This window comes from Flagellimonas algicola (genome assembly GCF_005937185.1).
Classification (GTDB): domain Bacteria; phylum Bacteroidota; class Bacteroidia; order Flavobacteriales; family Flavobacteriaceae; genus Flagellimonas; species Flagellimonas algicola.
The window spans coordinates 1,211,098-1,268,768 of record NZ_VCNI01000002.1 but is presented as its reverse complement, the minus strand read 5'-3'; the positions used below and the strand labels follow the sequence as shown (position 1 = coordinate 1,268,768).

Below are 57,671 nucleotides of genomic sequence, written 5' to 3'. Positions count from 1 at the left end.
ATCCACCCCATTGTATTTAAATCCGCGTATGGCAAACTCATTGTAGGCCGTTGTAAAAATTACTGGGGGATGATCCTCCATCCCATCCAAAATGTCAAATCCGTAACCATCGTTGAGCTGAATATCCAAAAAAACAAGGTCAGGGAGTGCGTTCGATTTAAACCATCTAGATCCTGCTTCCACAGAGTTGATGTTGGCCAAGATTTCAATCTCCGGGGCCAGCTCTCCCACCAATTTGGTCAATCTTTTGGACGCAAATTCCTCATCCTCTACAATAACTGCCTTCATATTAAGATATAGCTATCAGATTCATGTCCGTAACTTCCTTATCCAATAAGGGAATGATCACTTCAAAAAAATCAGCCTCTTCTCGGACCAAAACCTGTTTATTGGTATAGTAAGAATATCGCTTTTTAATGTTTTTCAACCCCAATTGGGTGGTTTCTTCCTTAAGTTTTCTTTTCCTAAGGTTATTCCTAACTGTCAAAGCATCATTGCCAATGGTTGAAATCTGAATTTCCAAAGGCTTTTCCTTACTGTAGTAGTTGTGCTTGAGGGCATTTTCCACCAGCATTTGGACCGATAAGGTTGGTATAAGAAATTGTTCCGATGTTTTTTGGATTTCCGATTTAATGACCACCGCATCCCGGTGTCTTATGTTCATCATAAAGACAAAGGCATCCAAAAAACCCAATTCTTTTTTTAAACTCACCAAATCCCGCTCCCGATGATCCAAAATATAGCGATAACTGGATGCCAATCGGGTCACAAAGTCGGAGGCCAAATCCCGGTCTTCGTACATCAAAGAGGTAAGCGTATTTAAACTATTGAACAGAAAGTGAGGGCTTATCTGGTTCTTCAAGGAGCTGTACTTGGAGGCCAGCATTTCCCGCTTTAGGTCTTCCATCTGTTTGGCTAGCTCTTCCCTTTGGGTCATGGAAAAATGGAACATATTAAAGAAAATAACGGTCAAGCCCAGTAAAGTCGCCCTGAAGAAATCGGTAACAAATTCCACATGTGGAGGGTCATCACAAATAATTCCCCATCGCTCCCTAAAGGCAAACAAGCCCAAATAATATATCAAAGCAGTTACCGGAGCCAACAATGCCATATTTTTTCCTATAATGATCAGACTGCTTTTAAAATCAAGCCCTCCTTTCAAACGTTGTTTTCTAAGCAGCCAATCGTTGGTCTCCCAGGTAAACATAAACAGGAAAAATGCGGTGACATAATAGAAAATGCTTGTAGGATTGAACAAGCCCTCCACCACATCATCATCCTGTTCCATGGTGGTTTTTATCAAAAAAAAGACCACGTTGATCACCAACAACCGAAACAGTATTTTGTATATCGTCTTTTTCTTCAATGTAAAATCATCTTGGTGTAAAGATACACATGCATGGGGCTTCCCATCGAAATCAACCCATTGAACCGTCAATAATCCCATTGAATTGTCAGGAACCGGACTTATTTGACAAAATGGGAATCAAAACCTCCCCAATAAGCCTTAAGGGATAGAATATCAGTTCAGGAAGCAAATAAGCAATTCACCCATTCGGCCACCAGACAATCCAAAGGATTCCGAGACTTTCGGGGAAACAAAAAATAAACCCATCATGAAAAAAACCATTTTGGCCCTAGCGCTGATGATCTCCTCCTTGGCATTTGCCCAAACCGGAGTTATTAAAGGAGTTGTTTTGGACAAACAGTCTGAAAGCCCATTGGAAGGAGCCACCATAGAGCTTCTCAATGTGGATGTTGCTACAGGAGTTATTACCGATTTTGACGGTCGATTTACCCTAAAAGATGTTCCCATTGGCAGGCAAAGCATCCGAATAAGTTATTTAGGCTACGAGAATTCCTATGTGCCCAATATTGAAGTGACTACGGGCAAGGATGTACAGTTGAACATTACCCTGACTGAGAGTTTCAATACCTTGACCGAAGTGGTGGTGACCTCAAACTCCAACCTGGACAAGCCCAAAAACAAAATGGCCACAGTATCTGCCAGACAATTTGGTATTGAGGAAGTGGGTCGTTTTTCTGGTGGACGGGGAGATATCGGTAGATTGGCCGCTAATTTTGCCGGGGTCTCTGCTCCAGACGACAGTAGAAACGATATCATTATCCGTGGAAATTCCCCCACCGGATTGCTTTGGCGTATTGAAGGAATTCCAGTTCCCAATCCCAATCACTATTCCTCCGCAGGAACAACTGGGGGTCCAGTATCTGCCTTGAATCCCAATATGCTCAAAAATTCGGATTTTATTACTTCGGCATTCCCTGCGGAATATGGCAATGCCATAGGTGGGGTTTTTGATATTGGCTTACGGAACGGGAATACGGACGACTACGAATTCGCAGCCCAAGTAGGTGCGTTTTCCGGGGTGGAAGCCACCGCAGAGGGCCCTCTGGGTGATAAAGGTTCTTTTTTGGTTGCAGGAAGGTATTCGCTTGTCGGTTTGATCGGGTCGGCCGGGGCGGGTACCTCCGCTAACCCAAATTATGGGGATTTCTCCTTCAATCTGAACTTTGGAAAGGGAAAATTGGGAAGTTTATCCCTGTTTGGCATTGGGGGAACTTCGGACATTGAATTTTTGGGTGATAATATTGAGGCCGATGACTTATTCGCTGCAGAAGACGAGGATGCCTATGTGGAATCCGGTTTTGGGGTTATTGGCGTTAAACACACCATTCCCTTCGGGAAAAAATCCTACCTCCGAACCGTTGCTGGGTTTTCCACTTCTTCCAGCAAGTATACTGCAGATCGCTATTTTGAGAAGGACACCCCACAAGAAACCCTTTTGCTGTATACCAAAGATGACGAAAAGGAAAATCGGCTTACATTTTCCACACTTTTCAACTCCAAAATCAATAATAAGATAACCTTCAGAACCGGACTCCAATACGAAAACCTTGCTTTGGATTACAGCAATCAAGATCGTGAGGAGCAGCCAGATCTGGATGGTGATGGTTTTTCCGATTTGGTAACCTTGATAGAAATGGATGAAAGTCTGGCCTTATATCAACCTTTTGCCCAAGGTCAATTTCGACTCTCCAAGAAACTTACCTTGAATGCCGGCCTGCATGGTCTATACAGTGACCTGAACAAGCAATTTGTAATGGAACCAAGGGCAGGACTTAGTTTTGAGGCCAATGACAAACACCGATTCAGTTTGGGTTATGGCTTACATTCCCAAAACAATCCAACACCCATTTTGTTCTTGAATGAAGATACCAATGGTACCCCAGTGCAATCCAATAGGGATTTGGAATTTGTGAGAAGTGCACACTTAGTTTTTGGATATGATGTAAAACTAGGGGATAAATGGCGAGCCAAGCTGGAAGCTTACTACCAAGACATAGACAACGTTCCCGTGGATCGATTTGCTTCCAGCTACTCCACCTTGACCGAGGGAGCCGATTTTGGATTTAGTACAGATGCCATTGACTTGGTCAACAATGGAACCGCTACCAATCAGGGTGTTGAGCTGACCTTGGAAAAGTTCTTTAGCCAGGATTACTATGTGCTGCTGACCTCCTCTTTCTACCAAAGTAAATACACCGGTAGTGATGGTATAGAACGCAACTCTCCTTTCAACAATGGACAGGTTGTCAATTTGCTGGGAGGTAAGGAATGGGCCGTTGGCAAATCCAAAAAGAACAAATTCTTTGCAGATACCCGAATTACATATTCAGGAGGAAGATATTACACCCCAATAGATCTGGAAGCTTCCAGAAATATGGGTTATGAGGTTTTGTTTGATGATTTGGCCTATAGCCAACAATACGACAGCTATTTTAGGTGGGATGTAAAGCTGGGGCTTAAGATAAACAGTAAAAGCAAAAAGCAGTCGCACCAGTTTTATGTGGATATGCAGAACGTGACCAATAAAAGCAACATCTTTTCCAGAAGATACAACAGGCTTAGCAACAATATTGATCGAGAGGACCAAATAGGTTTCTTCCCGGATTTTGGTTATCGTTTTCAGTTTTAGTGTTGAAAAACCCCATGGTAAACCATGGGGTTTTTTATTATTCTTAATTGACTTTAGGTAGCATTCCTTCGAAATAGTAGTAGAGCTTGATGGAATTTCCTAGTTTTATGATGTTATTTAATTTGCCCTATTGGCTAAAGATAAAAAGTCGCACTTGTCCTTTTTAGATCCGGAATTTTCCAAAATAGCATCCTACATTTCACACCGGGATGCCATAAATCCCAAAGTGTCCAAAGTGGATGTTGCCTGGCATTTGGACCATATGCTAAAAACGGTTATTGTGATCTGTAAATCCTTGGAAGCTTCCAAACCAGAGGAATACAAATCCAATTTTAATTTTACCAGGACCGTCATCTACGCTTGGGGTGATTTTCCTAGAGGGGTAGCCAAATCCCCTAGGGTGGTAAGGCCTCCGGATGTTATTCTGACCGAGGACCTCCATCTTCAAATTGCTGCTGCCAAAGAAGGCTTAAAAACAATCCAGGAATTGGATGAAAATGCCCATTTTGATCATCCGTATTTTAGTAAACTAAATAAAAAACAAAGCATACGGTTTTTAAAAATCCACACCAGACATCATTTAAAAATTGTTAGGGACATCATCAAAAAATCGTAGAAAACAAGTTATGCTTATGAATGATCGTTGGTTCGAAATAACAAATGTCAACACGTTGGATTCCCCCTCCATTGCTTTATACAAACAACATTTACAATTCAATATTGGTCATATGATCTCTTTGGTAGATGGCCAAACAGATAGGCTTATGCCGCATATCAAAACAAACAAAATGCCGGAGGTGATGAAAATGCTATTGGCTTCCAACATCTCCAATTTTAAAGCCTCCACCATTTCCGAAGCGGAAATAGCAGCCGAGGTCGGAGCAAAGTCCGTTTTGATCGCGCATCAATTGGTTGGGCCCAAAGTGAACCGTTTTTTGGACTTGAGCCTTCATTTCCCCAATACCGGGTTCTCTACTATCCTAGACTCCATTGAAACCGCGAAAATCTTGAACGAGGAAGCCACCAAAAAAGGGATAAGCGCACATGTATACATTGATGTGAATAACGGCATGAATCGTTCCGGAATAGAGGTCGGTCAAGATTTGTTGGAATTGGCTGCGTTTATTTCAGCTTGCGCTTCTCTTCATTTTATGGGCTTACATGTGTACGATGGGCATTTAAGAGATATTGATTTTAATCAACGAAACCAAAAAATTGAAACAGGACTGGAAGAAGTTTCCCATTATTTTGAGACCTTGAAGCAAGAAAATCCAAAGCTTAAAATGATTTGCGGAGGCACTCCCTCCTTCACCTCCCATCTTCTGGACAAAAGTAGAATTACCAGTCCAGGAACTTGTGTACTTTGGGATCTGGGCTATTCTGAAAAACTTCAGGAACAGGAGTTCAGATATGCTGCTCTTGTGGTTACCCGAATTATTTCCAAACCCACCGAAGGAATCATCACAGTGGATATGGGACATAAATCCGTAGCTCCGGAAAATCCCATTGATAAGCGTATAAAATTCCTTAATCTGAGTGATTATCAACTGCTTTCACAAAGTGAGGAGCATGGCGTGATCAAGGTTTCTGATTGGGATCAATTTCAAATAGGGGATGTACTTTATGGCGTGCCCTACCACATTTGTCCAACCATCAACCTTCATGACGAGGTCTCGGTTATTGATGGTGGACAAAAAGTGGATTCCTGGGAAATTAGCGCTCGAAAGCGAAAGCTCCAGTTTTAATCTTATTCGGGGATTTCCAGAAATCGGGATAAATCGTGATAGTAGAAGTTACGTTCATCGTTCATGGACACAAACAATCCTTTGGGAAAGTTTTTGTTTAAAGGAACTGTAACCACTTCGCAACCATCAGTTTCCAGGGTAGTCAAGTTGACTGCCTTTACAAACGAATTGTCTTTTCTGGAAAAAATATTGAACTCTCCCAACTGCTGGTTGGAGACAATTAAGTAGCCCTCACCATTTGGATACTTTGCTATAGCAATACCTTCAATATCCTCTAAGAAAAGTTGCCCGCCAAAACAGGATAATTCCTCATTTCCCTTGCTGGGTTCCGCATAGTATTTTCTGATACAAACCCCTTCATCCGAATAATAAATGTATCCAAGCTCATCATCCACAGCAATGGCCTCAATCTCTTTTTGTCCACTGAACTTACCAAATTTACGGGCCAACCTTGTTTTAACACTGCCATTGGTAGCCTCCAATGCATATTGATAGAGATATCCATCACTGGGGCCTGTTTTTCTTCCTACCACGGCATACATAGTGGAATCCACGGGAGATTTATACAGGCTTATGCCCATGGGAAGTTTTTCATCAAAAGTGTTGGCATCCTCAAAAACGGGAAAACCTCCTCCATCCAATGGGGTCATATCAGGAACCGAGAACACTCTTATCTGCTGTTTTTCCCTTTCGGTAAAAGCCAAAATGTCAACAAAAGTGGAGTCATTGAGTTTTAAGCCATATTCCACGTCCACATTATTGGGTCTTTGAATATCCAAAATGGATTTATCCTTGATGATCTTCCCATCCAAATCAAAGGCGTAAATGCCTCCGTTGGTTTCTTTGTCTGTTCCAAAAACGATGCTTTTGGAAGCATCTTGGGGATTCACCCAAATGGCAGGATCATCTGTATCATTGACGGTGGTTTCGGTGATCACATCAGGTTTCAGAGGTGGCAACGTGCTTTTGGTGGAACAGGCCACAAAAGTCAAGATGAAAAGAATTGAAAGAATATTGAATTTCATAGAAACAAATTAAGACAAAAGCCGCCCGAAGGGCGGCCTTAAAGACATTTACTTTGGTAGGTTACTTTCTGAACAAGTCGTATTTCAATCCAAACGTTAGACGCTTTTCATAAAACTCCACCTGCTGGGTACGGTTTTCAACACCTTGATAGTACCGCAAAGGTTGATTGGTAAGGTTGTTCAAATCTGCGTATAGTCGCAGGTTTTTGTTAATGGTAAATGAAGCGTTGAGGTCCACAAAGAACTGTTTGTCGTAGTATCTATCTTCAAATGCATTGCCTCCCAGTTCATCTATATAAGCGTCCGAGAAGTTTGTGGACAAACGAATACTGAATTTTTTATCAGCATATCCCAAAGATCCGTTGAACATATTGGGTGCTGTTCCAGGCAGGTCAATATCCTCACGAATTTCATCTCCGTTTCGGATGCCATCCGTAGAAGAAGTCAACAAGGTATAATTAAGATAGACACTAAAGTTTTTGGCGAAACCGGGCAAGAAATCCAATTGTCTCTGGAAAGCGATTTCGGCCCCAAAAATGGAAGCACTATCTCCGTTCAAAGGTTGAAAAAGGTCAAAACCTGTGGCCGTATCCTCAGATAAGGAGACATAGATAAAATCTTTTATGTCTTTGTAAAATATCCCTCCAGATATAATCCCTACGGACTCAAAGTAGTGTTCTGCCACCAAATCAAAGTTCATGGAGGTGGTAGGATCCAACTCGGCATTTCCGGTCTCTACTTCCTCATCCTCATTGATAACATTACGGAAGGGTACCAAATCCACATAGTTGGGTCGGGCAATGGTGTTGGTCCAAGCAAAACGCAATACGGTGTTGTTGCTGGGATTGTATTTGAAGTGCACGCCTGGCAAGAAGTTGGTATAGGAACTTTCATCCCTGATCTGGTTAAAGCTGTCAAAATCGCCCTCGTCATCAAAAATAACCTCATTCCCCAAGCTGTTGATTTTGGTGTTTTCCACTCGAAGACCTGCCAACACGGACAACTTATCTGATAGTTTTTGGTTGGTCATCACATAACCTGCGTAAACTTTCTCGTCCACATCATAATTTCCGGCCAAAAACTCGTCCTGAACGGAAGTGGTGTCGAATAGGGTGTTATCTGAAAAATTTAAGTCCCCTAAAAATTCCGGTGAAATAAAATTGCCGGAAGCATATTGGCTTCCCGCCAAGAAATCAGATTTAGTTTGATCCTGTGTATCCACATCTGCTAAAGTTTCAAATCCGGTGATAGGTTCTGCTTCAGTAAAATCATTGTCGCGCACCTTATTTTTGGATTTGTATCTTCCTCCAAACTTCAGCGTTCCATCCCCGGCTCCAAAAATGTCCAAAGGCAATTCAAAGTTCAAGAAGGCGTTAACATCTTCTTCTTCCGTAAACTGGTTTTCTTCGGTAAACTCTCTCAATTCAAAATTGGCCAAAGTGGCGTCCGTTGCGTTTGAGGGTCTAAAGGATGGGTATCTAGGGTTGTTCAAATCTGCGTTGATTCCAATGGCATTACCAATTTCATATTCGGCATATCTTTCGTTGGGACGTTCTTCGGATGCTTTGGCAAAAGATCCCATCCAATCCATTTTTAGACTTCCAAACAAATGGTTTCCCCCAACACTATAGTTCTGCATGCGTTGGTCTTCCAAACGTGTGTTTTTGATTCGACCACCAGGAATTCCTCCTTTGGTCTGTCTTCGGATTTCACCTTCGTAACCCACTATGTTTTCGGTTCCATCAGCAAAAACCGGCTCAATGCTCCTAAAACGTAAGCGGAATCTGTTTTCGCGGTCATCCCTCCAATTGTACATGGTTTTAATGAAAACAGTGTTGTTGGCATCAAAGGCATAATCCACATTGGCGGAAAAACTTCTGCGAATACGTTGTACCAGATAGGTTCTGATATCAGATTCCTCCACAAAAGGATTCACATCAATATCTTCCTCGGTAATCGGGCTTTCGGCTTCATTGACCCATTCCGCCTCCACATTGTCAGAACCAAAGTCAACATTGTTATAGGAGGCCGCAACCATCCAACCAAACTTTTTGTTTTTGGAGCGGTCACCCAATAAAAAACTACCATTATATATAGGTTCATCATTGATCAAGCTAACCCCAGACCCCAAAGTTGCAGACAATCTGAAACTCTGCGGGGACGAACGGGTAACCAAGTTGACCGATCCTCCAAGGGCATCACCATCCATATCTGGAGTCACTGCCTTGTTCACTTCAATGGTTTGGATCATATCTGAAGGAATTAGGTCCATCTGTACATTTCGGTTGTCACCTTCGGCAGATGGAATTCGGCTACCGTTTAATGTTACGGAGTTTAACTGGGGAGCCAATCCGCGAACAATTACATTTCTAGCCTCTCCTTGATCCACCTGCATAGTGATTCCAGGGATTCGCTTAACGGCATCTCCAATATTGGCATCAGGGAATTTTCCAATTTGATCTGTGGAGACCACATTGGTGATGTTCAAGTTGGTTTTTTGCGTATTCAACGCCTTGGCTTGGCCGCTTAATCCGTATGCCGACACCTGTACTTCCTGTAACTCTACATTACTGGGGTTCATAATAAGGCTTACTACGGTAGTTTCGCCAGCTACAACATTCACATCTTGCTGAATGGGGGCATAGCCCAGATACGAAATTTGCATGTTGTGGGTCCCCTCTGGCACATTGACCAGAGTGAATTTGCCATCAAAATCTGTAATGGCTCCCTTGCCCAAGTCTGAAATGAGCACATTGGCACCAGGTACATAAATCCCATTTTCATCGGAAATAATTCCTTGAATATTTCCTGTTTGGGCATAAAAGGATAGCGGAATAAAAATCAGGGTAAAAAACTGTAAATACTTCTTCATTTTCTAAGTGGTTGATTCAGACCACAAAGAAATTGGATATCGCTGGAAAAGGGGGTTAGCTAATTTTTAAGAATACGTAATATTTAGCGCTTGTAAGGAAGCAATTTAAATTGACTTAACACTGGGCTAACAAAAAACCCCCACTTAGTAGTGAGGGTTTGTTCATTTTTTTACCTAAAGTGTTATGCTTCAAAAGGCTCTATGGAAACAAATGATTTTCCACCCGCTTTTTTCTGAAACTTAACAATACCATCTACTTTGGCATGTAGGGTATGGTCTTTACTGGCATATACATTTTCACCAGGATTGTGTTTGGTACCACGTTGTCTAACAATGATGTTACCGGCAACAGCGGCCTGTCCACCAAAAATCTTTACGCCAAGGCGTTTCGATTCTGATTCTCTACCGTTTTTTGAACTACCTACACCTTTCTTATGTGCCATGATATATAAATTTTAGTTCTTTATCTTATTTGTTAAGCGCTGCGATTAAATCCGCTTTCTTCATGGAAGAAATACCTGCAATTCCTTTTGCCTTGGCCATTTCTTTCAACTCTGCTACCGTTTTGGTGCTCAAATCCTCAGCTGCCTTTTTAGGCGCTGCTTTCTTTGGAGCTGCTTTTTTAGGAGCTTCCGCTTTTACGGCTGCTTTTTTGGGTTCAGCAGCTGGCTTTTCTGCCTTTGCTTTGGCCGGAGCAGCTTTCTTGGCTCCCTTGGCTACAATCCCTTCTACAACAATTTCGGTCAAGGACTGTCTGTGACCGTTTTTAACACGGTATCCTTTACGTCTTTTCTTTTTAAAGACGATTACCTTATCTCCTTTTAGGTGCTTAACTACTTTGGCTTCAACAGCCGCACCTTCTATGACTGGGGCGCCAACAGTTACGTTACCTCCGTCATCCAAAAGAAGAACTTTATCAAAAGTTACTTTTTTACCTTCCTCGGTCTGCAAACGGTGAACGTACACTTTCTGGTCTTTTGCAACTTTAAACTGCTGCCCTGCCATCTCTACAATTGCGTACATAATGCGTTAATTAGAATATTTTACTTTCGCGTTGCTAAAATTAGCGGGTGCAAATATACTGCTAAATCCTTAATCTACAAGTAATCTTGGGGCAATTCCCATTATTTTTTAAGATTGTTGGAAGTTTTGAACAACTGCATAAAAGATAAGGTAAGAACCAAGGTTGTAGCAAAGCCCATAATAGCAACAGTAAAGAATACGATTCCCTCAAAATTGCTGTAATCCTTGGACCAAACCTCGGAAAGATCACTCAGAAAAGTACTGCTCAGTTCCGTAGAATAAAAAGCAAAGAATATGGTGAACAGCAAAGTGGCGATAAAACCCGTGGTAACCCCGGCCATAAATCCTTTGCCATAGGAAAAAGCCTTCCCTTCACGCATTTTGGTGTATTTGATGGTTTCATAAATACCAAATCCCGTTATAACCCCATTAAAAAGGCTAAAGAATACATTGGTGTGCTTTCCCATCAGGGCCAAAATGAGGAAATACGCCATCAAACAGGCGCTGGTTACGATGCCAAACCGGATTGGGAGGGTGAGATTTTTCATTTTGCTAAATTTTCGGGTGGATCCTTAATTTACTGAATGTTGACGACTTATCCCACAAATTCTTTTCAAAAGACTCTTTGCGAGTCCCAATCATCTTATAACTTTATTCTATATTTAACGTAACATCAATCATAAATTCCGCACTAATCTTTTTAATATACATAAACGCACTATTTGATATGAAACAACATTTTGTATTGGCATTGTTCCTATTCACTGCCGGAAACTTAATGGTAGCCCAACAAGTTTCCTTTGAGGAATATGACCTGGATAATGGGCTACACGTAATCTTACATCAAGATAATTCTGCTCCAGTGGTAACCACTGCTGTAATGTACCATGTGGGTTCCAAAGATGAAGACCCAGAGAAAACCGGGTTTGCCCATTTCTTTGAGCACTTGTTGTTTGAAGGAACCAAAAACATAGAAAGGGGAGAATGGGATAAAATAGTGGCTTCCAATGGAGGTAGCGGAAATGCCAACACATTTCTGGACCGAACCTATTATTACGAAACTTTTCCTTCCAATAGTTTGGAAACCGGGCTTTGGTTGGAATCCGAACGATTGATGCATCCCATTATAGGTCAGATTGGGGTAGACACACAAAAGGAAGTGGTTCAGGAAGAGCGCAGATTGCGTGTGGACAACTCTCCCTATGGAGCATTCTTTGAGGTATTGCTAAAAAATCTATACACCAAACATCCGTATCGCTGGGGTGTTATTGGTTCTTTGGACCATTTGGCCAGTGCAACTCTGGAAGATTTTAAGAATTTCAACAAGACGTTCTATGTGCCCAACAATGCCGTTTTAGTGGTTGCTGGGGATTTTGAAACTGCCAAAACAAAACAAATGATCTCGGATTATTTTGGTCCCATCCCAAGAGGGGCCGAAATCCAAAGAAACCAAGTGGTGGAAGATCCCATTGTAAATACCAAAAAAGCAACCTATCACGACCCCAACATTCAAATTCCGGCTATATTGCTTGCTTACAGAACCCCTGGGCAGGCAGAACGTGATGCCTATGTCATTGATATGATTTCTACCTATCTCAGTGATGGGGAAAGTTCCAAGCTTTATAAGAAATTGGTGGATGAGAAGAAAATTGCCCTCCAGATCTTTTCCGTACCCGTTGATGCAGAAGATTATAGTTGTTATGTGGTAGGTGGATTACCGGTTGGTGATAATTCCATTCAGGACATTAAAAATGAGATTGATGCCGAAATTTTGAAGATTCAATCGGAATTGATTTCAGAAAAAGACTATCAGAAGCTGCAGAACAAGTTTGAAAACAATTTTGTCAACGCGAATAGCAGCATCTCAGGAATAGCCAATTCGTTGGCCGAAAACTATATGCTGCGGGACAACACCAATTTAATCAATACCGAAATAGAAATTTACCGCTCCATAACCCGGGAAGAAATTATGGAGGTTGCCAAGAAGTACCTCAAGGTGAACCAAAGAGTGGAGTTAGCGTATTTACCAGAACAAAAAGATGCCAATTAAAATGAAAAAGTATATCGTTTTTTCCGTACTGTCCATGTGCATGGTGTTTTCCTATGCCCAAATAGATCGCAGCAACCCGCCCAAACCTGGGCCAGCTCCAGAGATCAATCTGAAGGAACCTGCAAGGTTTGAGCTGAACAATGGATTAAAAGTGATGGTTGTTGAAAACCATAAACTGCCAAGGGTATCCATGCACCTGACCATTGACAATCCTCCTATTTTGCAAGGAAAAAAGGCTGGTGTTGCCGACCTTACTTCCAGTCTTTTGGGAAAAGGGTCCAAAACCATTTCTAAAGAGGATTTCTATGAGGAAGTCGACTTTTTGGGAGCGAGTATCGGTATCGGTGACCAAAGTGCTTCGGCGAGTTGCTTGTCAAAATACTTTCCAAGAATACTGGAGCTTATGGCAGATGCCGCCCTGAATCCAAATTTTACCCAAGAGGAATTTGACAAGGAAAAAGACCGGATTCTTACCGGGATCAAATCAGAGGAAAAAGATGTATCCGCCATCGCCACAAGGGTACAATTGGCCCTAGCCTATGGTCAAAACCACCCGTATGGGGAAATTACCACGGAAGCTACGGTGAACAGTGTAACCCTAGCAGATGTGGAACAGCATTATCGCTCTTATTTTGTTCCTGCCAATGCCTATTTGGTGATTCTGGGAGATGTGGATTATGAAACGGCCAAGGAACTGGTGACCACCTATTTCACCCCTTGGTCCAAGGCTACCCCACCAACATTTAGTTATGCAAAACCAGCGGATGCCCAATACAACCAAATCAATTTTGTGGACATGCCAAATGCCGTGCAGTCAGAAGTGGCTGTGCAAAATATCACCGAGCTTCAGATGAAGGATGAGGACTATTTGGCCGCACTTCTTGCCAACAGAATTCTAGGAGGGGGTTCCCAGGCTAGGTTGTTCAAAAATCTAAGGGAAGATAAAGCGTATACCTATGGATCATATTCAGGAATCAGGGCCAATAAATATAGTCCCATGCGTTTCAATGCCTATGCCCAGGTTCGGAACGCTGTTACTGACAGTTCCGTGGTGCAAATACTAAAGGAAATAGACAGTATTGGCAAGCATCCTGTTTCCAAGGAGGAGCTGGCCAATGCCAAGGCCAAGTACGCTGGCAATTTCGTTATGGCATTGGAGAAACCTGAAACTGTGGCCAATTATGCCCTAAATATCCAGACAGAGGGTTTGCCTAGCGATTTTTATAAAACGTATTTAGAGCGAATCGATGCCATTACCATAGAAGATGTGCAGAAGGCCGCCCAAAAGTACTTCTCCACCAGCAACGCCCGGATTGTGGTTACCGGTAAAGGCAGTGAAGTCCTTGAAAATCTTGAAAATGTGTCTTTAAACGGCAAAAAAGTGCCTGTGCTATATTACGATGCTTATGCCTCCAAAACAGAAAAGCCTGACTATTCCACTCCGCTACCTGAAGGAGTAACTGTTACATCCATTCTGGAAAAATATATGGAGGCCATTGGAGGTAAATCCAAATTGGAGAATGTGGAATCCTATGCCTTAACCGCTGAAGCCGAAATGCAGGGAATGACTTTGGAACTTGAAATGAAGAAGACCAGCAGCTACCAATTTATGCAGGACATCAAGGTTATGGGCAACTCGGTTCAAAAGCAAGTATTGGACGGTGACAAAGGGTATGCCATGGCTCAAGGTCAACGAAAAGACCTAACTCCAGAGGAAATAGAACGAATAAAGGAGGAATCCGCGGCTTTTCCGGAACTTCATTATCTGGCAGCCGGAAATATTACAGTGGAGGGGATTGAACCTGTGGGAGATAAAAAGGCATACAAGCTAAAAATCACTGAAAACAAGCATTGTTACTATGACGTGGAAACCGGCCTCAAATTGCAAGAAGTGAGTATCGAAGATGTCCAAGGACAAGCCATGACCAATACTTTGGCGTTTGATGATTATCAGGAAGTTTCAGGAATTAAGTTTCCATTCAAGATGACCCAGATATTTGGACCACAGAACTTCGAATTTATGGTCAAGGAAATCAAGGTCAACGAAGGCGTCAGCCCTGCAGATTTTGAGTAAAAACTACGATATCAAAATTTAATAGGACGCTCCATTTTGGGGCGTCTTTTTTTTGAAGTCAATTAATCGCTAATTTTACATTTCTAAATCAGCAATGCTTTGAAACGGTTAGCCGCCCATTGGTTTGTACTTCTTTACTTTTTGGCCATGTTACGGCCGGTAATTCCGTTGGCAGAATATATTATTTACGAAGATTATATTGCCGAATTTCTCTGTATCAACAAGGAAAAAAAAGAACTCCAATGTGAGGGGAAATGCTATTTGATGCAACGGCTTTCAGAACAAAACGAGGAAAAGAAACAAAATCTTCCAAAGATTGCCATGGAGGAATATCCTATTGGATTTGTGGAGCTCTTGAACTATACCAAGGATAAAGTCCAAAATCCTCCAATAGAAAACGAGTTTGACTATCACAACCATTACACCTATTTGTACATTCCTTTCAATTTTCATCCCCCTAGTACGCTATCCTAGTTACTAGTGTATCGCACAAATTTTTTTAGGCGAATCAATCTTCGCCAAAACTTCAATTTCAATAAGGATGAAAACATATTTTTCGGCCCTGTTTCTAGTGGCCACAATTGCATTTTATGCACAAGAAACCAATAATCAATCTTTAAAATGGTCCGCGGGAAGGCCCGACGGACACGCGCCTATTTCCGTCATGGGAGATCATATGCATGGGAAGGGAGAATGGATGTTCTCCTACCGATATATGCACATGAATATGGATGAATTAAGAGATGGAACAGATGATGCAACCACAGCCGACGCCCTTGCAGATTATATGGTAACTCCAACCACAATGCCCATGAACATGCATATGTTGGGAACCATGTATGCTCCAAGTGATAAGGTAACCCTAATGGTCATGTTCAATTATCTAAGTATGGAAATGGACCATCTAACCCGAATGGGGGGTACGTTCACTACTGAAACCAGTGGATTGGGGGATATCAATGTATCGCTGATGTACCGTTTTTTTAATAAAAACAGACATAGTCTACATGGGCAGATAGGTATTTCCATACCTACAGGAAGCGTAACTGAAAGTGACGTAACCCCGGCATCTGCCCCCAACGAAACAGAACTTCCCTATCCTATGCAGATTGGTAGTGGAACCCTTGACCCATCTTTGGCCTTGACCTATCTTGGGCAAGGAGAAACAGTTTCTTGGGGAAGCCAACTTAAAAGCGTTTTCCGTTTTGGGGAAAATGATAGGGAGTACCGGTATGGAAATAGATACAGTTGGAACAACTGGTTGGCTATCAAAGCCGCCAATTGGATCAGCTTTTCTGCTAGATTGGAAGGGTTGATCGTTGGAGAACTTGAAGGTTCCGATCCCAACCTCAACCCAATGATGGTCATCACTGCGGATACCAACAACTCTGGAGGTACTTTTTTGAATGGTGGACTAGGGTTCAATATCTATGTTCCCTCGGGATCTTTGAAAAATTTAAGGCTTGGTTTTGAACTGGCCTCGCCTGTTCTCCAAGATCTGAGCGGCATTCAACTAAAAAACAAGGAAACCTTGACCTTTGGGGTTCAATATTCCTTGTAGTATATTACCGGGGCACGTTGCGCCCCATTTTACTTTGCTTATGACTAAACGAAAAATCATACAGTACATCAGAAAATGGCATCGCTATTTAGGTATTGTTTTGGGAATTCAATTTTTGCTTTGGACTCTTGGAGGCCTTTATTTTAGCTGGACGAATATCGAAGAAATTCGCGGGGAACATCTAAAGGAAAAACTCCCTTTCCCCCAGTCGTCTATAGGTATGGTCTCTCCCAATGTATTTCTTGATTCCCATTTTGAAAGTACAGACTCTATTACATCACTCGAATTGATCAACATTCTTGATGAACCCATATATAGGGTTGTTTACAGCTCTCCGTTTGGAAAAAGAGCCAGATTGTTCCATGCCTCCAACGGAAAACCAAAAGCTTCATTATCTGAAAAAGAAGCAATTTTGGTGGCTATGGACGGTTTAAACAAACAAGCTGGTGTGACGCAGGTAGAATATCTTATAGCTACAGGCAAACATCATGAGTACCGTGGTAGACCATTACCAGCTTATGCCATTAGTTTCGCGAAACCCATAAATACTACCGTATATGTTTCCAAAGAATATGGGGATATCCAAACCTTTCGAAGCAATGCTTGGAGAGCCTTTGATTTCTTTTGGATGTTACATACCATGGATTATGAAGGGCGGGATAACTTTAACAACTTTCTGCTAAGGGCTTTTGCGCTTTTTGGGTTGTTCACCATTCTTTCCGGGTTTAGTTTGTATATTTTTACATCAAGAATTTTCAGCAAAAAATCACTTAAATGAAAAAACATATTTTCTTGGCAACACTAGGCCTGTTATTGACCGTTGCCTGCAAATCAGATAAAAAAAGTGAAGATGGAACTTCACAAATGGACCAAGTTATGGCCATCCATGATGAGGTGATGCCCAAAATGAGCACCTTAGGGAAATTGGTCGGAGAGTTAAAATCCAAAGTGGACACCACAGAAACCGGACAGGCCTATGAAGCCGCAATGCGGGATCTCCAAGCCTCACACAACTCCATGATGGATTGGATGAAGGGATTTGGAGACCGGTTCAATTCTGATGAAATTCTGAACGGTAAAGCACTCACGGAGCAAAAACAAAAGTGGTTGGATGAGGAAGAAGCCAAGGTTAAGGCGCTAAAAGAACAGATCAACACCAGCATTGCCAAGGCTGAAGAGCTTTTGAAGAAGGAATAGCCTTATTTCCAACGGAGTGTTTCCATAATTCTTCGGATATCCTGTTGAAGATATACCGCTGCAGGAAGAATGGAATCGTAATTGGGTTTGGCATAAAAATACAGGGAACCCGTCACAAAGTGGTTGGTGCTGTCCGTCACATAAAACTGTGATTGCGAAGCGGCGTCCCCGCTTACCTCATAGAACATCCCATATACTTTATCTTCAGGGTTTATAAATGGCTGTTCCACTATATTGTCCGCCTTAACCGCATGCTCATAAGACAATTTTTGGGCGTCCGTTAGCAAGGTCTTTAAGTTGTCCTGAACAGGTTTGTAAGTAATATAGACAGAGCCATTCATCATGGGGTAATCCAAAACCAAAGAACAGTCCCTATTCTCCTTTATAACTGATAAGGTATTTTGATCAAAAATATAGTGGCAATTGTTGGTTGATGGGCCATAAGACGCCTCGGGATATTTTAGGCGCAGCATGGCATTGGGTTTGGGTAAAACATCGTCTTTGCAACCCGTCAAAAATGTAAATAGAGCTAAAAATACCAGCCAATTATGCTTCATGGGGGAGTGTAACTTTTATACGTTTCAATCTTTTCTTATCCAGGCTTTCCACCAAAAACTGGTAGTTCTTGAACCATACTTTCTCTCCTCTTTTCGGGAAGCTTCCCGACATCTCTAGCACAAAACCGGCAATGGTCTCCGATTCTCCTTTTTGGTTTTCAAAATCCTCCTCATCCTCAATCTTGACCACTCTATAAAAATCCTTTAGGGTTGTTTTTCCGTCAAAGACATAATTGAAATCGTCCAATTTGGAAAAAACAAGGTCTTCATCATCAAATTCGTCACTGATATCCCCCACAATTTCCTCAATGATATCTTCCAAGGTCACAATTCCAGATGTTCCGCCATATTCATCAACCACAACCGCCAAATGGTTCTTTTTATCCTGAAATTCCAGTAAAAGGTCATCCAGTTTTTTGTTCTCTGGCACAAAATAGGGTTCCCTTATCAAGGACATCCAATTAAAACTCTTTCTATCGATGTAGGGCAACAGATCCTTCACGTACAAAACACCCAATACGTTGTCCATATTTTCCGAAAACACCGGAATCCGGGAATACCCATTTTTCTTGATTTCTTCCAGGACTTCGGGAAATTTCATTTCCTCATTGAGCGCAAAAATGTCAATCCGGGGTCGCATTACCTGCTTGGTATCGGTGTTTCCAAAAGTCACAATGCCCTCCAAAATCTTTTGTTCCTCTTTGGTGGTATCCCCTTCCGAAGCGAGTTCCAAAGCTTGCGATAAATGATCCACACTTAGGTTGGATTTCTCCCTTCCCAATTTTTCCTGCAGGTAGCCTGTGGCCGAACTCATTGGGCCGCTAAAAGGGGTAAACATGGCGTTCAAGATTCGGATTGGAACCGACATGAACTGGGAAAATTGGACACGATTGCGATTGGCATAGATTTTTGGGAGGATTTCTCCAAACATCAAAATCAGAAAAGTGGCCACGAGCACTTCCAAAAGAAAGCGTACCGACACAACCCCAAACAACACCTGGTTAACGTTGGAAAATATGGTATTTCCAATGGAGCTAAAAAGAAGCACAATCCCAATATTAATGGCATTGTTGGTAATGAGAATGGTGGCCAAAAGCTTTTTGGGTCGATTCAATAAACGAACAATCAGTTTGTCCCTAGAACTGTCCGATTCCCCCATTTCATTCAGATCTGTTTGTGAAAGTCCAAACAGGGCGACTTCTGCACCAGAAATAAGTGCGGAACAGATTAAGAGAAGCAACAGTACAATCACTTTTGCGGTGAACATACCATTAAAGATAGTCAAGAAATACGCCAAACAATAGGGCTCGGGATCCAATTTCTACAGGTTTATGCTAAAAGTTAGAACGGCAGGTCGTCATCCTGATCCGTTTCCTCGGCTGGAGCGGGCTCCACCGATTTCATTGGCGCTGCCTGCGGTGCCATCTGTGGATTTTGCTGGGCGTTCTCCATGCCTCCTTGTCCGGTAGCCAGGCTTTCCTTTTTGGTAGACAAAAAGGTAAAGTCCTGTACATGCACCTCAGTAGTGTAGCGGGTATTCCCATCCTCTCCTTGCCATTGCCTGTTTTTCAACCGGCCTTCCACATAGACTTTGTCCCCTTTGCTCAGGTACTTTTCGCAAATTTCGGCCGCCTTGTTTCGCACCACAACATTATGCCAATCCGTATTGGTTACTTTTTCACCTGTGGTACGGTTGGTGTAAGTTTCATTGGTAGCCAACGGGAAGCGTCCTATGCATCCCCCGCCTTCAAAATAATGGACTTTTACTTCGTCTCCCAAATGCCCGATCAGCATCACTTTATTTAATGTTCCGCTCATAACTCTTTAATTGGTCAAAAGTACTAAATTTTAAATGTCTTTATAAAGTCAGCCAACAAAACTGGCACCGGGTAATTGTGGACTTTCTCCCATGGGATTGCCTTGGAATTCAGTTCATCCATTTCCAAAATCCAAAATCGGGTATGCAAGTGTTGGTGTGATAATTTATGGACTATGGGTTCCTTATTATACATGGCAACTTTGTTGGTGGAATCCTTCAAATTCCCATTCAGGATTTGGGTCAATTCTTTATGCCCAACCAAATTTTCCGTCTCCAATAATGGAAATTGATACAGGTTTTGCCAAATACCTTTCCCCTGTCGTTGTTCCAATATCGTTCTGTTATCCTTATCCAAATAAACCAAATAATTAAAATAGCGTTGCCTTATTTTGGTCTTGTTTATTTTGACAGGTAGTTGGGATACCCTAATTTCTTTTAAAGCCACACAACTTGTGTTCAAAGGGCAACTCTCACAATTAGGACTTTTGGGAGCACATTGCATAGCTCCAAACTCCATGATGCCCTGATTGTAATCGCGAATGTTCTTGACATCCATGACTTCCCGCGCCAAATCTTTAAAGTATTTAATTCCTTGGGTGCTGTTGATGGGCAAATCCACCCCAAAATAGCGCGACAAAACCCTGTACACATTGCCATCCACCACAGGTTCGGGAATGTCAAAACAAATGGAAGCAATGGCACTTGCCGTATAATCCCCAACTCCTTTTAAGGCTTTCAGCTCTTTATAGGTGTTCGGAAAATTGCCATTATAGTCCACTACCACCATCTTGGCTGTAGCATGCAAATTTCGAGCTCTGGAATAGTAGCCCAATCCTTGCCACAACTTTAACACTTTTTCTTCCGGGGCGCTGGCCAGGTCCTGAACGGTTGGAAAATTTTCCAAAAATTTATGATAGTAGGGCATCCCTTGAGCCACTCTGGTCTGTTGCAGCATAATCTCCGAAAGCCAGATTTTATAAGGATCTGTGGTAGATCTCCAAGGTAAATCACGCTTATGAATGTAATACCATTCCAGAATTTTTTGGGAAAAAGACATGCAAGCAAATAATAAGGATTAAAAGTAGCAGTTTATATACTTAAAATTAAAGGGTTTAAACGAAAGATTAATTTTAATTTTTATATTTGCAAGCCTAAAAAATTAGAAAACAGTAATACGAAATGACGAAAGCAGATATTGTAACTAGAATCTCAGAAAAACTAGGTATAGAAAAAGGAGACGTACAAGCAACAGTGGAATCTTTTATGGAGGAGGTAAAATCGTCCTTGGAGAATGGAGATAATGTTTATTTAAGAGGTTTTGGAAGCTTTATCATCAAGACCAGAGCGGAAAAAACAGGTAGAAACATTTCAAAGAACACTACCATCAAAATTCCTGCCCACAATATTCCTGCCTTCAAACCTGCAAAGGTTTTTGTTGAAGGCGTTAAGAGCAACGTTCAAGTAAAATAAGATAACTAACACAAAAGGAAGAACCATATGCCAAGTGGTAAAAAAAGAAAAAGACATAAGGTAGCTACCCATAAGCGCAAGAAGCGCAGAAGAGCTAACCGACACAAGAAAAAGTAGTTGTTGCAACTACTTTTTCATTTTACACCCATACGTTCTTTGACATAGAGATTCAGGAAAAGAATTTCAATCGGTAAAAACCGATTCTACATATTGTTTAATCATTTATCCCATAATACTATCGGGATAAATAAAAATCGATTCAGGTGAATAGAGAATTAATCGTTAGATCTAGTCCTGATGCAGTCGATTTTGCCTTATTAAAGGATGGAAAACTTATTGAATTACACAAGGACGAGGATGACAACAACTTTTCTGTTGGTGACATTTTCCTGGCTAAGATCAGAAAGCCGGTCACTGGCTTAAATGCGGCATTTGTAAATGTGGGTTATGAAAAAGATGCGTTCCTGCATTATCATGACCTTGGACCGCAATTGTCCTCCATGCTTAAATTCATTAAGAGAGTTAGAACGGGAAAGCTCAAAGACTATTCCCTCAAAGATTTTCCATTTGAAAAAGATATAGACAAAAATGGCAGTATTAACGAAGTTATTAAGGCCAATCAGTCATTATTGGTACAAATTGTAAAAGAACCCATTTCCACCAAAGGACCTCGAATTAGCTCCGAGCTTTCCCTAGCCGGGCGCTATTTGGTCATGGTACCATTTTCAGACCGGGTTTCCGTGTCGCAAAAAATTGGAACCAAGGAAGAAAAGGACAGGCTCATCCGACTTGTAAAGAGTATTAAGCCGAAAGGATTTGGAGTTATTATTCGTACCGTTGCAGAAGGCAAGAAAGTTGCAGAATTAGACAAAGATCTTCAGAATCTGTTGTCCAAATGGACAATCATGTGCAAGAGATTACAGCGAGCACCACATCCATCAAAAGTGTTGATAGAGCTCAATAGGGCCTCATCCATTCTCAGGGATGTATTCAACGATTCCTTTACAGGAATCCATGTTGATGATGAGACGCTCCATAATCAAATCAAGGATTATTTGCACGAAATCGCACCTCAAAAAGAATCCATTGTAAAGTATTATTCCGGTTCGGCCCCAATTTTTGAAAAATTTGGGATAGAACGGCAGATCAAAACTTCTTTTGGTCGCACCGCCTCCATGAGCAGGGGCGCCTATCTTGTAATTGAACATACCGAAGCGCTTCACGTCATTGATGTGAACAGTGGTAACCGTTCCAACAAGGCCAAGAACCAAGAAGATACCGCCTTAGAGGTAAACCTTTTAGCTGCCACCGAAATAGCGCGGCAGTTACGCCTTAGGGATATGGGAGGAATAATCGTGGTGGATTTCATTGATATGACCAAGGGTGATCATAGAAGAAAATTATTTGATCATCTTAGGGAGGAAATGAAGGATGACCGTGCCAAGCACAAAATCCTGCCTCCCAGTAAATTTGGATTGGTCCAGATAACCCGTCAAAGGGTAAGACCAGAGGTCAATATCAAAACCAGCGAGGAAAATCCAAATGGTACAGGTACTGAAGTAGAAGCTCCCATTGTTTTAATTGATAAAATTAATGTGGATTTGGAGCGGATCATGAAAGGCAATTACAAGGATAATGGGATTATTCTAAACACCCACCCTTTTATTGCAGCTTACCTCAACCAAGGGTTCCCATCTCATCGTTTCAAGTGGTTCTTGGAGCACAAAAAATGGGTTAAGATCCAACCAAGGGATGCGTATACATACCTTGAGTACCGTTTTAAAGACAAAGACGGTAAAACAATTAGATAACAAAAAGCGACTTCAGCAATGAGGTCGCTTTTTTTGTTTTAGGGATTTACGCACAATATGGTATTTTTGAATTATAACCTGCACTCTATGAAAACTGTAACCTTCCTCCTTGGAATACTTCTTTTTTTAGGTTGTTCCGATAAAACACAACATTCACTTTCAGAAATCCTTGAGGAGTCTCCATCAATTACTGGTCATAAGGAATATTTGGATTCTCCTTTTGTAACTGCAGGTAACAGAGTCTATATGGTGGGCCATCAAGATGGAAGCTTCCCCGATTTAGGTTGGCACATTAAAGGGGAAATGGGAGGGATTTGGAACCATCCCATCAAACTGATGGATGGTTTTGATGCGCAACTGATTATGGAAAATGACACCCTAACCCTTAATAAAGCATCCGAATTTGTCAACTACCCATTTGCCAATATGCATGTTTTCGAATGGCCATCAGGGGATATTGAGGTGGAAAGATGGCAATTTGTACCGGACAATATGCAGGGGATGGTCATACAATACATCTTTAGAAATAACACGGAAAGCAAGCAACAACCCTCCTTTCAATTCATAGGCCATACAGACTTAAGACCTACTTGGTTGGGGGAAAAGACCCAAATGTTCGATGCCAAGGATTCCTCCAGTTTTCAATCTGGACAATGGGTTGTGCAGGATGATGATAACGCTTGGTTCAATATTTTTGGATCTGACCAAAGCCCAATAGCCCATGAATCCTTTGGCGGAAAGGGTAATGGAAGTTCCAACGCACTAACCTATTCGATAGAATTGGATAGTAAATCTTCCGCTGAAATTAGTTTCATTGTTTCAGGGTCGTATACTTCAAAAGAAGATGCCCAAAACACTTTTACGGCCATTCAGAAGGATTTCATCCCTATGGCTTCAGCCAAAAAAGAGCGCTATCAGCAATTGGCATCACAAACTAAGCTTACCATTCCCGATAAGCAATTGGAGCAGACTTTTGAATGGCTCAAATACAACTGTGATTGGCTGGTGAGAACTGTTCCCGAAATAGGGACCGGAATAGGAGCTGGAATCCCGGATTACCCCTGGTGGTTTGGAGTAGACAGCGAATATGCCTTGAAAGGATACATGGCCATAGGTCAGGATAAGATAGTGCATGAAACCATAAAATTATTAGATAGCGTTTCCGTGGCTGTAAACGGAAATGGAAAGATTCTTCACGAAATGTCCACCAATGGATTTGTCTTTAATCCAGGTAATGTCAATGAGACGCCACAGTTTGCATCCTTGATTTGGGAAATTTACACTTGGAACGGGGACAAGAAATTCCTGGAGAAGTACTTTCCCACCATCCAAAAAGGACTTAGCTGGCTCCTAGAAGAAAACGATGACAACAAAAACCTTTTCCCTGACGGCTTCGGGATGATGGAAATACATGGTTTGAACAGCGAAATGATCGATGTAGCTGCTTACACCCAAAGAGCTTTTGACGATGCTGCTAAAATTGCCTCAGAATTGGGCAAAGAAGCATTGGTCAAGGAATACGCTGAATTAGCCATCCAACTCAAAGAAAAAATCAATGAAGATTTTTGGTCTGAAGATTTTGGATCATACGCCGATTTTTTAGGAACGGATGAACAGGCCATTCATCTTATCGAAGATGCCATTATCCGTGCCGATACCCTGAACAAACCCTGGGCCATTGAGGAACTTGAGGCTACCAAAGGGCAAATTCTTAAAAACCCATCTACCGCGCTAAAGCCTTTTGTACTCCATCACAACTGGGTGGTTAACACCCCCATGGAAATGGGTATAGCCGATTCGGCCAAAGCCATAACCGCCTTGGATACGGCCAAAAAGTTTACCAATCCTTTTGGGGTATTTGTCACCGGGATTGACCGGGACGATTCCGCAGGCAAGGATTTTGGATCGTTTCAAGGCAGCAAGGTGTTTTCTTATACCGGAGCAGTGATGACCTTGCCCACCGGGGTGCAGGCCATTGCCGAGAACAATTATGGAAGACCCGATGAGGCCTTGGATTATCTGGAGCGAATGACCAGAACCTTCAGTTATGCCCTACCTGGAAGTATCTACGAGGTCTCCCCCGACTACGGGATGATGACCCAGGCCTGGAACATCTATTCTTATGCCATTCCCATTGTGCAGCAATTTTTCGGTATTCGACCCATGGCCAATCAAAAAAGAGTGGTTGTAAGACCTCAAATACCCACTGCCTGGGATGAAGGTACCTCATTGGAAAATGTAAAGGTAGCCAACAATTCAATTTCCATCTACTATACAAGCGATACCATAGAAGTGCAGCAAACCAACCCTGAATGGGAAATCCAATTGGAGCTGGATAAGGGAAGCTATGTAATTATGGAAGGAGAAGCAACCTCAACAGAAAGCAATACGTACTCCGTGCTTACTGCAAGCGGAAACAAATTGGTTGTAACCAAAGAATAGTAAATATGCCCGTCCCAAATCCAGCCCATAAGCACATTTCCGTGCAGGAGGCACTGCGAAAAATGGAACATTACTGCGCCTATCAAGACCGTTGTCATAAGGAAGTAGTGGACAAGCTCAAGGGCATGCGCATGATTCCCCAGGCCATTGATACCATTATGGCCCATTTGATACAGGAAAACTATTTAAATGAAGAACGCTTTGCCCAGAGTTTTGCCCGTGGAAAATTTAATATCAAAAAATGGGGTAAAAACAGGATTGTCAATGAGCTGAAAACGCGACAAATCTCAAGGTTCAATATCAAAAGTGCACTAAAGGAAATCAATGAGGAAGATTACAGGGATACGTTGGATGAGCTAGCCAAAAAAAGATGGGAGCAGCTACAGGAACCCAATATTCAGAAGAAAAAGAAAAAAACTGCGGATTACCTATTGTATAGAGGGTGGGAAAGCCATTTGGTCTATGAAAAGCTTATGGAACTCGTCAATCAGGACTAAATCCCATAAAGCATTTTGGACAACCTTTCCCTACTTCTGAAATACCATATTATGGGTACGAACGATGGCCCGCTCGTTTTTCCAATCAATCCATTTTTGACCCTTTAACCTACGCATCAAATTGTCAAAATGCCGCATGAACATGATATTGTAAATCGCTTTCCCGAAGTTTCTGGGTCTGCGGGCAATGGCACGAAGGCTCATGGAAAATCCAGGTGTAATATATTTCATGTGGTGCCAATACCCCTCAGGTATGTACAATACATTGCCATGTTCCAAATGGGCAACATGACCTTTGGCATGTTTTAATGCTGGCCACTTTTCCAAATCAGGGTTTGCAAAATCGATATCCTCCCGGGTAATCAATGAATGTGGAATCTTGTACAAAAATTTGGTCTCGGATTGTGAAAAAAGGATACACTGTTTTCTCCCCTCAAAATGAAAGTGAAAGATGTTGGCCAAATCAATATCGTAATGCATAAAGGTGTGCGAATTACTTCCCCCAAAAAAGAGCATGGGAAGCCCTTTCATCAAACGCAAACCAAAATCAGGATATGTAAAGTCCTTCTGAAGTTCGGGTACTTCCTTCAAGACATTCCATAAAAAAATTCGATATTTGGTGGGTTCGCTTTGTAGAAGGTCAACGTAATCCTTCATTTTCATTTGGGCATGGGGTTCATTGAACCCTTCATCATGCTTTACAGGCCTATCATCATAGAGGGGAACGATTTTCTCCCCTGCTATTTCCTTCATATAATCCAGATTCCATTTGGAATAGGCTGGCCAATCCTCAATGAACTGTTCAATAACCACCGGCTTTTGCGGTTGGAAGTATTTGCGAAGGAATTCCTTTTTAGTCAGGGTCTTTTCGCGAGGAATTTGGTCAAGGTTAAGCTCCAAAATTTCAATGATTTTGAAACAACTAAATTAATAAAAGGTTTTTAAACGGGTACTTGTAGTCCTATTCCTTGGCAATTAGCTTCCCTTTCTCTTTTGCAACTTCGTTGCGCTCAATGGAATGTCCTGGGCGAGTCCACTTAGGTTTTTCACCTTTGGATTCAATTTGGGAATCCTCGGCTTCCACGGTTTTGGGTTGGGAAATTTTGGTAAAGGGTTTCTGTGGGTTCAAGCCCAAAAGCTTGAACATTTCCATATCCTCGTTCACATCCGGATTCGGCGTAGTAAGCAATTTATCCCCCGCAAAAATGGAGTTGGCCCCTGCAAAAAAGCACATGGCCTGTCCTTCCCTACTCATATCGGTACGCCCTGCAGATAATCGTACCTGGGTCTCAGGCATCACAATTCGGGTGGTGGCTACCATACGAATCATTTCCCAGATGGAAATAGGTTCAATATCTTCCATTGGGGTACCTTCTACGGCAACCAAGGCATTGATGGGTACAGACTCCGGCTGCGGATTTAATGAAGCCAAGGCCACAAGCATCCCTGCCCTATCTTCCAACGCTTCCCCCATGCCAATAATCCCACCACTGCAGACCGTTACATTACTCTTGCGGACGTTGTCAATAGTGTCCAAACGATCCTGGAAAGCCCTAGTGGAAATCACATCCTTATAGTAATCCTCTGAGGTATCTAGATTATGGTTGTAGGCGTACAATCCTGCTTCAGCCAGTCTTTTGGCCTGATTTTCCGTCAACATGCCCAAAGTGCAGCATACTTCCATATCCAGTTTGTTGATGGTTCGTACCATTTCCAATACTTGATCAAACTCGGGGCCATCTTTTACATTTCGCCAAGCTGCTCCCATGCAGACGCGTGAGCTTCCAGATTCCTTGGCACGAAGTGCCTGGGCTTTTACTTGCTGCACGCTCATCAAATCATTTCCTTCAATATCGGTATGATATCTGGCCGCTTGTGGGCAATAACCGCAGTCTTCCGGACATCCACCAGTTTTTATGGATAGCAAAGTGGAAACCTGTACGGTATTTGGATCATGATGTTGTCTATGGATGGTAGCTGCTTCGTACAACAATTCCATAAGGGGTTTGTTGTACACGTTAAGAATCTCTTCCTTGGTCCAGTCGTGTCTTGGTGCAATCATGGGTTGAGTATAATTCAGGGTCAAAAATAGCCCATATTCCTTTAAACCTACAATGATATGGCGTTAAAAAGAAAAAGGCCATGACATATATCATGACCTCATTCTTCAAAAAATCAAGCTGTTATTCTGACTTTTTGGTGTCCTTGGGTTTATTGCCCGTGCCTTTGTCCGTATTTGGTTCCGGAATCTCTTTTCCTTTGAGATACTCAGGCAATTGCATCCCTGCCATATTGAACATTTCCTGCAAAGGCGGAACGGATTTGTACATTCCAGAAATGAAGTTGGCCGTGGAATTCTTGCCATCTTCGGTCTTGGTTCCAGAATCCCAAACCGTAACCTTATCTATTTTGATGTTTTTGATGGCTTCTGCTTGTTTCTCCACCAGTTCAGGTAGCTTATCAGCAATTAAAAGTAGCACTGCATCCTTAGGGTCATTGCCTGCTGCCTTTACAATCTTATCCAAACCTTCTGCTTGCTTGGTCAATACTTCAAAAATACCTTTTGCCTCAGCCTCCGCTTTGAAGAGTATTGCATCTGCCTCCCCTTTGGCTTTTCTACGAATCATTTCCGCCTCGGCTTCGGCATCAATCTCAACTTTACGTTTATCAATTTCTGCTGGCACCACAATATCGGCTACCTGAGAGCTACGCTCCCGTTCTGCTCTGGCCATTTCTGCGTCTTTTTCAGCAGCATATGACTCTTCCAAAGCTTTTGCCGCCTGCACTTTTTCCGCAGCTATTGCCGTACGTTCAGCCTCAGCTTCCCTTTGTCTACGCAAGGAATCGGAATTGGCCACATCAATTTTGGCGACGTTTTCTCCTTCTACAGCTTTTGCATTGGCAGCCGCTACCTGAGTACGTTCATCTTGTACTGCATTGGCCTCACCAATAGAACCGTCCCTGTTTTTTTCTGCAACAGACTTTCTTGCGGCGTTGATGGCATGTGCTGCAGCCTCTTTTCCAAGAGCTTCAATATATCCAGATTCGTCAACGATATCCGTAATGTTTACGTTGATCAATTTCAGACCCACTTTCTTCAATTCAGACTCCACACTTTGAGAAATATTGGACAAAAATTTATCCCTGTCCGAGTTGATTTCCTCGATATCCATGGAAGCCACAACCAAACGTAGCTGACCAAAAATAATCTCCTTGGCCAAGTCCTGGACTTCTTGCATACCCAATCCCAAAAGTCGTTCCGCGGCATTTTGCATAATTCCAGGTTCCGTGGAAATACCAATGGTAAATCTGGAGGGTACGTTCACCCTAATATTTTGTCTACTCAGGGCGTTCGTTAGGTCAACTTCAATTGAAATTGGAGTCAAATCCAAAAATTCGTAGTCTTGAATCACGGGCCAGATAAAGGCTGCACCACCATGGATACATTTGGCTGAATTTCCAGACCCAACCTTTCCATAGACGACCAAGATTCGGTCTGAAGGACATCTTTTGTACCTCCGGATAAAAGAAATAATAATAATAAAGGCGAATAAAATGGCAAAGCCAATGCCTAAGAGCGAAGCTCCTCCGCCCAGCTGTAAGGGTAATAATAGCATATGGTTATTTATTTAGGAGTTTAACAATCAATATTCCGTTATCGGTAACTTCTTTTACTTGGACCACGTTACCTTGGGTAAGGTCCATATCCTCATCGGTCAAGGCTTGCAATTCACGTAGTGTTCCCTGTACATTTATGCTCACTTTGCCTATACTAGACCTATTCGCACCTATGGTTAGGTATACTTCCCCAATTTGATTTAGGGCATTTTTGAGTTTTAAGGTTCCACTGCTCTGCATCTTGCTGAGGTAATAAAACAGGGAAGCCATGAGCAACATCATCAGTAATCCACAAACCACAGAAATAAGAATGGTAAGGCCTGTTGAAAGTCCATTTTCGATGCAAGAGATTCCAGACCAACCAAAAATGGTAAAAAAGCCTACCAAATTTTTAAAGGACAGGAATTGAAACCCTAAACCTCCATCCCCGTCTATATCCGCATCTATATCGCCGCTAACATCATCGATATCCCCACCTACAAAGGTCAAGATCATTAAGATGAGCAATACTACCGAACCGGCAAGTGCTGTTATCCAATAGACTTTTTCAAAAAGGGTGAGTGCGGTAAACCATTCTTCCATAATCAATAGTTTTAGGTTGTTATTTTGAATAAAAAGATAAGACTTTTGTGTAATAAAAAACGTCTTATTTGGAAAGTAAAATAGACACGGCGTTCCCTCCAAAGCCTACTGCATTGACCATCACATTTTTGATGGTTTTCGACCTCTGTTCCTGGTTAAAAAAAGGAGTTGTAATATAGGTTTGGTGCTGTAACATGAGCAGGGCCATTTCAACACTTAAAAGTCCCGAAGCACCAAAGGTGTGACCTACTTTCCATTTATTGGTTGTTAAAAATGGAGTTTTGTTACAAAAAACTTTTTCTATGGCCTTAAATTCTGATAAATCCCCCTTTACGGTACCAGGAGCATGCATCACAACGGCATCCACTTCAGATGGATCTAGTTCACCCAAGGCCATTTTCATGGAATCCTGAAAACACTGGGCATCTGTAGAAATGGAAACGTTATGTTGTAAGAGTTCTGTGGCATACCCTATACCGATGATGTACCCCAAGGCATTTGCTTGTTTTCCCTTTTCCAAACAGGCCATGGCAGCGCCTTCTCCCAATACCATGGAGTTTTGTTTCTTCTCCAAATCCATTGCCCGAGAAGGGTATTGTATTTTTCCGGCTCCTCTCGACTGCGCTCCAGGTGACATTTTCGAATATATTTTCAAAGCCTGCATTTGGGATATGGTAAAAGGGGTCAGTGGTGCCTCGCTACCACCTACCAAGAATTTATCGGTCAGTCCACTCTGTAGCCAAGCCACAGCATTTAAAACTGCATGCAAGGCCGTTGAGCAGGTTATGGAATGGGATATATCCGGTCCTTTGGATTTTAAATCATGGGCCACCCAGGACGAAATATTTCCCAAGGTAGTGGTGGGGGATGACAAGGTGGAGGATTTCCCAACTTTCAAGAAATCTTCATGATACTTTTCAAACAAGCCGGTAGCCCCTCTGGAAGATCCAATATTTACCCCAAAGTTAGCGATGGCATCCCATCCCGATTGTTCAATGACCCTTCTGGCCGCCAACAGCGCAAAGAGTACAGAGTCGTCCAGCTGTTCATATTTAGAATCGGATTGCTTTAGGGCAGTTACCTCAGCTTTCAAAGGCTTTGGAAGGTAAGAGGCCCAAACTTTCTGGTCGCCAATACAAGTGTGGGTTAATTTATGGTTCCCTTCTTGATACGAATTCCAGACTTCTACCATGGAACTCCCCAATGCAGAAATGGAAGATAAGGCGGTTATGGAAATGGGTTGTTCCAACATTTTTGATTGACTATACAATTTCCAAAGCTGATTTTATCGTATCGTAAATCTTGTTCATTTGAATCTCCGTTGTTACATATGGAGCTAAAATATAAATGGTATTTCCCAAAGGCCTGAGAAAAACCCCTTCATCCATAAAATGCTTGAACAGCTTGTCCCTTAGATTCCCATACCGCTCCATCTGAATATCCAAATCCAATGCATAAATTACTCCGAGCTGCCTGGTTTGTGCGACTTTGGGATGGTCTTTAATCTCTGAATCAAATACCTTATGCCATTGGATAATGTTTTGAATATTTTCTTGAATTTCTTCGGTTTGTAACAATTCAACTGCAGCCAAAGCGGCAGTGCAGGCCAAAGGGTTTGCCGTATACGTGTGGCCATGGAAAAGCCCTTTGGATATGTCATCACTATAAAAAGCCTGATACACTTCTTGGGTACAGGTAGTCAAACCCATGGGAACGAGACCGGCCGTTAATGCCTTGGACAAACACATGATATCCGGTTTGGTATCTAAATGGTCTGATGCAAAATGCTTCCCGGTCTTGCCAAATCCGGTCATAACCTCATCAGCAACGGTGAGCACCCCGTGGTTCTTCAAAAGTGCCAATATACGGTCAAGTCCGTCAGCATCGTGGATTTTCATAGCCGCTGCTCCTTGAACCAAAGGCTCATAAATAAATCCCGCTATATTGTTGTTTTTCAATTTGATTTCCAACTGGGCCAAAGCCGATTCGATATTGTCTTGAGTGGGAACGGGAATACGATCCACTTCAATAAAGAAATCTTCAAACGGACCATTGTATACAGATAATCCCGAAACCGACATCGCCCCAAAAGTATCACCATGGAAACCTTCCTCAAAGGCCAAGAGCACATTGCGTTTTTCACCTTGGTTAAAGTGGTATTGCAATGCCATTTTAATCCCAATTTCCGTAGCTGTGGACCCATTGTCCGAGAAAAAGAGTTTTTCTTGGTTGGCGGGTAATATTTTGATAAGCTCTTCCGAAAGTTTCACCGCAGGTTCATGCGTAAACCCACTAAAAACCACTTGGTCCAACCGCTGCATCTGGTTTCCCACTCTTTCCAAAATAAAGGGGTGACAATGGCCATACATACAGGTATACCAAGAGGAAATACCATCTATGTATTCTTTTCCTTCCTCATCAAAAAGTAGCACACCTTTGGCCTTGGAAATGGCCAACATTTCCGAATGGGTCTTATGCTGTGTGAGGGGGTGCCAAAGATGCTTTTTGTCCCGATCCGATAACTTTTCCAATGCTGTGGGATTAGTCAAACGCTTCAATTTATATATCTTGCAAAGATGGTAATTAAAACCTAAAAAACACCAACCGCACCGTGCTTAAGAAAGCTATTGGATTTCTTGATTCCCTAAACAGTAGATTAGACTGGAAAACAGTGTTTTTTGTATTGTTTTTGGTTGCCTTATTCATCCGGTTCCCTTTCTTTTTTAGGGACTATGTGGATCGGGATGAGAGTACCTTTATCATCATGGCGCAATCTTGGGTAGATGGTCATTTACCTTATACCCAGCTTTGGGATTTAAAACCCCCGGTCACTTTTTTATTTTTTGCCGGAATCATTGCTGTTTTTGGAAAAAGTTTCATTGCCATTCGCTTGTTTGGGACCCTCTTGGTTGCGCTTACCGCGCTCTTTACCTATGGTATGGCAACACGAATTACCTCCAAGAAAGTAGGCTTTTGGTGTGCTATCTTTACCGTCTTCTTCCTGAGTCTTTTTGGCAGTTTACAAGGCGTCATGTCCGAGCATATCTGCACGCTGTTCTTTGTAATCGCACTTTATTTACAATTATCTAAGCGTGGACTTTGGTGGTCTTTGGTAGTTGGGGTTCTCCTTGGAATTTCAGTCATGTCCAAACTGAACATGGCCTACCCCATGCTGACCCTTGGTATCTACCTGCTATGGGCCGCGCTTAAGGCGCAAAATTTCTGGAAAGATTTGCAACATCTTATCTGGATGGGTATCGGATTTATTTTATTGGTAACCTTAACAGCTGTCCCCTATTACTTTCAAGGGGAATTGGCAACATGGTGGTCATCTATTTTTGAGGCCCCTCTGGCTTATTCGCAATCCAAGTTTCACTCCATAGGCAAAGCACTGCCCGTGGTTTTGAGCACCCTTCTCTTGCTTGGTTTGGGTATTGGTAAAAAGCTTATCGATAGGAAATCCAAGGAAATTCAAGTATTGCTGTTGGTTATCTTGGGTGTCTTTGTTTCGTTTATGCAAACCGGGAAGGTCAATGGTCATTATCTGATACAGCTATATCCTTTTTTACTTATTCTGGTTGCCATTGCTGTAAGTAAATTGCCCCCTTTGAAAAAAAATCTCAAAATCGTTGCAGGTGTTCTGCTTGTACTGACTCCGATGGAGGCCTATTTGGAGTACGTCAATGTTATCAACAATAAAATGGAAAAAGGTTCCTTTTTTAATGGCGAAGGAATAGATGTTCCCAACTATATCATTGAAAACAAGCTTGAGACCCAGAACATTTTCTTTACGGAATATCATATTGGATATTGGGTTTTAGGCGAAACTCCGCCAACCAAGGCTGCTACCCACCCTAGCAATATAACAAGGGACAAGCTCTTTCCATTTATGGACAACCCGAGAACAACGGGCATGGAAGAACTTCGTTATATTATGGAGGAAATAAAGCCGAAAACCTTGGTGACCAGAAAACGAGAAACCATTTTTGACAAAAAACTTTTGGAATTCAATGCCTATATCGATGCCTATCTAGCCCAGCATTATGAACTGGTGAAAACCATTGACCGTGGATTGGTCTACCAAAGGCTAAAATGATTCCAGCGCCTGCTTGAAATTGGCGGCATATTTCTTTACAACTTCCTTATCAAACTCCTGTTCTTCATTGATTCTTCCCAGAAAAGTAACCCCAGTTTTCTTTAGAATAATACTTTCCGTGGTAGGATGTTCGTCTCCGCTGAATATGACCCCAATCTTTAGATTCTTTTCCTGGAGTTTTTCAATGGTTAAAAGGGAATGATTAATGCTTCCCAAGTAATGGCGGGAGACCACGATTACCTTGTCCTCGGGTTGGATCAAATCAAAAATAGTATCGCTATCATTTAGAGGAACCAACAATCCTCCTGCACCTTCAACCACCAATCTGTTTTGAGTTTTAGGAGGCGTTATTTTATCCAATTCTATCTGAATTCCATCAATTTCAGCCGCAGCATGAGGGCTCATGGGAGTCTGTAGCGCATAGCTGTTCTGGTGGATCTTGCTTTTAGGGTTGGAAATCAATTCTTGAACCTTATGGCTGTCAGAATAATGTAAATCCCCGGCCTGTACAGGTTTCCAGTAATCGGCCTCCAAGGCTTCCACCACAATGGCCGAAGCAATGGTCTTGCCCACTTCGGTGGATGTTCCGGTAATAAAATAGCTCATGATTCAGGTTTTGTAATGAAGTTGCAGGCGGTACATCTATATTTCTTAAGCTCAAAAAAGGGAAAAAGTTTGTAAAAAATACTGTTTCTCGAATAATAAATTTCTGAACGTTCCGCCTTGCAGTTTGGACAGACAATAGGTTTGCCTTCCATATCGGTGGCGTAGTTTCTTACCTCATCAAATATCTGTTTAGCTCTTTCTTTATCTGATGTGCGCACTTGGAGTTTAACACCACCTATAGCACTACTGATCAAAGGATCCGAATTTATGGTATTCTCATCCCTCAAAAATACCGGAATGCCTTCGGCCTCCAGTTTCCCCTTGATAATTTGGACATCCGCCGGAAATTCAAAGCTTCCCAATGTAAAAAACTCTTGTTCCATTAGTTAAGGTAATTTTTAACTTCTTTTAATATGCTGGTTATTTCTTCCCTTGTATTGAATGCATGTAAACAAAATCTCAATCGTTCCTCTCCTCCCTTGACCGTTGGTGAGAGAATGGGTTTGACATTATAGCCGGCCTGCTGTAAATGACCGGCCAAGGACTTCACCTGTTGGTTCCCAGGGACAATAAGACAATGTATCGCAGAATTGCTTTCGATAAAATTCTTCTCCAAACCCAGTTCCCTAATCTGGGCATTAAAATGTTCAATATTGTTCAGCAAACCAATGATATGATCCTTTCCATTGGACTCCAAAAAATGATATGATGCCAAAATCCCAGCAACAGAATGCGGTGAAAGGGCAGTGGTATAAATCAAACTTCGGGCAAAATTAATAAGATAGGTTTTTAAGTCCTCGCTTCCCAAAATTGCGGCACCATGGCCGCCCATGGCTTTGCCAAAGGTGATGATTCTTGCAAAAATTTCGTCCTTAAGTCCCATTTTGCAAACCAAATCCCTTCCATCACCATAAATTCCGGTTGCATGGGCTTCATCAATAATTAAGTGGCAGCCTTTGTCGCGACATATTTGAACCATGGGTTTGAGATCGGGAGAATCTCCGTCCATTGAAAAAACAGACTCGGTAACAATATAGATTTCGGAATCATTACTTCTCGACTGCCTGCCTGTCGGCAGACACAGCGCTCGAAGTGACTTTTCCACTTTGGTTCTTAAATCCTCAAGGTCATTGTGAGCAAACTTATAGCTCTTTGCATTCCCCATCTTGATTCCATCCCGGATACTGGCATGAATCAGTTCGTCATAAAGTACCATGTCCCCACGTTGGGGTACCGAGGAAAAAAAACCGACGTTCGCATCGTAACCCGAATTAAAAACCAAAGCAGCCTCAGAATTATGGTGCTTGGCCAGAAAAGATTCCAACTTTGGGTATAGTGCATGATTCCCCGAGAGTAATCTGGAACCACTAGCTCCACGCCTCCATTCCCCATCTAACAAGAGTAGGTCCTTCGTCTTTTTACCTATCGCCCTTTCCCGTGCCAACCCCAAGTAGTCATTGGAGGAAAAATCAACCCTGTCCGCCTCCTCTGGAAGGCTTCTCAAAGATTGATTCGCCGAACGTTCCGCAAGTTTTGACTCCAATTTTGCTGGTAGTTTCCCCATGCCCCAAATTTAGTGTTTACTCTCTTTAAATGATTAAATTAGTTGCTTTCTAATAGCAATCAAATGAGGCTACTTTTTTCCTTAATTTCTCTACTTACGGTTTTGCCCTTGCTAGGTCAAACAAATACCTATTCCATTTCTTTTGAAAATGCTGTGCATCACGAAGCTCTAATCACAGCTACTTTTCCCGATATAAAAACCGACACCCTTTCTTTGAGGATGAGCCGAACTTCCCCTGGGCGATATGCCCTTCACGAATTTGCTAAAAATGTATACGCTTTTAAGGCGACCGACGGCAAGGGAAATCGATTGGATACAACACGACCAAATCCGTATGAATGGAAAGTCACTGGCCATGATGGCACCATCAACATAAATTATATCCTGTTTGCGAATCGAGGGGACGGTACTTACTCCCAAATAGATGAAACCCATGCACATTTGAACATTCCGCCCACTTTTATGTATGCCCCAACCTTAAAAGAGCGGAAAATTGAAGTCGATTTTAATGTTCGGGAAGACTTGGGTTGGAAAGTGGCTACCCAATTGTCATTGGTATCTGGAACTACCTACTCCGCGCCCAATTTGTACTATTTTATGGACAGCCCTACCGAAATCAGCAAATTTACTCTTAAAATTTTTGATTTGGACGGGCAGACCATACAACTGGCATTGCATCACAACGGGACTGAGGAAGAGGCTGACACCTACTTTGAGAAGGTAAAAAAAACGGTTTTGGCCCAAAAGGAAGTGTACGGAGAGCTTCCCAACTTTGATTATGGTACTTATACCTTTTTAGCTTGTTACGTTCCCAACGCATCTGGGGATGGGATGGAACATAGAAATTCGACCATCCTAACCAGCACCCGCAGTTTGGCCGAGGGCGGAATGGAGCGCAATATTGTCACGGTTTCCCATGAATTTTTTCATGCCTGGAATGTGGAACGTATCCGACCAAAAAGCCTGGAACCCTTCAATTTTGAGGAAGCCAATATGAGCGGAGAACTTTGGTTTGCCGAAGGTTTTACCAGTTACTATACCAATTTGATCTTGTGCAGGGCTGGTTTAATTTCTCCAAAGGAATATGTAGAGGGCCTTACCGGTACCTTCAATTATGTTTGGACATCCCCTGCAAGACGTTTCTTTAATCCTATAGAGATGAGTTATCAAGCTCCCTTTGTGGATGCAGCCACTTCCGTGGATCCCGTTAATCGGGAAAACACTTTCATTTCTTATTATTCCTATGGCAGCGTTTTAGGCTTGGCCTTGGATTTATCACTAAGACAAAATGGGCTCACTTTGGACGATTATATGAAAATGATTTGGAATAAATTCGGGAAAAAGGAAATTCCATATACCATCTCCAATCTTCATGAAACGCTTAGTCAATATGCGGGAGAAGCGTTCGGAGACCGCTTCTTTAATACTTACATATACAAAAGCGGAATGCCCAATTACAAAGCACTTTTGGAACTTGCTGGGGTAAATTTGGTCCAAATAGGGGAGCAGCCTCATTTTGGTTCCTTTGTTTCTATGAACAAAGATGGAGGAAGTGTTATGCGCAATCCAGCAATTGGAACTCCCGCGTACAAAGCAGGTTTGACAAAAGGGGATGTTATTCTAAATATCAATGCCATTCCCTTCGCAGAAGGACAAGATTTCAGAGCCTATCTGGGACAGTTTGAGATCGGAAAATCGCTTCAGGTGAATTACAAACGTTATGGGGATAAAAAAAATACAACCATAGTCTTAACTCCAAGCCCTTCCTATACCATCAAACTTATGGAAGATATGGAGGGAGCTCCTTCCGAGGAAATGTTGACGTTCCGAAAATCTTGGCTCAAAACGGAATAAATGGTCCGATACACACAAGCAACCAGCGATGGCCATCTGGAACAAATTCTTGAGCTCCAGCAACGGAACCTTCCTAAAAATATATCAGCAGAAGAACTGAAAAATGAAGGTTTTTTAACGGTAGAGCATTCGTTTTCCATTTTAAAGGAAATGAATGAAGAATGTGGGCACATCATCGCTTTGGACCATGAAAAAGTGGTAGCCTATGCCCTTTGTATGCATCCTAAATTTTCCGAAAGTATAACGGTGTTAAAACCCATGTTCCATGAAATTAATCTAGCGATTAGCGGACGTCAAAACTATATGGTCATGGGGCAAATCTGCGTTGACAAAAATTATCGGGGCAAAGGGGTTTTTCGGAAACTATATGAAACAATGCAAGCAAAACTTCCCGAGGGAATGGATACGATAATCACCGAAGTCGACGCAAAGAATCAACGTTCCCTAAATGCACATCTTGCCATCGGATTCACCGAGCTCAAAAGGTACCAAGGAGATGATGGAAAAGACTGGGTTTTAATTGTTTTATGATTACTAATTATTGTTTATCAATAATTTTATATATTTTTATTATTGTTAAACGATAATAAAATGAAAAACAACTCCAATAATCTAAAGGTATTCGGTCCAAATTCACTATCCAAATACCTTTTCTATATATTTAGGGCAATTTCAATAGGATTTCTACTTTTTATCATTTACATAGATTTATCCTTCTTACTGAGCAACGTGGAAATAATCAACGCTCGTTATTACATTTCACTTCCCATTCTCGGGGTCGTTGCCAAAGGTGATTATCAAACCAATGTTATTGTCACTATTACCTTGAGTATGCTTTATGGTACTATCTTTTTCTATGTGCTATCCAATATATTTAAAGCATTTGTATCAGAAACAGTTTTTACTGAGTCGGCTATAAAGCACTTAAGATATTTCTCATTTTTGAACTTGCTTGTTGGGCCCTTACTGTATCTAGTAACTCACTTCTTCATTATGCAACATTCTGATTACAGAGGCATCCATAATCCAATTCTAAATATCATATTTGGTGTAACCGCATTATTCATAGTTCATATTTTTAAGAAAGGATATGCTATCCAATCCGATAACGACTTAACCATTTAGCCATGCCTATTATCGTAAACTTGGATGTTGTGTTGTCCAAACGGAAAATGAAAAGCAACGAACTTGCCGAAAAAATTGGGATTACTACGGCTAATCTATCCATTCTTAAAACAGGAAAAGCCAAAGCAATTCGTTTTTCAACCCTAGAAGCAATTTGCAGAGAATTGCACTGCCAACCTTCTGACATTTTGGAATATCAGGAATAAAAAAAGCCGCTCAAATGGAGCGGCCTTTATATTTATGTAACAGTGTTAACTTAATCTGCCAACACGATAACTTTGTTATCCTTCATTTCAATGGTACCGCTGGTAATGGACAAAACTGTCTCCCCATTGGCTCCTTTTGAAAATTTGCCTTGAAACTCCTCTTCAATCTGAATGTCACCTTGAACCTTTACATCCCCCTGTTGTAGCAATGAAACAATAGGGGCGTGGTTTTGTAACATTTGAAATTCACCATTGATTCCAGGAACGGTAACAGAGGTTACTTCTCCTGCAAACAAAGTGGCTTCTGGTGATACTATTTCTAAATACATTTTTTATTGTCATTCCCGTGAAAACGGGAATCTTTTATAATTAATAATGCTTCGACTGCGCTCAGCACTCACCTTGGCTACGCCTCGGCAAGCATTTTCTCTCCAGCCTCGATTGCATCCTGAATGCTACCCTTAAGGTTAAATGCAGATTCTGGCAAGTGATCCAATTCACCATCCATAATCATATTGAACCCTTTGATGGTATCCTTAATATCTACCAATACCCCAGGGATGCCTGTAAACTGTTCGGCCACATGGAAAGGTTGGGAAAGGAAACGCTGTACCCTTCTTGCTCTACCTACGGCCAATTTATCCTCTTCGGAAAGTTCTTCCATACCAAGGATGGCAATAATATCCTGAAGCTCTTTATAACGTTGCAACAACTCTTTAACACGCTGTGCACATTCGTAATGATCCTTTCCTAAAATCTCCGGAGTCAAAATCCTAGACGTGGAATCCAATGGATCCACAGCAGGATAAATACCCAACTCTGCAATTTTACGGGAAAGTACCGTAGTTGCATCCAAGTGGGCAAAAGTAGTTGCCGGAGCAGGATCCGTCAAGTCATCCGCAGGCACGTAAACCGCCTGTACCGATGTAATGGATCCTCTTTTTGTAGAGGTAATCCTTTCCTGCATGGCACCCATCTCTGTGGCCAAAGTAGGCTGGTAACCTACCGCGGAAGGCATACGACCCAACAAGGCTGATACCTCGGAACCAGCTTGCGTAAAACGGAAAATGTTATCTACGAAGAAAAGTACATCCTTTCCTTGCCCATCTCCAGCACCATCACGGAAATACTCAGCAATTGTCAATCCGGAAAGGGCTACCCTTGCACGAGCTCCCGGAGGTTCGTTCATCTGTCCAAAAACGAAAGTTGCTTTGGACTCTTTCATTGCTTTTTTATCAACTTTGGATAAATCCCATCCGCCTTCTTCCATAGAGTGTAAGAAATCATCACCGTATTTGATAATTCCTGATTCCAACATCTCACGAAGCAAATCATTTCCTTCACGAGTTCTTTCACCTACACCGGCAAATACAGAAAGTCCACCGTGACCTTTGGCGATGTTGTTGATCAATTCCTGAATCAATACGGTCTTACCAACACCTGCACCACCAAACAATCCAATCTTACCCCCTTTAGCGTAAGGCTCAATCAAGTCAATTACCTTGATACCAGTAAAAAGTACTTCTGTGGAAGTGGAAAGATCTTCAAATTTGGGAGCTTCCCTGTGAATAGGAAGTCCATTATCTCCTTCTTTTGGAAGGTTTTCCAAACCATCAATAGCGTCACCAATTACATTAAAAAGTCTACCATATACATCCTCGCCAATCGGCATTTGGATTGCATTTCCAGTAGCATGGGCCTCAACACCTCGGCTTAAACCATCTGTTGAATCCATAGAAATGGTACGAACCGTATTTTCCCCGATGTGCGACTGCACCTCAAGCACCAATTTGGAACCATCAGCTTTATCGATTTCCAAGGAATCGTATATTTTCGGAATTTCTGTTCCTGATTCAAACTCAACGTCAATGACGGGGCCAATAATTTGGGCAACCTTACCTGTAACTTTAGACATTATTGTGTTTATTTTTAATTGAATACGATGGGAAAAACTGCTTTTTTTCCGGCTGCAAAGATATACTATTACATTTTAATGAAAAACTTAAAAACGGCTTTTTTTAGCAACAAAAAGGGCACTGTTTTTAGCAGTGCCCCTGTTAACTTTTTCAATGGGAATTGTTACGGATTTATGGTCCAAGAAACATAATAAATAGAACCAATATTTCCGGTACCTATCGCAGTAAAGTATTCATCTCCCAAAAGATTGGATCCCCCCACCTTAAATACCGATTTAATGCTGGGTACCGTATAATTCATCTGCGCATCAAGCACGGTAAAGGAAGGAACATCCCCATCTGCAAAGGAAGCTTCCCAGAAGAAACTATCGCTCCACCTATAGTTCACATTAAATCCAAAGTTTTTGAAAAGCTCGGTATTGCCAAATGATGCCTTTACTTTATGCTTAGGGGTATTGAAATTGGTCCTGAAATCCGGGAACCTGGCCTTATCAAAATCAAGTTCGGTATAGGTATAGTTAACACCCAAATCAAAATCTCCAAAGATTTTGGTGTCCACTCCTACGGTTCCTCCATAGGAATTAATATCCACGGTGGAATTGGTATACGTCTGATACGGTTTTCTATCACCGTTTTGTAGGGCCAGTAACGAAAGACCTCCATCTCCCGCTGTTCCATAGTATGGCACCAATACGGTTACATTGGCAATAAAATCCTTATACCTGTTGTAGTATCCACTCAAATCGACAGTGAATTTTCCAATCTGTCCACGATAACCAGCTTCAAAAGTGGTAATTTCCTCAGGCTTGATTACAGAAGTAGTAACTGCTTCCGGAGCACCACTTAATACAGAATTCAGGGAATATGCATTCTCATAGGCCGCTCTTCCCACAATTTCCACAGTTGATTGACCGATTAGGCCTTGACCATTTTGACTTACATCAAAAGTTCTTACATCCCGATCTAGGTTGTTTGGAGCAGAACCCACCAATATTGCAGCACCTGCATCTAATCCTATAAATAAGTCTTGGGTGGTTGGGTTTCTAAAACCTTGCTGTGCAGATATCCTGATGTTGTGATTGCGGTTTTCGCCAGCAGTATACGCCAATGCAACTCGAGGAGATACAAATCCATCAAAAAATTCATTCTTGTCAAAACGTGCTGACCCCGTAAATTTGAAACGATCATCCGCAAATTTCTTTTGAACTTGAACATAGGCTCCATATTCATTGTAAGTAATTGGGCCATCCGAATCCGTAAAGATGGTTCCACCTGAATTCAGTTCATATTCCCTAAAGGATCCACCTATTTGAATGTCAGCCCAATCGTCTATCAAATGGGCAAGGTTGTAGTTTCCATTTATATGACGGAATTTGGTATTATCAATAAATTTGGCTCCTGTGGTTAAATCCCCATCATTGGTTACTGTATTGAAGGCACTTTGAAATGCCGGGGTTCTTGGAATCAATCGTCCTGTATCCGCTGCTTGTCTTGCTGCAGCATGCGCGGCGGTTGATGCTTGCTCAGGTGTTAAACCACCTTGCTGAATACCCCCCAGATAAGCGGGGATGTATGTTCCTGCATATTCAGTGAACCATTGGGTGTCTCCCTTCCATCTTCTATTTATGTTAATTGCTGCAAACCTTGTATCGTATGCATCGCCAGAATTTTCAGATACCAGATAACCTCTAATAAAGAAGTTGTCATTTTTAAGTTCCAATTTATGCTGTTGCATGGAAAACCCGCTAACGGCATATCTGTTCGAACCTTGATATATTGTTGTACCTCGACCAATCCGTCCATTGTAAATCAGTTCTAAATCAGTTCCGAAAGGACGGTAATGAATCGCAAAATCGGTCTTCACGCTTTCCGCATTATAATCAGCCAAATCCCTTTCATCATATCCTGTTCTAGAAATGGTTGCAGTTCCAACGGTTCCACTGGGTAACCCGGCAGCTGCATCAAAGTCCAAGGTGGTTGAAACCTCATCCCCATAAACGTTCAGACCATCATATGCCGGATTGGAACGATCAGCTCCAGGATTGCCAAAATCCACAATGCTGTTGGCATGCCAATCTTCCCCTTTTAATATGGAAATGTTTGCCTTAACCGCCAGTTTATCGTTAAAGGCATGGGCGGCCCTTACACCAAAATCGTAATAGTTGTTGTCCCCTGCAGCTTCCTGGGAAGTAATTCCTGTTTTTCCATAGGCGCTGATTCCTTGAAAATCAAAAGGGTTTTTACTTCTCATGAACAAAATACCATTGAACGCACCTGCACCATACAAGGCAGAAGACGCACCAGGTAGTATTTCCACGCTCTGCACATCCAATTCAGACATCCCTACCAAGTTACCAAGGACAAAATTTAGTCCCGGTGCAGTATTGTCCATACCGTCCACCAACTGTAAAAAGCGGTTATTGGCAAAAGTGGCAAAACCTCTAGTGTTAATGGATTGGAAGGTTAAACTGTTGGTATTTATATCTACGCCCTTTAAATTTTGAAGTCCCCCATAGAAGGATTCCGCAGTTGTGTTTTTAATATCCTTGAGTCCAAAACGTTCCACGGACACCGGGGATTCAAAAATTCGTTCCGGGGTTCGGGAAGCGGAGATTACAATTTCATCCAAAAAAGTGGAGGCCTCTGCCAACACAATTGCAAGTGTTTGATTGTTTGAGGTTACATCCGCTACGTAATCCGCAAAACCAATGGCCGTAAACTGAAGTTGAAACGGGGGTTGTTCTGAAGTGTTGAAGGTAAAATTTCCATCAAAATCTGTAGTGGTTCCTTCCGCTTTTCCAACCAGGACAACATTGGTCCCGGGAATGGGTTCATTATTTTCATCAACTACTGTTCCCTGAACCGTTGTTTGTGCATAAGATAGGTAACCAAACAACATGAAGGAAAGAATGACTAGTCTTCTCATCAGTTTTTAATTTGAGTTAAAATAGTTTTAAAAGTGTGTTAAGCATTGCAGGCGGAAGATACATTTTTTTTCATTTGATTTCGTCAAAATCAAAAAAAATTATGCATGCATAGTACTTTATTGCTAAAAAAAGTGTGCTTTATCTACCATTTTAACAAAAAAACTGCGAAAATCGAAAGCTTTTTAAAGTATTATCGAATTCTGAAGGTCACTCCACGGTAACCGATTTGGCCAAATTTCGAGGTTGGTCCACGTTACAATCCCTCATCACGGCAATATGATAGGATAGCAATTGAAGCGGTATGGTGGTCAATAAAGGAGTAAGACATTCGGTAGCTTCTGGTACTTCTATGACGTGATCAGCCAATGCTCTCACCTGCTCGTCTCCTTCGGTAACAATAGCAATGATCCTACCCTTTCTGGACTTGATCTCTTGGATATTGCTCACCACTTTTTCGTAATGCCCTTTTTTAGTAGCGATGACCACAACCGGCATTTGCTCATCAATCAAGGCGATGGGGCCATGCTTCATTTCGGCTGCAGGATATCCCTCCGCATGGATATAGCTGATTTCCTTTAATTTCAATGCTCCTTCAAGGGCTACAGGGAAGTTGTACCCTCTTCCCAAATAAAGGCAGTTGGAGGAATCCTTATATATTTCTGAAATCTCCTCCACCAGTTCATTGGATTCCAAAGTTTTTTCCACTTTGGAAGGAATGCTTTCCAACTCCGTCAATATCTCATGGTACTTGGATTCTGAGAAAACACCCTTTTCATGGGCAAGTTTCAACGCAATCAAAGTCAGTACCGTTATCTGGGTGGTAAACGCCTTTGTAGAAGCCACTCCAATTTCCGGTCCGGCATGGGTATAAGCCCCTGCATGGGTTTCCCTTGCAATAGAGGATCCAACAACATTACAGACCCCGAACACAAATGCGCCTTTTTCCTTGGCCAATTTAATCGCCGCCAAAGTATCTGCAGTTTCCCCTGATTGGGAAATAGCTATAAGCACATCGTTTTCTGTGATAACAGGGTTTCGATACCTAAACTCGGAAGCGTATTCGACCTCAACGGGAACGCGGGCCATGTCCTCAAAAATATATTCGGCAACCAGTCCGGCATGCCATGAGGTACCACAGGCCACAATAATTATCCTGTTGGCGTTAAGGAATTTCTCCAGATTTTGGTCAATTCCCGCCATTCTCACAATCCCTTGATCGGCCAGTAAACGACCCCTATACGTATCTAGAATAGCACGAGGTTGCTCATAGATCTCTTTGAGCATGAAATGATCATAGCCTCCTTTCTCTATTTCTTCAAGGTTCATTTGAAGCTCAAGAATATTTGGATAGGCTATGGCATCATCTTTAATCTTGCGTAATTTGATTTCCTTCCCAATCCGCACAATGGCCATTTCCTCATCCTCTAGGTAAATTGCATTGTTCGTGAATTCTATAAAGGGAGACGCATCAGAAGCAATAAAATATTCGTTCTCACCAATTCCGATAGCCAAGGGACTTCCCAGTTTTGCCACCACAATTTCATCTGGCTTGTTTTTGTCAAACACGGCAATGGCATACGCCCCTACAACCTGGTTCAAGGCAATTTGAACCGCTTGTCCCAGCTTTACCCCTTCTTTTTTCTTCACTTCTTCAATCAAGTTCACCAAAACCTCGGTATCCGTGTCCGATTCAAAGATATAACCGCGTGCTGTAAGTGCTTTTTTAATGGATTCGTAGTTCTCAATGATTCCATTGTGGATTATCACCAAATCCCCGGAATTGGAATAATGTGGATGGGAATTAACATCATTTGGTACACCATGAGTAGCCCAGCGTGTATGGCCCAATCCCAATTTACCTTCGGTAGTAATGGTGGCCTCGCTTTTCTTTTTTAAATCTTCAACCTTCCCTTTGGTTTTCGCCAAATGGCTATCCTCACCATCAAATAATACTATCCCAGCACTATCATAGCCTCTATATTCTAAGCGTTGTAACCCTTTAATGATTATTGGATAAGCATCTCTATGTCCAATATATCCCACAATTCCGCACATAAGATTGAGTTTTAAGCTATTTGATGAATGACTTTGTTGCCAAATTTAGTCCCAAAAAGGGAAAGTTGGACCGCTGTAAGTCAAAAAACGAAAAAAGTCTATGAATGGTATGCTAGTTGGCTTCCGTGTAATAAATTTCCAGTTTGAGCTTTTTGTCCTCATCGGCAGCATCCACATTGCTGCCAAACAATACCGTGCCCAAAGGATTAATGTTGGACATTACAGGTACGTCTATAATTTCCTCAACGGAACCCATAGCCTCTAAAACTGCTGCAATCCCGATATTGGAAGTTACCGTTAGCGCCAATCTGGCATTGGTAGAATCTCTGACCACAATATCATTGATGTGATTCGTAATCCTAAACTTGTACTGGGTGCCCTGGTTGTTATCTCTTTGAAGGATGCCATCAAAATCCAAGAAAAGCCCTAGGGGTTCATTAGTATTGCTAGTTTCTATTGTGGCATCATATATGGGTTGATTGGTTTCCGCATTATAAAGGTATAGCCTCGAAGGTTCATCTGTAATCCCCATGGATGCATCCAAGGTTGTACGGTCCACATAAAAAACAAGATTAGCCTCGTTAATGATCCAATTGTTCTGCTTGATTTGATTTATCAAATCCCCACCACCATTAATGGTTTCTTCAAACAATCTTATTTCGGTAAAGGTACCCGTTCCCCCACGGACATAAATTTTTGATGCATTTTCGCCATTGTCAAGCGCATTGGCAATATCAGCAGGCAAGATATCATCTTGCAAAATATTGACGGCATTCCCTAATATTGCACCATTATTATTGACCAAAAGGTTCAGGACAAAATCGCGTTCCACTGTTTCAACCTCCTCCTCAGTGGAATTGTAATCTTGGAATTCGTAGGTAATGGTAACTGTGGCTTGGGTCAAATCCAACAAGAACATAAGTTCTTCACTATCTGAAGAACCTGCCAAATGTATTCCACGGATATAGTCTGAAAAATTGGCTTGGCTAATCAATTCAGCATCCCCTTCTTTATCCAAAATCTCCTGAAAAAAGGACTTTTCCAATTCAACACGAATTCCAGGGGCGATTCTATTTTCTACTTGAAGCGACTCATCCACGTCAGTTGTTTCAGGGTCATCCTCAAACCATTCCAACTCCTCTTCGTTATTTACTATGACCTCCCCACTAAAAAGCTCTTCATCAACAAATGCCAAAAAATCCTGATTGGAAAAATACTCTTGGGCCTCCTCAAAATTGCTGTTTGGATCCAGATCCCTTAAATAATAGGTGAAGGAGGAAACCTTCAGATTAAAGGCTTGGGTTCTATCCCCAAAAATACTATCCAGATCAAAACGTTTTGCAAAAGTATTGGCAATAAAGCCCTCACCTGTTCCATCCTCATCTGGATCAAAAGGGTCAGAGCCAATGATACGCTCCTCATTATCTGAAACTCCATCCCCATCCTCATCGGAATTAGGGTCACTGGAATCGTTGTCAAACTCATCTTCCACCCCATCGCCATCATTGTCCCTCAACGAAGTTGGAGGCAATTGGAACGGTATGTACAAAAAGACCTCTTTTACGGTCTCATTTTCTTGAACGGTATTGTCATTATCGTCACTGTCTGCATTGTCCTCTGACTCTTGCGACAATTCCCCAAAGATTGGATTTCCTTGCCCGCCATTTGGCAACCAAAGCTGCGAAGCTATACTGGCATTCCTTTTTCCATATACGCCATCATTCAAGGTCCCCAATTGATAGAGTGGAAGTTTATTGGTCTGAACAGCTTCCACCCCCTTATTGAAGGCAAAAACTTCATACTCTGCCTTTCCAGTGGTAAACGGTTCTCCCGCAACTACACCCTCACCTATGGTCCCCAATTCCTCCTCACAGGATGTATTGATTAGAAACAAAGCTCCAACCCAGGCTGAAACCCATATAATCCTAGAAAATTTCATGCAATTTATTTTAAAACTTCTGTCTTATAGAAATTTGTGTACGCCTCTTCTGCTTCTTGAAGAGAAACATAGGGCAATACTGGTTTGGAAAGATTTGCTATGTGGTTTTTCAAGTCCTCTGAAATCTCCTCCGAGGCTAAAATAACCGCATCGGAATAATCCACTGCAACTTTTAACAAATTATTATAGTCAGGTGTTGTAAGCGAAGCTATCTGTTCCTCCTTAATCCCGTCAAAAGTAATTTTGTTGATCATTTTCCCATCCAAAGCTCCTTCATAGCCTCTATCGTAAACCGAAGTAACGATCTTACTATCCGCAAACAATGGTTCATCAGAATAGTATTCCCTTAAATACAAGGGAAGCAAGGAAGCCATCCAACCGTGTACGTGGATGATATCTGGGGACCAATTCAGCTTCTTAACAGTTTCAACAACCCCTTTGGCAAAGAAAATGGCGCGTTCATCATTGTCAGGAAAAAGATTCCCTTCCGCATCGGCAAAAGTGGCTTTTCTTTTAAAGTACTCATCGTTGTCAATAAAGTATACTTGGATTCTCTCCCTTGGAATAGATGCTACCTTAATAATCAAAGGCATATCCATATCATTGATTACCAAGTTCATCCCTGACAAACGGATGACCTCATGAAGCTGGTGTCTCCGCTCATTGATATTCCCGTATCTGGGCATGAATATGCGAATCTGACCCCCATTGCTATTAACCATTCTGGGCGCTTCGTACGACATTAAGGAAACTTGATTCTCTGGGAGGTAGGGCACTAATTCAGAAGATACAAACAATATCTTTTTACCATTCATAAACACTTTCTTTTGCTTATCCGAAAAACGTAGGCGCAAAAGTACAAAAATTATGCTGATTAGCAGTATTTATAGTATTTTTGCACGCTTTTGATTTACGCTATGCACGTATTTGACCGTAAGAAGGATCTACAATCCTTCCTACAAAATGAAAGAAACAAAAATCGTACCATTGCCTTGGTAGCTACCATGGGGGCGCTGCACCAAGGCCATTTGTCTTTGGTGAAAAAGGCCATCTTGGAAACCGATGTAGTTATTGTAAGCGTGTTTGTAAACCCAACCCAATTTGATCAAAAAGAAGATTTGGAGAAGTATCCAAGGAATCTTGATAAAGATTTGGCCCTACTTCAAAGTGTTGACCCAAACATTGTAGTGTTTACTCCAACAGCATCCGAAATCTATGGGGAGCAGGTAGTTTCCAAATCCTACGATTTTGATGGATTGGACAAGGTCATGGAAGGAGCATTCAGAACCGGACATTTTGACGGTGTTGGAACCATTGTGGAATTGTTTTTAAAGACCGTATCCCCAGACAGGGCATATTTTGGAGAGAAAGATTTTCAGCAACTCCAAATCATTAAAAAAATGGTGGCGTCTAAGCAACTCCCTTATACCATAGTAGGTTGTCCCATTGAAAGGGAAGCTAATGGTTTGGCCATGAGTTCACGTAATGAACGTCTCTCCCCTTCGACTAGGGAAGAAGCTGGATTTATCTATAAAACCTTAAAAGCTGCCAAGGCCAAATTTGGCACGGAAAGTGCTAAAGGAATTAAGGACTGGGTTAATACCCAGTTTGCCGAAAACCAAACATTGGAGTTGGAGTATTTTGAAATAACGGATGAAGACACCTTAACCCCAATGAATGAAAAACAGGCAACCCAAAAATATAGGGCTTTCATTGCCGTTTATGCTGATGGAGTCCGATTGATAGACAATCTAAGATTGAATTAATTAATTTTGCGCCATGCAAGTTGAAGTAGTAAAATCAAAGATCCATAGAGTAAAGGTCACCGGTGCCGATCTCAATTATATTGGGAGCATTACCATTGACGAAGACCTCATGGATGCTGCGAATATCATCAGGGGAGAAAAGGTACAGATCGTGAACAACAACAACGGTGAGCGATTGGAAACCTATGCCATTCCAGGACCAAGGGGTTCCGGGGAGCTTACCCTTAACGGTGCCGCTGCACGTAAAGTTGCAGTTGGCGACGTACTTATTTTGATCACTTATGCATGGATGGGTATAGAGGAAGCCAAATCCTTTAATCCTGCATTGGTCTTCCCCAACGAGGAAACCAATAGGCTAAACTAGTTTTGAGCGATTCCCTCAAAAAATTCCTAAAGATTGCTGTTCCGATTCTTATCGGTTTGGGACTGGTATTTTATTCCTACGCTTCCACAACCCCAGAGGACCGAACAAAAATTTTGGAGGCCATTAAAAATGCCGACCCAATTTGGGTGATATTGTCGGTTGCCATTGGAATTTTGAGCCATGTCTCCCGAGCTATACGTTGGAACTATCTTTTAGACCCCATTGGATATCGTCCCAAACTGATCAATAATGTTCTTATTATTCTTACCAGTTATTTTGCCAACACCTTGGTCTTACGCTCAGGAGAATTCCTAAGGGCCACAGCATTGAACACTTATGAAAATGTCCCTTTTGAGAAGGGCTTTGGCACCATTGTAACAGAAAGAATTATTGATCTGATCATGTTGCTTCTTATTATTACCATAGCGATGTTGGTACAGACCGATGTAATTCTGGGCATCCTTGAAGAAAATGGCATTGGACTTGCAGGGTCGCTAACGCTGCTAATAGTGGGAGTTGGCGGACTATTAATTGCTATAAGGCTTATAAAAAAATCTACCTCCAAATTTGCGGTTAAAATTAAAACCTTCCTCAACGGTCTTTTGGATGGTGTGCTGAGCATCTTCAAAATGAAGCGCAGGGGAGCCTTTATTTTCCACACCTTCTTGATCTGGGCTTGCTACATTGCCATGTTCTGGGTAATAAAATTTACAGTGCCAGAAACTACAGATCTACCCCTTGGAGCTTTTTTGGTGGCCTTTGTGGCAGGTGCCTTTGCCATGGCAACCACCAATGGCGGTTTGGGACTTTTCCCCATCATGGTAACCGCAGCTTTATCCGTTTATGGTATAAGCAAAACATCCGGAGACGCCTATGGATGGATCATGTGGACCGCCCAGACCTTAATGGTGGTAGTTTTTGGTACAATATCCTTTATTGTGTTGCCGTTATTGAATAGAAATCGGTAAACCCCTACCATCAAAACCTATCCAATGAAAACATGGCTATTTGTTTTAACTGGCCTATTGTGCTTTGAGCTTGGTGCTCAAGTACAGAAAGAAATCTTTGAGTCGTTCAAACTTCAAGAGCGCAGGGATGTTTCCTATTATTTCCCGGAGAATTATTCCGAAGACCAAAAATACCCGCTAATTGTAGTACTGGATGCAGAGTACCTATTTGATTTGGTAGTAGCCAATGCCAAGTTCTATAGTGAGCATCAAAGAATGCCAGAAACCATTATCGTTGGGGTTCATCAAGCCGAGGACGACATCAGATGGGATGATTGTGATTTTGAACAAACCACGGGACTTCCCACCGAAAAAGGTGCCAAATTTTACGAGTTTTTGGGTACGGAGCTTATTCCCTATCTCGAAACCAGCTACAATATTGCCCCTTTTAAAATGTTTGTGGGCTACGATATAACCGCCAACTTTGGTAATTACTTCTTGTTCAAAGATCGGTCACTGTTCAACTCCTATTTGTCCATTTCGCCAGTTTTGGCAACCGAAATGGAGAGTCGTGTTCCTTCAAGATTGTCCGATTTAAACCAACAGATTTTTTACAATGTGGTCCTGGAAAAAGAAAAAACAGAAGATAGACAGCGTATTCTTCAAATGAACAATGCCATCAAATCCATAGACAAGGAAAGTTTGCATTTCTTTTTTGACGAATATGACAATGCTGATCATGTTTCCATAGCCGCTTACGGAATTAGCAAAGCTTTTGACAACGTGTTCAAGATATTCAGACCGATTAGCCCCAAAGAATACAAGACGGAAATCCTTACTTCAGATGAACCGGTATTCAAATATCTTGAAGACCGGTACGACATGATTGAAAATCTGCTAGGTTTCAGAAAACCCGTGGAGCTCAATGACATCATGGCCATCTATGCAGCCTGTCTTAAAAAAGACGATTTTGAATCCTTGAAACCCTTGTCCGAAATCTGCAAAAAACAGTACCCGGACACCATGATGGGCTTTTACTTTGAAGGAGAATACTACGAGGAATTGGGCGAACCCAAGAAAGCTTTCAAAACCTTTGAGAAAGCCTTCCAAATGGAAGAAATCGATTTTCTGACCAAAGACATGGCCCTGGATAAAATTGATGCCCTTAAGGCTGATTTTGGATATTAACTTCTTGGAAAGTTAGATTTTTCGATAGATGGATTTTTCGAAAAATGAATCCTGGAAATCCTATAATCCAACCATCTAAAAATCCATACATCATATTCCATATCTTTGGGTTCTTCTTTAACAACAAATGGCCAAGACCAAAACTGCCTTCTTTTGTCAAAACTGTGGTGCTCAATACCCCAAATGGGTAGGGCAATGCTCTTCTTGCAAACAGTGGAATACCATTGTGGAAGAAGTGGTTCAAAAAGAAGAAAAAAGGAGTTGGAAAACGGAGATTAGCCCCTCCAAAAAAGCATCCCGTCCTTTAAAAATTACTGAAATTACCAACGAAAAAGAACTGCGCTTGGATTCCAAAGACCAGGAATTTAACCGAGTACTGGGTGGGGGAATTGTACCAGGTTCCCTGATTCTTTTAGGTGGCGAACCCGGGATAGGAAAAAGTACCCTACTCCTTCAAATTGCTTTAAAGCTCAATTACAAAACGCTATACGTTTCTGGTGAGGAGAGTCAGAAACAGATCAAGATGCGGGCAGATCGTATTCATCCCAATAGTGAAAACTGCTATATTCTCACAGAGACCAAAACCCAGAACATCTTTCAACAAATCAGCGCCTTGGAACCTGACCTGCTGGTCATAGATTCCATTCAAACCCTACATACGGATTACATTGAATCGGCCGCGGGAAGCATTTCCCAAATAAGGGAGTGCACGGCGGAGCTGATCAAGTTTGCCAAGGAAAGTAACACCCCAGTCATTTTAGTGGGGCACATTACCAAAGATGGTACCATTGCCGGGCCCAAAATCTTGGAACATATGGTAGACACCGTGTTGCAGTTTGAAGGAGATCGCAACTATGTGTACCGTATCCTCCGCTCTTTAAAAAATCGATTTGGCTCCACAGCTGAACTGGGTATTTATGAGATGCAAGGTAGCGGTCTAAGGGAGGTGAACAATCCTTCTGAAGTTCTTATTTCCAAAAACGAAGAAGATTTAAGCGGAACGGCTATTGCGGCTACGGTAGAAGGGATGCGTCCTCTTTTGATAGAGATCCAAGCCTTGGTCAGTACAGCTGTGTATGGGACCCCGCAACGTTCAGGTACTGGGTTCAATGCCAAAAGGTTGAACATGCTTTTGGCCGTTTTGGAAAAACGAGCTGGGTTTAAATTGGGAGCCAAGGATGTATTCTTGAACATTACAGGCGGAATCTCTGTGGATGATCCCGCCATTGATTTGGCCGTTGTGGCCGCTATTCTGTCCAGCAATGCTGATATTCCCATTGCAAAGGGAGTTTGTTTTGCTGCCGAAGTTGGTCTTGCAGGGGAAATCAGACCTGTGCAACGCGTTGATCAACGTATCCTTGAAGCTGAAAAATTGGGTTTCAACAAAATCTACGTTTCCAAAAACAACAAAATTGGATTAAAGAGTACGGCAATTCAAATTCAATTGGTTTCCAAAATTGAGGATGTGGTCGGCTCCCTATTTTAACCGCAAGGATATTTTCCCAACCCAATACTGGTTTTCAGGGTCTTATATTTTATATTTAAGAAAACATCCATATGAAATCCGAAAAGACCCTCCTCCTATTGATGTGTTTGATCATTTTCTCCTGTGCCAAGGATAAAGAAAATCCGGTAAAGGCATATCATACCACTTGGCAGCATTATTTAGGTGACCCTGAACAAACCCACTATTCAACCTTACAGCAAATAGATACGTCCACCGTAGCAGGGTTGGAATTGGCATGGTCCTATAAAAGTGGGGGATTGGAAGAAGGAAGAACCACGCAAATCCAAACCAATCCTCTAATCATAGACAATGTACTATATGGTGTAAACGCAGCTTTGGAGCTTTTTGCCCTTAATGCGGCAACAGGGGAGGAAATTTGGAAATTTAAACCTCCAGCATCCAATGATTCAGGTTTGGGTGTAAATCGCGGATTGAGTTTTTTGGATTCCCAAGGCGCAGAGCCCGGGCGTATTTTTTTCTCATCGGGATCCAGCCTTTTTGCAATCAATATAACAGATGGAGAGCCCATTTCTTCTTTCGGCAATAATGGTAGTATCGATCTAAGGGATGGACTAGGAAGAGACCCCCAACAACTGTCTGTAGTTGCCAATACTCCTGGGGTAATCCATAAAAACTTACTTATACAAGGTACACGCGTTGGAGAGGGTCCCGGTTCTTCACCTGGACATATTAGGGCCTATAATGTATTGACCGGGGCCATTGAATGGACGTTTCATACCATTCCTCAACCCGGTGAGTTGGGTTACGAAACCTGGCCCAAAGAAGCTTATAAAACAGTAGGAGGGGCAAACAGTTGGCCGGGAATGGCTTTGGATCAGAAAAGGGGCTTAGTTTATATCCCAACAGGATCAGCAGCCTTTGATTGGTATGGAGGGGATAGGGCAGGCGCTAATTTGTTTGCCAATTCACTATTGGCCTTGGATGCCAACACCGGTGAACGCAAATGGCATTTTCAAATGGTTCACCACGATACCTGGGATCGGGATTTACCCGCACCGCCCAATCTTTTTGAAGTGGAAAAGGATGGAGAGACCATTCCTGCGGTGGCTCAAGTAACCAAAAGCGGACATGTATTTGTTTTTAACCGCATTACCGGAGAGTCCTTATTTCCGATTGAGGAAAAATCATATCCTTCATCTCCCTTGGTAGGCGAGGAGTCCTATGCTACCCAACCCCTACCGACCAAACCCAAGCCATTTGCACGCCAAATATTAAATGAAACAGACCTGTATGATCCGGACAGACCTGCTTTTGTAGATGATTTTGTGGACAAAGATCAAAATATTGATCCTCCAACGGTATTGGAAAAGTTCAAGGGAATTACTTCCAAAGGACAGTTTATCCCTATAGACACTATCGGAACAATGTTGTACCCAGGCGCTGATGGCGGAGCCGAATGGGGAGGCGCAGCTTTAGATCCGCGAAATGGTATTATGTATGTGAATTCGAACGAAATGGCCTGGATTGTCCGCATGCGGGAAGTGGGCGGAAGCGATGGAGAAGAAAGCAATCCAGGACAATCCCTAGCCCAAATCCATTGTGCCCGTTGTCATGGAGGAGAGTTCCAAGGCTTGGCTGGGATTCCAGAATTACAAACCGTAAAAGATCGACTTTCTGTGGATTCTATTGCAACGGTCATCAAAAGTGGACGAGGTGCCATGCCCGGAATGCCCAATTTAAATGATAATGAAATTAGGGCCATATCAAATTTTATCTCTGGAATTACGGAAGAAACGGATCATAGGGTTGAAGAAACTTCGGTAAAAGTGCCTTACGCAGTGGCTGGATTTGGTCGTTTTAAGGACGATAGAGGGTTTCCTGTGGTTAAACCACCATGGGGCACTCTCAACGCCATCGATTTAAATTCGGGAGAATACCTTTGGACCGTTCCATTAGGACATGAAGAACAGTTGAACGACCCAAATATTCCAGTTTCGGGTACGGAAAATTATGGTGGCCCCGTAATCACGGCAGGCGGGGTTTTATTTATTGCCGCGACCAAGGATGAAAAGATTCGGGCCTTCCATATGAAAACAGGTCAACAATTATGGGAGGACAACCTACCTTCAGGAGGTTACGCCACTCCGGCAACTTATGCCGTTGACGGTAAACAGTATGTGGTCATAGCCTGTGGTGGCGGAAAAATGGGAACTTCTTCCGGAGATGAATACCGCGCCTACACCCTTAAATAAGTTTAGGGAGCGGGGTTGGGTATGGCATTATGAATGGTCTCAATACCGTCCAAAACTTCATCGGAAAGGTCAACTTCAATACTTGCGATGTTCTCCTTTAACTGATCCATCGTGGTTGCTCCAATGATATTGCTCGTTAAAAATGGCCTCGTGTTCACGAATGCCAAGGACATTTGGGCCAAACTTAGACCATGTGCTTGGGCCAACTGCTGATACTGCTGCGTCGCCTTGGTGGAATTTTCACTGCTATAACGATCATAATGTGGGAACAAGGTCAATCTTCCTTTTCTAGGTTTGATTTCATCAAGATATTTTCCACTCAACACGCCAAAGGCCATGGGTGAATATGCCAAAAGACCGATGCTCTCACGGGTAGCGACTTCGGATAATCCCACTTCAAAAAGTCGGTTAAGCAAACTATATGGGTTTTGGATAGTGAGCATTCTGGGTAAATCTTGGTGCACCTTGCTCTCCTCCAGATAGCGCATAGTTCCCCATGGGGTTTCGTTGGAAAGACCCACATGCCTTATTTTACCCTCTTTGACCAAATCCCGAAGGGTTTCCAATACTTGATGAATATTATCTTCCCAAGGATCCATGGCATGGGAATTGAATCCGCGTTGACCAAAGTAATTGGTGTTCCGTTCTGGCCAATGTAGCTGATATAGATCTATATAATCGGTTTGCAGACGTTGCAAGCTTCCGTTTACTGCACTAATAATGGAATCCTTACTGAAGCCTGTAGTCCTAATGTATTTGGCAAAATCAGCTCTTCCCGCAATTTTTGATGCTAGTACCACTTTATCCCTATTCCCGGTTTTCTTGAACCAACTTCCGATAATCTCTTCGGTTACGGCATAAATCTCTTTCTTGGGCGGAATGGGATAAAGCTCGGCCGTATCAAAGAAATTTACCCCTTGGTCAAGGGCATAATCCATCTGCTCATGTCCTTCCGTTTCGGAGTTCTGTCTACCCCACGTCATGGTTCCCAAACAGATTTTACTTACTCTAATATTGGTATGTGGTATTCTAGTATATTTCATTGGGCCATCAAATT

At 42.1% G+C, this 57,671-nt stretch carries 51 protein-coding genes (1 of these 51 running past the window's edge); 24 read left to right on the top strand and 27 right to left on the bottom strand.

Annotated elements, in window-relative coordinates:
- Together FGG15_RS14570 and FGG15_RS14565 are read right to left on the bottom strand one after the other, a co-directional pair.
- A protein-coding gene (locus FGG15_RS14570) for a LytR/AlgR family response regulator transcription factor (protein ID WP_138837491.1) crosses the window boundary here: on the bottom strand, positions 1–288 show its 5' portion. Its footprint begins 468 nt before the window's first position; only the first 288 of its 756 coding nucleotides appear in the window; it begins with the start codon at positions 286–288; its stop codon lies off the left edge, out of view.
- A 1-nt stretch (position 289) separates the two neighbouring features.
- A complete protein-coding gene (locus tag FGG15_RS14565; protein ID WP_161991974.1) occupies positions 290–1,366 on the bottom strand; it encodes a sensor histidine kinase in 1,077 nt (358 codons plus the stop codon).
- A gap of 250 nt (positions 1,367–1,616) precedes the next feature.
- Between FGG15_RS14565 and FGG15_RS14560 the strand changes: the two genes are divergently transcribed.
- The 3 genes from FGG15_RS14560 (at position 1,617) to FGG15_RS14550 (ending at position 5,743) form a co-directional block, all read left to right on the top strand.
- On the top strand, positions 1,617–3,998 hold the full coding sequence (locus tag FGG15_RS14560) for a TonB-dependent receptor (RefSeq protein ID WP_138837487.1): 2,382 nt from the start codon (positions 1,617–1,619) through the stop codon (positions 3,996–3,998).
- Positions 3,999–4,128: 130 nt separating this feature from the next.
- Complete coding sequence (locus FGG15_RS14555; protein ID WP_138837485.1) at positions 4,129–4,614, top strand: DUF1569 domain-containing protein; 486 nt, start codon at positions 4,129–4,131, stop codon at positions 4,612–4,614.
- A gap of 16 nt (positions 4,615–4,630) precedes the next feature.
- Positions 4,631–5,743, top strand: coding sequence for a D-TA family PLP-dependent enzyme (locus FGG15_RS14550; RefSeq protein WP_138837482.1), 1,113 nt, complete (start codon positions 4,631–4,633; stop codon positions 5,741–5,743).
- A gap of 2 nt (positions 5,744–5,745) precedes the next feature.
- Here FGG15_RS14550 and FGG15_RS14545 read toward each other — a convergent pair whose 3' ends face one another.
- The 5 genes from FGG15_RS14545 to FGG15_RS14525 form a co-directional block, all read right to left on the bottom strand.
- Positions 5,746–6,768, bottom strand: a complete 1,023-nt coding sequence (locus FGG15_RS14545; RefSeq protein ID WP_138837480.1) for a phytase — start codon at positions 6,766–6,768, stop codon at positions 5,746–5,748.
- 61 nt (positions 6,769–6,829) lie between these two features.
- Positions 6,830–9,640 (bottom strand): TonB-dependent receptor, encoded by a 2,811-nt coding sequence (locus FGG15_RS14540; protein WP_138837478.1) that lies wholly within the window; start codon positions 9,638–9,640, stop codon positions 6,830–6,832.
- Between the two features lie 182 nt (positions 9,641–9,822).
- Complete coding sequence (gene rpmA, locus FGG15_RS14535; RefSeq protein WP_138837476.1) at positions 9,823–10,083, bottom strand: 50S ribosomal protein L27; 261 nt, start codon at positions 10,081–10,083, stop codon at positions 9,823–9,825.
- Positions 10,084–10,108: 25 nt separating this feature from the next.
- On the bottom strand, positions 10,109–10,663 hold the full coding sequence (gene rplU, locus FGG15_RS14530) for a 50S ribosomal protein L21 (RefSeq protein WP_138837474.1): 555 nt from the start codon (positions 10,661–10,663) through the stop codon (positions 10,109–10,111).
- Between the two features lie 101 nt (positions 10,664–10,764).
- The gene (locus FGG15_RS14525; protein WP_138837472.1) at positions 10,765–11,211 is read right to left on the bottom strand and encodes a DUF4199 domain-containing protein; all 447 of its coding nucleotides are present in this window, start codon (positions 11,209–11,211) and stop codon (positions 10,765–10,767) included.
- A 179-nt stretch (positions 11,212–11,390) separates the two neighbouring features.
- Between FGG15_RS14525 and FGG15_RS14520 the strand changes: the two genes are divergently transcribed.
- The 6 genes from FGG15_RS14520 (at position 11,391) to FGG15_RS14495 (ending at position 17,545) form a co-directional block, all read left to right on the top strand.
- Positions 11,391–12,713, top strand: a complete 1,323-nt coding sequence (locus tag FGG15_RS14520; protein WP_138837470.1) for a M16 family metallopeptidase — start codon at positions 11,391–11,393, stop codon at positions 12,711–12,713.
- 1 nt (position 12,714) lies between these two features.
- A complete protein-coding gene (locus FGG15_RS14515) occupies positions 12,715–14,787 on the top strand; it encodes a M16 family metallopeptidase (RefSeq protein WP_138837468.1) in 2,073 nt (690 codons plus the stop codon).
- 99 nt (positions 14,788–14,886) lie between these two features.
- The gene (locus tag FGG15_RS14510) at positions 14,887–15,261 is read left to right on the top strand and encodes a hypothetical protein (RefSeq protein WP_237561828.1); all 375 of its coding nucleotides are present in this window, start codon (positions 14,887–14,889) and stop codon (positions 15,259–15,261) included.
- A 67-nt stretch (positions 15,262–15,328) separates the two neighbouring features.
- Entirely contained in the window at positions 15,329–16,348 is a 1,020-nt protein-coding gene (locus FGG15_RS14505) for a transporter family protein (RefSeq protein WP_138837466.1), read from the top strand.
- A gap of 40 nt (positions 16,349–16,388) precedes the next feature.
- Positions 16,389–17,126: a PepSY domain-containing protein gene (locus FGG15_RS14500; RefSeq protein WP_138837464.1), complete on the top strand. Its 738-nt coding sequence runs from the start codon at positions 16,389–16,391 to the stop codon at positions 17,124–17,126.
- Entirely contained in the window at positions 17,123–17,545 is a 423-nt protein-coding gene (locus tag FGG15_RS14495) for a hypothetical protein (protein ID WP_138837462.1), read from the top strand. The genes FGG15_RS14500 and FGG15_RS14495 overlap by 4 nt, the downstream gene beginning before the upstream one ends.
- Positions 17,546–17,547: 2 nt before the next feature.
- Here the strand turns inward: FGG15_RS14495 and gldD are convergent, their stop codons facing one another.
- The 4 genes from gldD to mutY are packed head-to-tail and all read right to left on the bottom strand — an operon-like array spanning position 17,548 to position 20,978.
- Positions 17,548–18,102 carry a gliding motility lipoprotein GldD gene (gene gldD, locus FGG15_RS14490; protein ID WP_138837460.1) on the bottom strand — a complete coding sequence of 185 codons (555 nt, stop codon included), beginning with the start codon at positions 18,100–18,102 and terminating at the stop codon, positions 17,548–17,550.
- Positions 18,092–19,420 carry a gliding motility-associated protein GldE gene (locus tag FGG15_RS14485; protein WP_138837458.1) on the bottom strand — a complete coding sequence of 443 codons (1,329 nt, stop codon included), beginning with the start codon at positions 19,418–19,420 and terminating at the stop codon, positions 18,092–18,094. The genes gldD and FGG15_RS14485 overlap by 11 nt, the downstream gene beginning before the upstream one ends.
- A gap of 23 nt (positions 19,421–19,443) precedes the next feature.
- A complete protein-coding gene (locus tag FGG15_RS14480) occupies positions 19,444–19,920 on the bottom strand; it encodes a single-stranded DNA-binding protein (RefSeq protein WP_138837456.1) in 477 nt (158 codons plus the stop codon).
- Between the two features lie 23 nt (positions 19,921–19,943).
- A complete protein-coding gene (gene mutY / locus FGG15_RS14475; RefSeq protein WP_138837453.1) occupies positions 19,944–20,978 on the bottom strand; it encodes an A/G-specific adenine glycosylase in 1,035 nt (344 codons plus the stop codon).
- Positions 20,979–21,100: 122 nt separating this feature from the next.
- Between mutY and FGG15_RS14470 the strand changes: the two genes are divergently transcribed.
- From FGG15_RS14470 to FGG15_RS14455, 4 genes are all read left to right on the top strand, one after another.
- Positions 21,101–21,391, top strand: a complete 291-nt coding sequence (locus tag FGG15_RS14470; RefSeq protein ID WP_036380395.1) for an HU family DNA-binding protein — start codon at positions 21,101–21,103, stop codon at positions 21,389–21,391.
- 263 nt (positions 21,392–21,654) lie between these two features.
- Positions 21,655–23,202, top strand: a complete 1,548-nt coding sequence (locus tag FGG15_RS14465) for an Rne/Rng family ribonuclease (protein ID WP_138837452.1) — start codon at positions 21,655–21,657, stop codon at positions 23,200–23,202.
- Positions 23,203–23,289: 87 nt separating this feature from the next.
- Positions 23,290–25,644, top strand: a complete 2,355-nt coding sequence (locus FGG15_RS14460) for an alpha-L-rhamnosidase-related protein (RefSeq protein WP_138837450.1) — start codon at positions 23,290–23,292, stop codon at positions 25,642–25,644.
- A 5-nt stretch (positions 25,645–25,649) separates the two neighbouring features.
- Positions 25,650–26,141, top strand: a complete 492-nt coding sequence (locus FGG15_RS14455; protein ID WP_138837448.1) for a regulatory protein RecX — start codon at positions 25,650–25,652, stop codon at positions 26,139–26,141.
- 30 nt (positions 26,142–26,171) lie between these two features.
- On the opposite strand, the gene FGG15_RS14450 is transcribed toward FGG15_RS14455, so the two are convergent.
- The 6 genes from FGG15_RS14450 to bioA all read right to left on the bottom strand — a co-directional run bounded on the left by FGG15_RS14450 (position 26,172) and on the right by bioA (position 32,899).
- Entirely contained in the window at positions 26,172–27,041 is an 870-nt protein-coding gene (locus tag FGG15_RS14450; protein WP_138837446.1) for a cupin-like domain-containing protein, read from the bottom strand.
- Positions 27,042–27,102: 61 nt separating this feature from the next.
- Positions 27,103–28,203: a biotin synthase BioB gene (gene bioB / locus FGG15_RS14445; RefSeq protein ID WP_138837444.1), complete on the bottom strand. Its 1,101-nt coding sequence runs from the start codon at positions 28,201–28,203 to the stop codon at positions 27,103–27,105.
- A gap of 121 nt (positions 28,204–28,324) precedes the next feature.
- Positions 28,325–29,758, bottom strand: coding sequence for a flotillin family protein (locus tag FGG15_RS14440; protein WP_138837442.1), 1,434 nt, complete (start codon positions 29,756–29,758; stop codon positions 28,325–28,327).
- Between the two features lie 4 nt (positions 29,759–29,762).
- The gene (locus FGG15_RS14435) at positions 29,763–30,341 is read right to left on the bottom strand and encodes a hypothetical protein (RefSeq protein ID WP_138837440.1); all 579 of its coding nucleotides are present in this window, start codon (positions 30,339–30,341) and stop codon (positions 29,763–29,765) included.
- A 64-nt stretch (positions 30,342–30,405) separates the two neighbouring features.
- Positions 30,406–31,590, bottom strand: coding sequence for a beta-ketoacyl synthase N-terminal-like domain-containing protein (locus FGG15_RS14430; protein WP_138838317.1), 1,185 nt, complete (start codon positions 31,588–31,590; stop codon positions 30,406–30,408).
- A 13-nt stretch (positions 31,591–31,603) separates the two neighbouring features.
- The gene (gene bioA / locus FGG15_RS14425) at positions 31,604–32,899 is read right to left on the bottom strand and encodes an adenosylmethionine--8-amino-7-oxononanoate transaminase (protein WP_237561827.1); all 1,296 of its coding nucleotides are present in this window, start codon (positions 32,897–32,899) and stop codon (positions 31,604–31,606) included.
- 53 nt (positions 32,900–32,952) lie between these two features.
- Between bioA and FGG15_RS14420 the strand changes: the two genes are divergently transcribed.
- Positions 32,953–34,437: an ArnT family glycosyltransferase gene (locus FGG15_RS14420; RefSeq protein ID WP_138837438.1), complete on the top strand. Its 1,485-nt coding sequence runs from the start codon at positions 32,953–32,955 to the stop codon at positions 34,435–34,437.
- Here the strand turns inward: FGG15_RS14420 and bioD are convergent.
- Genes bioD through FGG15_RS14405 form a run of 3 tightly spaced genes read right to left on the bottom strand, consistent with a single transcriptional unit; the run spans position 34,429 to position 36,607 of the window.
- Positions 34,429–35,043, bottom strand: a complete 615-nt coding sequence (bioD, locus tag FGG15_RS14415; RefSeq protein WP_138837436.1) for a dethiobiotin synthase — start codon at positions 35,041–35,043, stop codon at positions 34,429–34,431. The two genes, FGG15_RS14420 and bioD, sit on opposite strands and share 9 nt — an antisense overlap.
- Positions 35,040–35,426, bottom strand: coding sequence for a putative signal transducing protein (locus FGG15_RS14410; protein WP_138837434.1), 387 nt, complete (start codon positions 35,424–35,426; stop codon positions 35,040–35,042). The genes bioD and FGG15_RS14410 overlap by 4 nt, the downstream gene beginning before the upstream one ends.
- Positions 35,426–36,607 (bottom strand): aminotransferase class I/II-fold pyridoxal phosphate-dependent enzyme, encoded by a 1,182-nt coding sequence (locus FGG15_RS14405; protein WP_138837432.1) that lies wholly within the window; start codon positions 36,605–36,607, stop codon positions 35,426–35,428. Before FGG15_RS14405 ends, FGG15_RS14410 begins: the two co-directional genes overlap by 1 nt.
- Before the next feature lie 63 nt (positions 36,608–36,670).
- Here FGG15_RS14405 and FGG15_RS14400 point away from each other — a divergent pair, with 63 nt between their 5' ends.
- From FGG15_RS14400 to FGG15_RS14385, 4 genes are read left to right on the top strand one after another with little or no spacing between them, the layout of a single operon-like run.
- Positions 36,671–38,461: a M61 family metallopeptidase gene (locus FGG15_RS14400; protein ID WP_138837430.1), complete on the top strand. Its 1,791-nt coding sequence runs from the start codon at positions 36,671–36,673 to the stop codon at positions 38,459–38,461.
- Positions 38,462–38,992, top strand: coding sequence for a GNAT family N-acetyltransferase (locus FGG15_RS14395; protein WP_138837428.1), 531 nt, complete (start codon positions 38,462–38,464; stop codon positions 38,990–38,992).
- 60 nt (positions 38,993–39,052) lie between these two features.
- On the top strand, positions 39,053–39,586 hold the full coding sequence (locus FGG15_RS14390; protein WP_138837426.1) for a DUF2975 domain-containing protein: 534 nt from the start codon (positions 39,053–39,055) through the stop codon (positions 39,584–39,586).
- Positions 39,587–39,588: 2 nt separating this feature from the next.
- Positions 39,589–39,792, top strand: a complete 204-nt coding sequence (locus tag FGG15_RS14385) for a helix-turn-helix domain-containing protein (RefSeq protein ID WP_138837424.1) — start codon at positions 39,589–39,591, stop codon at positions 39,790–39,792.
- Between the two features lie 50 nt (positions 39,793–39,842).
- Here FGG15_RS14385 and FGG15_RS14380 read toward each other — a convergent pair whose 3' ends face one another.
- The 6 genes from FGG15_RS14380 to FGG15_RS14355 form a co-directional block, all read right to left on the bottom strand.
- Positions 39,843–40,121 carry a F0F1 ATP synthase subunit delta/epsilon gene (locus FGG15_RS14380; protein WP_138837422.1) on the bottom strand — a complete coding sequence of 93 codons (279 nt, stop codon included), beginning with the start codon at positions 40,119–40,121 and terminating at the stop codon, positions 39,843–39,845.
- A gap of 77 nt (positions 40,122–40,198) precedes the next feature.
- Entirely contained in the window at positions 40,199–41,707 is a 1,509-nt protein-coding gene (gene atpD / locus FGG15_RS14375) for a F0F1 ATP synthase subunit beta (protein ID WP_138837420.1), read from the bottom strand.
- A 164-nt stretch (positions 41,708–41,871) separates the two neighbouring features.
- Positions 41,872–44,634 (bottom strand): TonB-dependent receptor, encoded by a 2,763-nt coding sequence (locus tag FGG15_RS14370; RefSeq protein ID WP_138837418.1) that lies wholly within the window; start codon positions 44,632–44,634, stop codon positions 41,872–41,874.
- Positions 44,635–44,842: 208 nt separating this feature from the next.
- On the bottom strand, positions 44,843–46,690 hold the full coding sequence (glmS, locus tag FGG15_RS14365) for a glutamine--fructose-6-phosphate transaminase (isomerizing) (protein ID WP_138837416.1): 1,848 nt from the start codon (positions 46,688–46,690) through the stop codon (positions 44,843–44,845).
- Between the two features lie 112 nt (positions 46,691–46,802).
- Positions 46,803–48,629, bottom strand: a complete 1,827-nt coding sequence (locus tag FGG15_RS14360; protein ID WP_138837415.1) for a DUF4270 family protein — start codon at positions 48,627–48,629, stop codon at positions 46,803–46,805.
- A gap of 5 nt (positions 48,630–48,634) precedes the next feature.
- Positions 48,635–49,444, bottom strand: coding sequence for a glycogen/starch synthase (locus FGG15_RS14355; protein ID WP_138837413.1), 810 nt, complete (start codon positions 49,442–49,444; stop codon positions 48,635–48,637).
- 102 nt (positions 49,445–49,546) lie between these two features.
- Between FGG15_RS14355 and panC the strand changes: the two genes are divergently transcribed.
- The 6 genes from panC (at position 49,547) to FGG15_RS14325 (ending at position 56,614) form a co-directional block, all read left to right on the top strand.
- The gene (panC, locus tag FGG15_RS14350; RefSeq protein WP_138837411.1) at positions 49,547–50,395 is read left to right on the top strand and encodes a pantoate--beta-alanine ligase; all 849 of its coding nucleotides are present in this window, start codon (positions 49,547–49,549) and stop codon (positions 50,393–50,395) included.
- Positions 50,396–50,408: 13 nt separating this feature from the next.
- Positions 50,409–50,759 carry an aspartate 1-decarboxylase gene (panD, locus tag FGG15_RS14345; protein ID WP_106143590.1) on the top strand — a complete coding sequence of 117 codons (351 nt, stop codon included), beginning with the start codon at positions 50,409–50,411 and terminating at the stop codon, positions 50,757–50,759.
- A gap of 2 nt (positions 50,760–50,761) precedes the next feature.
- Positions 50,762–51,727 carry a lysylphosphatidylglycerol synthase transmembrane domain-containing protein gene (locus FGG15_RS14340; RefSeq protein ID WP_138837409.1) on the top strand — a complete coding sequence of 322 codons (966 nt, stop codon included), beginning with the start codon at positions 50,762–50,764 and terminating at the stop codon, positions 51,725–51,727.
- Between the two features lie 24 nt (positions 51,728–51,751).
- A complete protein-coding gene (locus FGG15_RS14335) occupies positions 51,752–52,894 on the top strand; it encodes an alpha/beta hydrolase (RefSeq protein ID WP_138837407.1) in 1,143 nt (380 codons plus the stop codon).
- 127 nt (positions 52,895–53,021) lie between these two features.
- On the top strand, positions 53,022–54,380 hold the full coding sequence (gene radA, locus FGG15_RS14330; RefSeq protein ID WP_138837405.1) for a DNA repair protein RadA: 1,359 nt from the start codon (positions 53,022–53,024) through the stop codon (positions 54,378–54,380).
- A 71-nt stretch (positions 54,381–54,451) separates the two neighbouring features.
- Entirely contained in the window at positions 54,452–56,614 is a 2,163-nt protein-coding gene (locus FGG15_RS14325; protein ID WP_138837403.1) for a pyrroloquinoline quinone-dependent dehydrogenase, read from the top strand.
- 2 nt (positions 56,615–56,616) lie between these two features.
- On the opposite strand, the gene FGG15_RS14320 is transcribed toward FGG15_RS14325, so the two are convergent.
- Positions 56,617–57,657, bottom strand: coding sequence for an NADP(H)-dependent aldo-keto reductase (locus FGG15_RS14320; protein WP_138837402.1), 1,041 nt, complete (start codon positions 57,655–57,657; stop codon positions 56,617–56,619).
- Between the last annotated feature and the right edge of the window lie 14 nt (positions 57,658–57,671).

Bases quoted from the DNA above. Each gene is read 5' to 3' on its own strand.
- FGG15_RS14560 (WP_138837487.1), top strand. From the start codon at position 1,617: ATGAAAAAAACCATTTTGGCCCTAGCGCTGATGATCTCCTCCTTGGCA.
- FGG15_RS14550 (WP_138837482.1), top strand. From the start codon at position 4,631: ATGAATGATCGTTGGTTCGAAATAACAAATGTCAACACGTTGGATTCC.
- FGG15_RS14545 (WP_138837480.1), bottom strand. From the start codon at position 6,768: ATGAAATTCAATATTCTTTCAATTCTTTTCATCTTGACTTTTGTGGCC.
- FGG15_RS14540 (WP_138837478.1), bottom strand. From the start codon at position 9,640: ATGAAGAAGTATTTACAGTTTTTTACCCTGATTTTTATTCCGCTATCC.
- rpmA (WP_138837476.1), bottom strand. From the start codon at position 10,083: ATGGCACATAAGAAAGGTGTAGGTAGTTCAAAAAACGGTAGAGAATCA.
- rplU (WP_138837474.1), bottom strand. From the start codon at position 10,663: ATGTACGCAATTGTAGAGATGGCAGGGCAGCAGTTTAAAGTTGCAAAA.
- FGG15_RS14525 (WP_138837472.1), bottom strand. From the start codon at position 11,211: ATGAAAAATCTCACCCTCCCAATCCGGTTTGGCATCGTAACCAGCGCC.
- FGG15_RS14520 (WP_138837470.1), top strand. From the start codon at position 11,391: ATGAAACAACATTTTGTATTGGCATTGTTCCTATTCACTGCCGGAAAC.
- FGG15_RS14515 (WP_138837468.1), top strand. From the start codon at position 12,715: ATGAAAAAGTATATCGTTTTTTCCGTACTGTCCATGTGCATGGTGTTT.
- FGG15_RS14505 (WP_138837466.1), top strand. From the start codon at position 15,329: ATGAAAACATATTTTTCGGCCCTGTTTCTAGTGGCCACAATTGCATTT.
- FGG15_RS14500 (WP_138837464.1), top strand. From the start codon at position 16,389: ATGACTAAACGAAAAATCATACAGTACATCAGAAAATGGCATCGCTAT.
- FGG15_RS14495 (WP_138837462.1), top strand. From the start codon at position 17,123: ATGAAAAAACATATTTTCTTGGCAACACTAGGCCTGTTATTGACCGTT.
- gldD (WP_138837460.1), bottom strand. From the start codon at position 18,102: ATGAAGCATAATTGGCTGGTATTTTTAGCTCTATTTACATTTTTGACG.
- FGG15_RS14480 (WP_138837456.1), bottom strand. From the start codon at position 19,920: ATGAGCGGAACATTAAATAAAGTGATGCTGATCGGGCATTTGGGAGAC.
- mutY (WP_138837453.1), bottom strand. From the start codon at position 20,978: ATGTCTTTTTCCCAAAAAATTCTGGAATGGTATTACATTCATAAGCGT.
- FGG15_RS14470 (WP_036380395.1), top strand. From the start codon at position 21,101: ATGACGAAAGCAGATATTGTAACTAGAATCTCAGAAAAACTAGGTATA.
- FGG15_RS14460 (WP_138837450.1), top strand. From the start codon at position 23,290: ATGAAAACTGTAACCTTCCTCCTTGGAATACTTCTTTTTTTAGGTTGT.
- FGG15_RS14455 (WP_138837448.1), top strand. From the start codon at position 25,650: ATGCCCGTCCCAAATCCAGCCCATAAGCACATTTCCGTGCAGGAGGCA.
- bioB (WP_138837444.1), bottom strand. From the start codon at position 28,203: ATGATTGCACCAAGACACGACTGGACCAAGGAAGAGATTCTTAACGTG.
- FGG15_RS14440 (WP_138837442.1), bottom strand. From the start codon at position 29,758: ATGCTATTATTACCCTTACAGCTGGGCGGAGGAGCTTCGCTCTTAGGC.
- FGG15_RS14435 (WP_138837440.1), bottom strand. From the start codon at position 30,341: ATGGAAGAATGGTTTACCGCACTCACCCTTTTTGAAAAAGTCTATTGG.
- bioD (WP_138837436.1), bottom strand. From the start codon at position 35,043: ATGAGCTATTTTATTACCGGAACATCCACCGAAGTGGGCAAGACCATT.
- FGG15_RS14410 (WP_138837434.1), bottom strand. From the start codon at position 35,426: ATGGAACAAGAGTTTTTTACATTGGGAAGCTTTGAATTTCCGGCGGAT.
- FGG15_RS14405 (WP_138837432.1), bottom strand. From the start codon at position 36,607: ATGGGGAAACTACCAGCAAAATTGGAGTCAAAACTTGCGGAACGTTCG.
- FGG15_RS14400 (WP_138837430.1), top strand. From the start codon at position 36,671: ATGAGGCTACTTTTTTCCTTAATTTCTCTACTTACGGTTTTGCCCTTG.
- FGG15_RS14395 (WP_138837428.1), top strand. From the start codon at position 38,462: ATGGTCCGATACACACAAGCAACCAGCGATGGCCATCTGGAACAAATT.
- FGG15_RS14390 (WP_138837426.1), top strand. From the start codon at position 39,053: ATGAAAAACAACTCCAATAATCTAAAGGTATTCGGTCCAAATTCACTA.
- FGG15_RS14385 (WP_138837424.1), top strand. From the start codon at position 39,589: ATGCCTATTATCGTAAACTTGGATGTTGTGTTGTCCAAACGGAAAATG.
- FGG15_RS14380 (WP_138837422.1), bottom strand. From the start codon at position 40,121: ATGTATTTAGAAATAGTATCACCAGAAGCCACTTTGTTTGCAGGAGAA.
- atpD (WP_138837420.1), bottom strand. From the start codon at position 41,707: ATGTCTAAAGTTACAGGTAAGGTTGCCCAAATTATTGGCCCCGTCATT.
- FGG15_RS14370 (WP_138837418.1), bottom strand. From the start codon at position 44,634: ATGAGAAGACTAGTCATTCTTTCCTTCATGTTGTTTGGTTACCTATCT.
- glmS (WP_138837416.1), bottom strand. From the start codon at position 46,690: ATGTGCGGAATTGTGGGATATATTGGACATAGAGATGCTTATCCAATA.
- FGG15_RS14360 (WP_138837415.1), bottom strand. From the start codon at position 48,629: ATGAAATTTTCTAGGATTATATGGGTTTCAGCCTGGGTTGGAGCTTTG.
- FGG15_RS14355 (WP_138837413.1), bottom strand. From the start codon at position 49,444: ATGAATGGTAAAAAGATATTGTTTGTATCTTCTGAATTAGTGCCCTAC.
- panC (WP_138837411.1), top strand. From the start codon at position 49,547: ATGCACGTATTTGACCGTAAGAAGGATCTACAATCCTTCCTACAAAAT.
- panD (WP_106143590.1), top strand. From the start codon at position 50,409: ATGCAAGTTGAAGTAGTAAAATCAAAGATCCATAGAGTAAAGGTCACC.
- FGG15_RS14335 (WP_138837407.1), top strand. From the start codon at position 51,752: ATGAAAACATGGCTATTTGTTTTAACTGGCCTATTGTGCTTTGAGCTT.
- radA (WP_138837405.1), top strand. From the start codon at position 53,022: ATGGCCAAGACCAAAACTGCCTTCTTTTGTCAAAACTGTGGTGCTCAA.
- FGG15_RS14325 (WP_138837403.1), top strand. From the start codon at position 54,452: ATGAAATCCGAAAAGACCCTCCTCCTATTGATGTGTTTGATCATTTTC.
- FGG15_RS14320 (WP_138837402.1), bottom strand. From the start codon at position 57,657: ATGAAATATACTAGAATACCACATACCAATATTAGAGTAAGTAAAATC.